Genomic DNA, 56,348 nt, shown 5'->3' with positions numbered 1-56,348 from the left:
GCGGGCACGCTGACCATCATGGTCGGCGGCAAGCCCGAGATGCTGGAGCGCGTGCGCCCGCTGCTGCAACTGCTGGGTAAGACCATCACCCATATCGGCGACCATGGCGCGGGCCAGGTTGCCAAGCTGTGCAACCAGATCGCGCAGGTGGTCAATATCGAAGGCATTGCCGAGGCCATGCGCTTTGCCGCCGCGCAGAATGTCGACACCGGCCGCGTGTTCGAGGCCATGGCGACCGGCATGGCCGGCAGCCGCATGCTCGACCTGATGGGTCCCAAGATGGTGGCGCGCAACTTCGCCGCCGGCATCGAGGCGCGGCTGCACGACAAGGACTTCGGGCTGGCGCGCGATATCGCCGAAGAAATCGGCCTGGACCTGCCCGCGATGGAGGCCACCTCGGCGCAACTGTGCACGTTGATGGCCAACGGCTGGGGCAAGGACGATACCTCGTCGCTGCTGCGCGTACTGGAGGGCTGACGCCCTTGCGCCCGGTGCGCGCTCAGCGCTCCATCAGCCGCAGCACCGCGCGCGTCAGGGCACCGTCCGGGCTGGCAAAGCTGTCCAGCACATTGAAGTGATGGCAGTCCGGCAGCACCAGGTCGCTCGCGGCCGGATGCGCCACCTTGGCCGGCCACGCCGCGCGGATCAGCGCGTGCTGGCGGTGGTATTCAGCGGCCTCGAGTTCCCCCACCGCGATCGCCAGCGGGGCACCGCTGGCCGGCGGCATATACGCGGGCGACAGCCGCGCGACATCGTCTTCCGAGAACTGCAGGTCGCGCTGCAGGAAGGCCGCACGCCGCAGCGGCTCCATGTCGTACAGCCCGCTGACCGACAGCCCGCCCTTGACCAGGTCGACCGGCAGGTCCGCACCCAGCTGCGGCCAGCGCGCGGCCATCAGCATCGCCACCAGGTGGCCGCCGACGGAATGCCCCGCCAGGAAGAGCTTGTCCGGATCATGGCCCAGCCGGTCCGCCTGCCGGTACAGCCAGGCGACGCTGCGCAACGCCTGCCGCACGATCTCCGGCACCGTTACCGCAGGCACCAGCGTGTAGTTCACCACCGCCACCGCCACCCCCAGCGCCGGCAGCGCGCTGGCGGCAAAGCTGTGGTCGTGCTTGTCCAGCGCCCGGTAGTAGCCGCCGTGCACGAAGACCAGCAGCGGCGGCAGCGCCCCGTTGGCCCGCTGCGCGGGGAAGTAGTCCAGCGTCTCGTCCTGCGCATGGCGCGAGTCGTCGCCGGCATAGCTCAGGTCCGCCAGATAGGGGCTGCGTGCGCGCACCCCGGCGGACCACTGCGCCCAGCGCGCCATATGCACTGCGTTGTCCGGCACATTGGCGCGGTTGTTGTATTCCCGGTCGTAAAAGCCGGGGTCCTGCGAGGGCAGGCTGGCGAGGCGCGCCAGCGAAGCTTGGTCGGTCATGGCAGTCGGGGGTGATCGGGACGATGGGCGTGTGAGAGGCTGGGCGCCATGCTACCGGATTTGCGCGGCCGCTGATGTGCCCTGCGCCGGTTGTCCGACGCCAGGATTTCCGGCATAATTCCCGGCTCAGCACGGCACCGGTTCCGGCGCCATACACCCTGCCCGGGTGGTGAAACAGGTAGACGCAGGGGACTCAAAATCCCCCGCCGCAAGGCGTGTCGGTTCGAGTCCGACCCCGGGCACCAATTTTGAGAAAACCCCTTATTTTTGGGGCTTTTCTCGACTTCGGCACTCGCAGCTCTCGAGCTTGCTAGAGCGAAGCGATTCTGAGGCATTGACAGTTCTGTTTACAGTTCTGCAGCGCAATGCCCCAGCAAGCCAGCCGCTGACCTGGTTGCGAACGCGTCCGCGCATAGATGCGTTCGATTGATGCGAACTTTGCATGAATTTGCGTCAATCATCATCCCCCCTATAACGCTATACCGAGGCAGGCATAGTTAGATGCCACCGGACGCTGGCGGAGCAACCCCTTTCGCCGGCAGAGGAATATTTTGTTTACGAGGACACATTTCCGGAATTCACCCTCGGGGGATGGAAATGCGTAATGCCCACCACTACTGATTCGTTCCTGCGCCTGCCGGAAGTACTTGCGATTGTCCCTGTGTCCCGTGCCACCTGGTACGACGGCATCAAGTCTGGGCGCTTCCCTGCTCAGGTCAAGCTCGGCCCGCGTGTTGCCGCCTGGCGGCGCAGCGACATCGAGCGCCTGGTTGCGTCGCTGGGAGCGACCACCCCCGGCAACCTCAACTAACATCGCGCCGCGCGCAGCGCGAGGAAATACATGTTAGTTGAGGACAGTTTTTATAGCTGCATGCGGCACGCCCGTTGGAGCGTGCCATGGCATCTGCCGCCCTTACCGCGCTCGTCGAAGCGCACGCGCCGCGGCGCCCGTATTGCGCCATTGAGAAGAACGCGGCCCGCGTTCGCCCTCAACTGGTTGCCCTCAGTGCGCCGTATCTACAACTCAATCCGCCTGCGCATTGCGCCTGGCTGCTGTTGGATATTGACCGCCGAGACGCCGCATCCGCTTGGCTGGACGCCGGCTTGCCGCCGCCAACGTACGTGGCCATCAACCGCGAAAACGCGCATGCACACATGGGCTACGCCCTGGCGGCGCCAGTCTGCACAACCGACGCTGCCCGCCTGGCACCCCTGCGGTACCTCGCGGCCATCGAGTACGCCTACACGGCACGCGTGGGCGCGGATTTCGCATTTGCCGGCCCTTTGGCAAAGAACCCGCTCCATCCTCTTTGGGAGGTCTGGGAGCCCGCCAACGCGCCGACCTATGAACTTGGGCTCTTGGCCGAGTTTGTAGACCTCCCGGCCAAGCTTCCGCCCATGGCGGCAGGCTTGGGGCGGAATTGCGACTTGTTCGACGGCTTGCGCCTGTGGGCTTACGGTACGGTTCGCCAGTTCTGGCGCCCGGGTGGGGAAGAGGCTTGGCGCGAGGCCGTACGGCGCCAAGCCGAAGCTTTGAATACCTCTGCAATACCCCTGGGCGCCGCGGAAGTCGCCAGCATTGCCCGCAGCGTGGCAAGGTACGTCTGGCGGCGATTCACCCCCGCGGCGTTCCGCGAGGTCCAGGCCGCGAGGGGACGTCGTGGAGCCGCCTCCACAGCTCAGGTAAAGCGCGACCGACGCGAGCAAGACGTCAAAGAGGCAATTGCGCGATTGTCTGTCGAAGGATGGCTTCCTTCGATGAGAACCGTGGCCAAGGCAGTGGGATGCTCGGTATCAACGCTGTCGGATCACTACGGACATCTCTGGACATAACCGAACGAAGTGTTCGGTTAGGCCATATCAGGTAACAGCACCCTGGGGGTGCGAGAGGGGATGTTGCGCGAAGGAGCGGGGGAGGCTCGCCAAGCAGTGACAGGCCTTGGGGGAAGGCAGCTAGGGCGAGGGGCGGAGCCCATCCAATGGAAGGGCCCCGCCCAGGGAGGAACGGAGTAGCAGTTATTCGCTGGCCGGACGCTCTTGCCCGAACTTAAGCAGGTTGCCGTCAGGGTCGATGACATACAACTCGTCCATCCCCCAATCTGTCCGCACGACGTTTCCCAAAGTAGGAAGCTTTGCGCTCAATTCACGATGCACAGCGTGGACGTCCAAAACGCGAAGGTAGCAGGACGTGTTCTCGGCAATCTTCTTGTCATCACAGGCCCAAAAGTGCAGCTCAGTATCGTCGCGAACCGCAATGCCATAAGAGGAAGAGGAATCCTGGAAGTGGTGCGTCTTGAAGCCGAGCACAGATTCGTAGAAAGAGAGAGTCCGCACCATGTCTAGGGATGCAAGAACGGGAATCGCTTTGCCGAATGTTGCGCGGGTCATCATTGCTCCTGAATTCGTGATGGAACCATTGTACGGTACAACTATTGCCCGACCTCGGGGCGCACGTGGCCGTAGCAAGCATATCGACTAGGGCGGCAGCTTGGTGGCGGCGATGGTGCCCGTCGTGTAGCGCGAGAGGTCAATGCATGCGTTGGAGCAGGAGGGAGCTGCCGCTCAAGGCAGCGAGGGGGACCTTGGTCCCCCTCCGCTTACCGCCCCAACACGGCAATGGAAGCTGCTGCCGCGAGTTTCGCTGCTGAGATGGAATCTGCCTGTATTGCAGGGGTGATTTGCTCGCTGGTGCGATTATCGATGACGATACACGACCAGCCATGGTCATCGTCATCCCACACCTCAGCGCGCACGTTGCCATAGCTCGCCCAGCTCACACCGTCCTCCCTGGTCAGCCAACCGAACGCATTCAGCCGCTTCAGGATGGCCAGCGAGCGTTCGGGCATCACAGTCTCTCGCTCAATCGTCATCGAGCCGACGCCGGCGGCTCCGCGCAGCTCGCACTCCGCCCACATTAGATTGACAGGCTTGCTTGCCGCGGCCTGCACCGCGCTCGTCACTCGCTCCCGATGATTCAGCACATGACCGCGCTCGTCGGTCGCTGTAGCCACGTAGGCGACGAGCGGAGCGTTCGGTCGCATGCCGAGCAGAGGCGCGGCTTCAGCAGCCGCGACGGTGCACAGCGCGTCGGCCAGCTTGCGCATCTCCGGGCCGCTTTTGCGCGCGCTCTCCACTTCCAGCCACAGCACCACGTGCTCGTTCCTGGCAAGCCCGTCTGGGACCTTCGCCATGCGGCCAGCTTCGCGGCGCAACTGGTGCTCGGGATACACCTTGAAACCACGCTGATGGAGAGCGACCAGGACACCGTGCGCAACCAGCTCGTGACGCCAAGTTTGCGATGGCGTCCAGTACCCAGCAAGCTCTCGTCCGATGTCTTTACCGGAGCTGGCGAGGATGCCATGCTCGGCAAGCAGGCGCACACCGGCAGTGGCCAGCACGAGCGCTCGGCCGGCGCCTTCAGGAAGGCGCCGCTCGAGCACGAGCTGGCGCTCGATGAGACTCTTCGCGAGCCGCGAGCCAGTTACTTGGCGAGATTCGTTTCGAGGCCACATAAGGGCGCCAAGTTCGGTTGCGCGGAGCCAGCCGAAGCGGTGCACCCAGTGGAGGGCGAGGTAGTCGTTGTGACGACGTTGAGCATGTGAATTCATGCTCCGTATAGCTTGCAAACGACCCTGCTAAAAGCGCATGCGCGCTCTTAGCAGGCTCCGCCACTGGGTCGGCCGTCGGCCTCCTTCCCGTGGCTGCGCGCCCTGGGTCGCCTTCGGCTCCTTGCCGGGCTTGCCCTTCACGCTCTCCGACCTAAAGGTCGGACAGCTACAGCGGCCTACGGCCTTGTGGGGCGCCCCACTGCCCTTCGGGCACCGCCTCCGGCGGCCGCTACGCGGGCGGGCAAGTGCCTCCAGGACGCCGCCGCCCGATGGGCGTCGTCTACGTGCTGAAGCACGTCCCTGGACGTACTTGCCCGCCCCCTTGCAGGGTCGGGGCGCCGGGCTTTGCCCCCACGACCAGCTCCGGCCGCCAGTCGCCCCAAGGGGCTCCGGCTTGCGTCCGGACTGGCCGCGGCTCCCCCACCAGGCTGCCGCCTGGACCGGGGCTTACGCCCCCGCTGAGACGTCGCCCGGCCGCCTGTCCGCTTCGCTCCCGGGCTTGCGGCCGGGCGACGCCTCAGCGGCTCCCCCATCCCTTGAGGCGTGGTCGAAACCTAGCACTCTCCAGCGAACGGATACATCGCGCTACTGTGAGGATTCTGCAGACTTTGAAGTAAGAAAATTGTGCAAGGCCGTCAACGCTTCCCTTTTTTCCTCAAGGAATTCATGGCCGTTGTAATGACGATTCTCGACACCACTTTGGTCATGCGACTGTAGGCTATCTCGAATTTCTTTACTGACCCTTAATTTCGCCAAAATCGTCGTTACGCCTGACCGAACCCGTTTAAGTTCGAACCTATCAACCCTATCCCCGACTAGTTCACTCACCCATGTACGCGCCGTAGTGTCACCCATAGGCTTACCCTTCGTTACAGAAATCGCGTATTCACCGTTTGCACGAATCTCCATTAACGCCTCAGCCGCAACGGGAATTAGGGGAAGATAAATCGGGCGGGGCGTTGCGTTTCGCCCCTTCGTGTCCCAAAGCCTTAAAGCGTCCTTCTCTATGTCGTTATTCTTGAGCCGCAACAGCTGCTCGATGCGTTGGCCACCCAAAAGAAGGTGCAGGCGAGCAAGGGCCGCTTTGGGCCCGGGGATGTCAATTGCCTTCCAATATTCCAGCATTTCTTCCGGCATAATTGGGTCCTTATCAGAACGCCTACTTCCTGATATTCCGAACACCTCCGCCGCCGGGTTCCGTTTCACCTTGAACGCTTTGAAACCTTCTGGTACCGAAGCGTTATTCTCAGCGTCCTTCGCCATTCCGAATGCCGCGCTCAAACATGCCTTCAGCTTACGCGCTGTATTGTTCTTTCCGGCATTTCTAATAAGCCGGAGGACCGTCGCAATTTGGTCCGTTGTAACCTGGTTGGCCTGCGTCTTCGCCACCTCAGGGAAGGCGTCCCGAACATTCTTTGCAAAGAGGGTTCTGGTTTGCCTCGCCGTTTTGTGATTACGCAACGCCTGCACATCCGCGTACATATCAACAAGCTTCTGCAGCGTCTGGTCAGCCGCAGCCGCAGCCTCCTTCACCGCCTTGACTGCCGCTTTCTCCTTCGCAATAACGGATGCATAGCCGCCTTCGGCCAACGCCGAGTAGTGCTTGGCCGCCATATCGGCCGCCGCAGCGCGGGCCGCACTCAGGGAGTAGCCCCTCGCGGTCGGTTTGGTGCTCTTGGGAGGTGCTGCGGAATCATAGAGACCAATTAGATATGGCGGGGATTTCCCTTCAAAGGTCACGCGCCAGTAGAAGAACAAGGCGCCCTTGGAGTCCTTGCGCAGCACCAGAGTGCCCCCAGGAGACACCGGCTCCAGCTTCATAACCTTACCCGGTTGAATTTTCGCGATAGCTTCGCGGAGCGGAACAGCTGTCTTCATCTGTGGCGCAATCTCATTTACAGTTCTGTTTACAGTTTATCGCGAGATGGCGTCAGACGCCACTGGACTTTACTGGACAAAACAACAGTAAAATCAATGCATTACAAAATTGACGTCGTCCAACGACATCCACATAAGTCTGAAAACCGGGGACTCAAAATCCCCCGCCGCAAGGCGTGTCGGTTCGAGTCCGACCCCGGGCACCAATTCCCTGCAGGACGCCGTCAACCCGGCTTCTCCCCCATTACCTGATCAGTCGCATGCCGGTGATCTTGGCGGCCTTGGTGTCAAACGTCGCCGTGTATTCGCACTGCGCCTCATGGCAAGCCCGCTCGATCAGACAGTCGGCGAAATCGGCCGACGAAGCCGCATACAGCCGCAACGCCCTCCAGACCGTTTCCGCGGCCTCGATGACCAATTCCTTCGTGCGAAGCAGCGTTTCGATGACCTGTGCAATCTGGTCGCGATCCGTACCATAGGCCCGGCCAAGCACCCACACTACTTCGACCAGCACAACCTGGGTGACATAACCCGGGACTTCAGCCGTCAGCGATTCGATCAGCGCAGTCGCCTTACTTGCCTGTACCGGGTCATCCTGCGCGAAATACCGGACCAGTACATTGGTGTCGAGACCGATCATTGGGCCGAAGCCCCCTGGTCCGCGATCGCCGTGTTCATGTCCTCGATGGACACCGGCTTCGCTGGCTTGCGAATAATGCCCTTGAGGGCTGTCACGGAGTGAATTGCCGGAACTACCTCATAGTGCCCGGTTTCCTCGTTGAGGATGAATTCGACCCTGTCCCCCGTTGACAGGCCCAAGCGATTCCTGACGTCCACGGGAATGGTGACTTGCCCCTTTGATGTAACCGTTGCAGAAGCCATTTGACCTCCTTTCTTACCTTCCTTACTTTAAGGTAAGGCAAGCGTCCGACGCAAGCATCCCCGTACCGGCAAGCCCACCCTTCCCCGAATGTCGTACACGCCACTTTCGTGCAACACCTGTCGGACGGCGCCCACTGGCGCGCCCTCGCCCGGCTTCCTATCCTATGGCATTGCCAACCCCCGTTCCCGGAGCAACCCATGAAGCGACTCGCCCTTTCCGCCCTCGCCTGTTCCGCGCTGCTGGCCGGCTGTGCCGGCGCCGATATGGAAAGCCTGACGCAGGCCGGCGGCAGCCTCTTTACCGCCGCCACGCTGTCGGACAGCAACGTCAAGACGCTGTCCGACCAGTCCTGCGCGGAAATGGACCAGAAGAACACCATCGCGCCGGCGGACAGCACCTACGCCAAGCGCCTGGCCAATGTGATGAGCGGGCTGGGCAACACCGGGCTGCCACTCAATGCCAAGGTGTATGTGACCAAGGACGTCAATGCCTGGGCCATGGCCAACGGTTGCGTGCGGGTCTACAGCGGCCTGATGGACCTGCTCAGCGACGATGAAGTGCGTGGCGTGGTGGGTCATGAGATCGGCCATGTGTCGTTGGGCCATACCAAGGCCGCGATGCAGGTGGCCTACACCACGGCGGCGGCGCGCGGGCTGCTGGGGTCGACTGGCGTGGCTTCGCTGACGGCGCTGTCGTCATCGCAGATCGGCGCGCTCGCCGAGCAGTTCGTCAATGCGCAGTTCTCGCAGCGGCAGGAAACCGCGGCCGACGACTATTCGTTCGACCTGCTGACCAGGAACGGCGCCAACCGCCAGGCCCTGGCGTCGGCGTTCCGCAAGATGTCGACCCTCGATGGCGGACAGTCGAGCATGCTCAGCTCGCACCCGGGATCGCTGGAGCGCGCCAAGCATATCGAAGCCCGCCTGGCCGGCGGGCGTTGACAGCGGCGCATTTGCCCTTGCCGCCGCACCCGTTCGGGTGAGGCGGTAGCCGATGAGGCGGGCGTGGTGCTGCTGCCGGGCCGCGGCTTCGGCACGCGCCACCCGTCGGGCCGGGTGTCGCTGGCCAACCTGAATGAAGCCGACTACGCCAAGATCGGGCGCTCGATCCGCAAGTTGTTCGAATCGTATGTGGAGAAGTACAACGCGGCGACGGGGAGCAAGGCCGACAAGAATGTCGTGAAGAAATAAGCCTTCGCTGGCGTGCCTCGCAGCCCGGCTTCAGGCCGGGCTTTTTTTGTTCAGTGTTGCGTTATGTCGGGGCCTAGGTGCGATCAAACCCTCGATCTTTGGAAAAACAAAAAAATAAGGATTTCCCTATTTACACAAACGGATCAACTGCCTGAAAACTCCGCAACATTTTTCAGAATCCCAAGCGATAACCTGAGGTGAATCAGCGATTCGATCATTTGATTAGAAGCGTAGTCCGGCCATTGTTATAGTTGCCTCCACTTTCCTGCGCGCTGGCCATTGGCCCTGCAGCAGGCTCAAGCCGCATTCAGGTTGCGCGGCGCCGCCAACTACCCATTCAAATAAGATCACCGCCCATTGAAAGGCGGATGGAGACATTCGACCATGCAAGCTGCTGTCCCACTCAATTCAGGCGTATCACATGCGGCGCGGCTGCTGGACGCTGCGACCGCCATTTAGCTGCGCCGTCCTGCCAGACAAGGGCAACGGTACGACACCGGCACGGCGCGCCGCCAGTACGCGGGCGATCCCGGTATAGCGAAACTTCGCCGCCGCTATTCAACCTCTGTCCCATTCAAAAGAATTCTCCGCGCATCAGGAGATCGGAAATGCCACCTGCGCCTCCCGCAGCCGTGCGCTGGATACTGCCGCTCGGCCTCACGCTTTGCCTCGGCATTCTCGCCGCGCTGGTCGTTCCCGGCTGGCCCGCGCAATGGCTGAGCCTGCCGTTGTCCGGCACCGCCGCGCACCACGTCGTGCCCTGGGTGGCCTGGCATGGGCGCCTGATGGTGCTCAGCTGGGGGCTGCTGCTGCCGCTTGGCATCCTGGTAGCCCGCTACTTCAAGGTGACGCCATCACAAGCCTGGCCTGCCGTGCTCGATCGCAAGATCTGGTGGCACGCCCACTTGTGGATGCAAGGCAGCGGCGTTGCCATGATGTCGATAGGCGTGCTGCTGATCCTGGGCCACGGAGGCACGCCCGATGTGCTGGCGCGCTGGCACCACCTCGGCGGCTGGGCACTGGTGGCCTGCGCCGCGCTGCAGGTAGGCGGCGGGCTGTTGCGCGGCAGCAAGGGCGGGCCCACCAGCGACTGCCTGCGCGGCGACCACTACGACATGAGCGCGCGCCGGGTCGTGTTCGAGTGGCTGCATAAGGTCATAGGCTGGAGTTCACTGCCGATTGCCATCGCAACCACCGGCATCGGCCTCGCGCTGGCCGATGCGCCGCGCTGGATGCCGCTGCTGCTGGGCGCGTGGTGGCTCACGCTGACGGCACTGGCGCTGGCATTGCAGCGCGCGGGCTTTTGCATCGACACCTACCAGGCGATCTGGGGCCCCGATCCCAGGCACCCAGGCAATCGACGACGGCCCATCGGCTGGGGCATCACCAGCTTTCCCTCACAGCCGGCATCGTCGTCCGGCGCGCACCGGCCGCAGGCGTGGCCGGCTGAACACAAGGAATAGACGTGGCAATACTGATATTCGGCGGTGCGGCAGCGATCCTGCTGTTGCTCGCCCTGATCCTGATCGCAAAGCTGCACCCCTTCCTGGCACTGATCCTGGTGGCCACGGGTGTCGCCGTCGTGGCCGGCGTCCCGGTGAGCCAGATTGCCGATGCGGTCGAAGGCGGCCTGGGCAAGACCCTGGGGCATGTCGCGGTGATCATCGCCTTCGGTGCGATGATCGGACGCATGATTGAATTGTCGGGCGGCGCGCAGGTGCTGGCCAACCGGCTGATCGAGCGTTTCGGCGACAAACGCGTGCCGCTGGCCATGGCCTGCACGGCATTCGGCGTCGGCATTCCGGTGTTCTTTGAAGTCGGCGTCATGATGCTGATGCCGCTGGTCTACGGCCTCACGCGCACCCGCGGCATTTCGCTGGTGGTGATCGGCCTGCCCGTGTGCGCGGTGTTGCTGGTGGTGCATGCCCTGCTGCCGCCGCACCCCGGCATGGTGGCAGTGGCCGGGGAACTCGGCATCGAGATCGGCCGCCTGCTGCTGATCGGCCTGCCGGCCGCGCTGGTCACTGGCCTGGTGACTTTCCTGGCATCCGGGCGACTGACCAGGCGGCCGTTCCATATGGCAGCCGATATCGCCGCCGAAGTGGGCCAGGCCACGGGCAGCGCCCCAAAGGTCCATGCGGCATCGGCCAGCCTGGGAAGCGGCGCGCCCCCAGGCGCCCGTCTCGTCGCCGGCCTGATCGCGCTGCCGATCGCACTGATCCTGGCCGGGACGCTGGCCCAGCTGCTGCTGCCGGAAGGCTTCTTCGGGCGCTCGGCGCTGATGTTTCTCGGCATCCCATACGTCGCGCTGTTGCTGGGCCTGATGCTCTGTGCCTACCTGCTGGGCATCCGTCGCGGCGCGCCGCTGGCTACGGTGTCAGAAGTGGCCGGCGCTGCCATACCCGCCGTATCGGTGGTGATCCTGATCACCGGCGCCGGCGGCGCTTTCGCCAAGATCCTGGTGTCGACCGGAATCGGCCCCGCGCTGGCGACTTCGCTGCAGTCTTCTGGCCTGCCGCTGGCCGTCCTCGCTTTCCTGCTGGCAATGCTGTTGCGCGCGGCACAGGGGCCCACCACCGTGGCGCTGATGACCACTGCCGGCATCATCGCTCCACTGGTCGCGCAGGCTTCGCTCGGCCCCAACCATCTGGCCCTGATCGGCCTGGCGATGGGAGCGGGCGGCATGGCAGTCTCCCACGTCAACGATGCAGGCTTCTGGATCGTGACACGGATGCTGGGCCTGAGCGTCGGCGATGGACTAAAGAGCTGGACGGTGCTGACGACGCTGGCCGGGATCGCGGCCCTTGGCCTGATCCTCTTGCTGTGGCAGTTCGTGTAATGACCGTTTGCGTGTCTTTGCGACGGGATAAAGGAAGACCATGGATACCATGCAGATATTCGATGAGCGCGCACGCGAGCTGCCGCTTGCAGGCGAACGGATTGAGCAACTGGCATGCGGGGCAACCTGGAGCGAGGGGCCGGTGTGGTTGCCCGATGAAGATGCGGTACTGTGGAGCGACATCCCCAACGACCGCATCCTGCGCTGGAGCGCCGCGGATGGCATGTCGGTCTGGCGTACGGGAGCGGAGTTCACCAACGGCCACGCACTGGAGGCCGATGGCTCGTTGCTGCATTGCTCGCACGGACAGCGGGCCATCGTGCGGACGCGCCGCAGCGGTGACCGCTGGTGCGAAGACGAACTGGTCGTCAGCCACTATCAGGGGCGGCGCCTGAATTCGCCCAATGACATCGTGGTCAGGCGCGATGGCACCTTGTGGTTCACCGATCCGCCGTATGGGATCCTGTCGGACCGCGAAGGCCACCGGGCCGATCCCGAGCTGCGGCACAACTATGTGTTTCGCTACGATCCCGCCGTCGGTGCGCTGGAAGTCGCCAGCGACTTTGTCGAAGAGCCGAACGGGCTGGCATTCTCGCCCGATGAAGACGTGCTCTATGTCTCAGATACCTCGGCGGCATTGCGCGACGATGGCCATCACCATATCGTCGCCTTCGACGTCATTGCATGCCGGGTGCTGGCCAATCCGCGGGTCTTCGCCGTCATCGAGCCCGGACTGCCGGACGGATTCCGCGTCGACCGGCGCGGTTGGCTCTTTACCAGCAGCGCCAGCGGCGTGCACGTCTTCCATCCGGACGGGACCCGGCTGGCGCATATTCCCGTGCCGGAGAAGGTCGGCAACCTCGCCTTCGGCGGCGCCGAGGGCAATGCGTTGTTCATCGCCGCCAGCACTTCGCTCTACCGCCTGCGGCTTGGGCAGCGCCTGACGTGAGCTTGTCGCGCCGCGCGGCAGCCGTCGTGCCGCGCCAGCGCCCTAGCGCGTTTCGACGAACTCCAGCACCGTCGCCAGCATCCCTCGCAAAGCCGGCTGCAATGCCGCCGCACGCGCCTCGTCGTAGGCGAACGGATACGTCTCGCTCATGTAGGCGACCTGCGACAGCTCGAGCTGCACCGCATGCACGCCGTCCTGCGGCTTGCCGTATTGACGCGTGATATAGCCGCCCTTGAAGCGCCCGTTGAGCACCGCGGTATGGCCGGCCACCGCGCCGGCCTGCTCGAGCAGGTGGTCCGCAAGCGACGCGTCGCAGCTCTCGCCGTTGGCCGTGCCGAGGTTGAAGTCAGGCAGCCTGCCCTCGAAGAAGCGCGGCAGCACCGAGCGGATCGAATGCGCATCCCACAGCGCGACGGTGCCGTGCTCCGCCTTCAGGCGGGCCAGTTCCGCGGCCAGCGCCTGGTGGTACGGACGCCAGATCGCATCGCGGCGCGCGGCGATTTCCGCATCGTCGGGGCCGTTGCCGTCGGCGTACAGCGGCGTCTTGTCGAAGGTGTCGACCGGGCACAGGCCCGTGGTGTCCTGGCCGGGATACAGGTTGGCGTTGTCGGGCGGGCGGTTCAGGTCGACCACGTAACGCGAATGCGTGGCCACCAGCACCGACGCACCCAGCTCGCGGGCGAAGCTGTAGAGGCGTTCCAGGTGCCAGTCGGTGTCGGGCACGGTGCGCGCTTCGGCCGTCAGGCGCTGCGAGACCGAAGCCGGCAGGTGCGTGCCGACGTGCGGCATCGATACCAGCAACGGGCGCGTGCCGCGATGCAGGGTGAAGGCAGGGGTATCGGTGGAGAAGGACATTGTCTTTGCGATGCAGTGGGCGTACGCCCGGTTTCAGTCTGCCAGCAGGCTGGCGCGCGCCGCGATGAACAGGCGCCCCGCATCCGCCTGCAGCGGATGCGCGCCATGCTGCACGCGGCTGCGTCCGGCGGTGCGGACATCCGCTAGTGTCTCATGACCGTGGCAGGCAAACACATGCGTGGCCAGCGCCTGCGGCCCGTCGAGGCCCGCCAGCGTCGGATGCGCGCCATCCAGTACCACGAAATCGGCCTGCTGCCCTGGCACAAGCCCCGCCGCGGCGCGGCCGCTGGCACGCGTGCCGCCAGCCACGGCTTCGAGATACAGCCGGTCAGCCACCTGCGCATGCGTGTCGGACGCCAGCACGTTGCGCCGCTGCAGGCCGAGCCGCTGGCCGTATTCGAACAAGCGCAGCTCCTCGGCCACGCTGACGCTGGCATGGCTGTCAGAGCCGATACCCCATGCGCCCTGCTGCGCCAGGTAGGGCGCAGCCTCGAACACGCCGTCGCCCAGGTTGGCCTCGGTGGTCGGGCAGATGCCGGCCACCGCGCCGCTGTGCGCCAGGCGCCGGCGTTCGTCCCAGTCCATATGGGTGGCGTGCACCAGGCACCAGCGCGCGTCGACCTGTACATGGTCGAACAGCCAGGTCACCGGGCGCGTGCCCGACCACGCGATGCAGTCGTCGACCTCTTTCTGCTGCTCGGCGATATGGATGTGGATGGGCGCCTTCGGGTCGATTGCCTGCAGTCCCGCCAGTGCGTGGGCGAGGCTTTCCTCCGGCACCGCGCGCAGCGAGTGCGGTGCCAGCCCCAGCCGCGCGCCGGACTGCGCGCACGCGGGGGCCAGCCGTTCCAGCAGCCGCAGCATCGCGTCGGTGTCGTGCAGGAAGCGGCGCTGCTCGGCCAGCGGCGGCTTGCCGCCAAAGCCGGCGGTCTGGTACAGCACCGGCAGCAGCGTCATGCCGATGCCGGTGCGCTGGGCCGCGCGCAGCAGCCGCAGCGACATCTCGGCGGCATCGGCATAGGGCGTGCCGCCGGCATCGTGATGGACGTAGTGGAACTCGCACACGCTGGTGTAGCCCGCACGCAGCATCTCGATATAGAGCTGGGTGGCGACGGCCTCCAGCGTGTCGGGCGAGAGCCGCTGCGCGAAGCGGTACATCAGTGTGCGCCAGCTCCAGAATGAATCGGCACCAGCCGGATCGTCGCCCTGCGGCCGGCTGCGGAATTCCGTCAGGCCGGCAAAGCCGCGCTGGAACGCATGCGAGTGCAGGTTGGGCATGCCTGGCAGCACGGGGCCGGCCGCATGCGGCACGCCTGCGGCCGGCTGTACGCCGGTCTGCACGGTGGTGAAGCGGCCCTGCTCATCCCAGGCCAGCAGCACATCGTGCGCCCAGCCGGTCGGCAGCAGCGCAAACGGAGCGAAGAGTTGCGAGCTACTCATGCCGAGGCTCCTTCATGCGCATGCACACGCCCTTGCCGCACTACCGTCGCCACCGGGTTGCGGCCGAACCAGTACGCCAGCTCGGCGGGCGAATCGATGCGCCACAGCGCGAAGTCGGCCACGCGCCCCGCTTCCAGCCGCCCGTGGCGATCCGATGCGCCCAGCGCACGCGCGGCGTGCACGGTCACGCCGGCAAGCGCTTCCGGCACGGTCAGGCGGAACAGGGTGCAGGCCATATTCATCATCAGCAGCAGCGAAGTGACCGGCGACGTACCCGGATTGTGATCGGTCGAGATTGCCATCGGCACGCCGTACTCGCGCAGCATCGCGATCGGCGGCAGGTTGGTGTCGCGCAGGAAATAGTAGGCGCCGGGCAGCAGCACCGCCACCGTGCCGGCCTCTGCCATCGCCGCGACGCCGGCCTCGTCGAGATGCTCGAGGTGATCGGCGGACAAGGCGCGGTGGCGAGCGGCGAGCGCGGCGCCGCCGAGGTTGCTCAGTTGCTCGGCATGCAGCTTGACGCGCACACCATGGCGCGCCGCCGCCTCGAACACGCGCTCGGTCTGTGCAATCGAAAAACCGATTGATTCGCAGAAGGCATCGACGGCGTCGACCAGTCCTTCCCCGGCCAGTGCCGGCAGCATGGTGTTGCAGACCAGGTCGATATAGTCATCGGCACGGCCCGCGTATTCCGGCGGCAATGCGTGCGCGCCCAGGAAGGTCGTGTAGACCGAAATCCCGAAGTGCTCGCCAAGCCGGCGCGCCACGCGCAGCTGCTTGCGCTCGGCTTCAAGGTTCAGCCCGTAGCCCGACTTGATCTCGATGGCGGTGACGCCTTCGGCCAGCAGCGGCTGTAGGCGCGCGGCGGCCTGGGCAAAGAGCGTGTCTTCATCCGCGGCACGCGTGGCGCGCACGGTCGAGACAATGCCGCCGCCGGCGCGCGCAATCTCTTCGTAGCCGGCGCCGGCCAGCCGCATCGCGAACTCGTCGGCGCGCTGGCCGCCGTAGATCAGGTGCGTATGGCAGTCGACCAGCCCGGGCGTGATCCATGCCCCGTGGGCATCATGGCGCGCCGCGCCGCGATAGGCATCCGGCAGGTCCGCGGCGGCGCCCAGCCAGGCGATGCGCCCATGCTCCACCACCAGCGCGGCGTCGCGGATCGCGTGCGCCGGATCGGCATCGGGCAGCAGGTGGCAGTTGTGCCAGACGCCGTCCGCGCTGGGCGCGGACAAGGGTGAGGATCGAGAGGTCAGCGTCATTGACCGGGCTCCGTCTCAAGGGTGACGCACAGGCACAGGGCCGCGTCACCCACAGGTTCAAACGATGGCGTGGATGCGGGTTCGGCAGCGCCGTAGAGCGCCCCTTCGCCCGCTTGCAGCAGCAGGCCGGCATCCTGCGCCTGCCATGCGCCGCTGACGGCCAGCAGGCAGACGGCATGGCCGCCGGTGCCAGGCGCAAACCCCTGCCGGAACACCTCGACACGCGCGCGGCAGTGGCCGCGCCGCGTCATCACGTTGAAGTCGCGCGTGACGCCGTCGATCAGCGTCGCCTGCAGGCTGGTATCGCCGGAGAAGGCGAACGGCTCGCCGATATGTTCGAGGCGGTGGCTGAAGCTGGCGTCGTCCGCACGCAGCGTCACGCCGGCGCCCTCCAGCAGCACGATCTGGCGATCAATGCCGGGAAACGCCGAGAACGGCCCGTCCTGACCGATATCGGCCACGCTCAGCCGCCACACGAAGTCATCCATGCCGGCGCCGGCCGGCCACACCGCGATCTCGCGCGTGTTGCCGCCGCCGTTCTTCCAGCGCGTGGGCGCGATCTCGGCCAGCGCGAACTGTTGAAATAGCGTCAGGCTCATGCGCCCTTCACCATCGGCAGGTTCAGGCCCTTCTCGTGCGCGCATTCGATGGCGATGTCATAGCCCGCGTCCGCATGGCGCATCACGCCGGTGGCCGGGTCGTTCCACAGCACGCGCTCGATGCGCCTGGCCGCGGCATCGGTGCCGTCGCATACGATCACCACGCCCGAATGCTGCGAGAAGCCCATGCCGACGCCGCCGCCATGGTGCAGGCTGACCCAGGTCGCGCCGCCCGCGGTGTTCAGCAGCGCGTTGAGCAGCGGCCAGTCCGACACCGCATCCGAGCCGTCGCGCATGGCCTCGGTCTCGCGGTTGGGCGAAGCCACCGAGCCGCAATCCAGGTGATCGCGCCCGATCACCACCGGCGCCTTCAGCTCGCCCGACTTGACCATCTCGTTGAAGGCCAGGCCGGCGCGGTGGCGTTCATCCAGCCCCACCCAGCAGATGCGCGCGGGCAGGCCCTGGAAGGCGATGCGGTCGTGCGCCATGTCGAGCCAGCGGTGCAGGTGCTTGTCCTCGGGGAACAGCTCCTTCATCTTGGCATCGGTCTTGTAGATATCCTCCGGATCGCCCGACAGCGCGACCCAGCGGAACGGGCCCTTGCCGCGGCAGAACAGCGGGCGGATATAGGCCGGCACGAATCCCGGGAAATCAAAGGCGTTCTTCACGCCCTCGTCGAACGCGACCTGGCGGATATTGTTGCCATAGTCGACCGTCGGCACGCCCATCTTCTGGAAGTCGAGCATGGCCTGCACGTGCTTCACGATGGAAGGACGCGCGGCGGCTTCCACCGACTTGGGATCCTGCGTGCGCGCCGCTTCCCATTGGTCGACGGTCCAACCGGCCGGCAGGTAGCCGTTGACCAGGTCGTGCGCCGAGGTCTGGTCGGTGACGATGTCCGGGCGCATGCCGCCGGCCTGAGCGCGCTTGACCAGTTCCGGCAGGATCTCGGCGGCGTTGCCGAGCAGGCCGACCGAGATCGCCTGCTTGTTCTGCGTGGCCTCGGCGATCATCGCCAGCGCCTCGTCGAGCGTGGTGGCCTTCTTGTCGACATAGCGCGTGCGCAGGCGGAAATCGATGCGCGACTCCTGGCACTCGATCGCCAGCACGCAGGCGCCGGCCAGCACGCCCGCCAGCGGCTGCGCGCCGCCCATGCCGCCCAGGCCCGCGGTCAGGATCCACTTGCCCGACAAGTCGCCGTTGTAGTGCTGGCGGCCGGCCTCGACAAAGGTCTCGTAGGTGCCCTGCACGATGCCCTGCGTGCCGATGTAGATCCACGAGCCCGCGGTCATCTGGCCGTACATCATCAGGCCGGCGCGGTCGAGTTCGTTGAACTTGTCCCAGTTGGCCCAGTGCGGCACCAGGTTGGAGTTGGCGATCAGCACGCGCGGCGCATCGGCATGGGTGCGGAACACGCCCACCGGCTTGCCCGACTGCACCAGCAGCGACTCGTCCTCACCCAGGCGGCGCAGGCTGTCCAGGATGGCGTCGAAGCACTCCCAGTTGCGCGCCGCCTTGCCAATGCCGCCGTAGACCACCAGGTCCTGCGGGCGCTCGGCCACGTCCGGGTCGAGGTTGTTCTGGATCATGCGGTAGGCGGCTTCGATCAGCCAGTTCTTGCAGTGCAGCTGGCTGCCGCGCGGCGCGCGGATTTCGCGCTGGCCGCGCTGGATGAATTGGTTTTCGTTGGCGTTCATGTCTTGTTCTCCTGCTGCGGGTCTGGTCTGGCAGTGTCGGCGCGGGGCGCGTTACGACAGGTTGGTCGGCAGGATCGCGCGCACGGCGTCGGGCCAGCCCGCGCCGGCATCGCCCTGCACCACCCATTGCTTCATCGCTTCGATATCCGGCGCCAGGTAGCGATCTTCTTCGACAAAGGCCACGCGCGCGCGGATGCGGGCCAGTTCCTGCTCCACCAGCGGCGACGACTTCAGCGGGCGGTGGAACTCGATGCCCTGCGCCGCGGCCATGGCCTCGATGCCGACCACCACCGCGGTGTTGGCGGCCATCTCGCCCAGGCGGCGCGCGCCGTAGGTGGCCATCGACACATGGTCTTCCTGGTTGGCCGAGGTCGGCAGGCTGTCGACGCTGGACGGATGCGCCAGCGCCTTGTTCTCGGAGGCCAGCGCGGCCGCGGTCACCTGCGCGATCATGAAGCCCGAGTTCAGGCCGCCGTCGCGCACCAGGAACGGCGGCAGGCCCGACAGCCCGGTGTCGAGCAGCAGCGCGAGCCGGCGTTCGGAAATCGCGCCGATCTCGGCAATCGCCAGCGCGATGATGTCGGCGGCAAAGGCCACCGGCTCGGCGTGGAAGTTGCCGCCCGAGACCACATCGCCCTGCGCGGAGAACACCAGCGGGTTGTCCGAGGCGGCGTTGGACTCGATCTGCAGGATGCGCGCGGCGTGCTGCAGGTTGTCCAGGCACGCGCCCATCACCTGCGGCTGGCAGCGGATCGAGTACGGGTCCTGCACGCGGCCGCAGGCCTTGTGCGAATCGACGATCTCGCTGCCGTCCAGCATCGCGCGCACGGCGCCGGCCACGGCGATCTGGCCGGCCTGGCCGCGCGCCTCATGGATGCGGGCGTCGAACGGCTTGACCGAGCCCTTGATCGCTTCCAGCGACAGCGCGCCCGCCACCAGCCCGGCGGCAAAAGCGTCTTCGGCGGCGAACAGGCCGGCCAGCGCCAGCGCGGTCGACACCTGGGTGCCGTTGAGCAGCGCCAGGCCTTCCTTGGGGCCCAGCTCGAAGGCCTGCAGGCCGGCGTGCGCCAGGCCCTCGGCGGCGGGCATGCGCTTGCCGTCGACCAGCACGTCGCCCACGCCGATCAGCGTGCACGACATATGCGCCAGCGGCGCCAGGTCGCCCGAGGCGCCCACCGACCCCTTGGCCGGGATGCACGGCGTCACGCCGCGGTTGGCCAGCGCCAGCAGCGCCTCAATCAGTTCCGGGCGCACGCCCGAATGGCCGCGCGCCAGGCTCACGGCCTTGATCGCCAGGATCAGGCGCACCGTGTTTTCGGCCAGGTCCGGGCCGGTGCCGACACTGTGCGACAGCACCAGGTTGCGCTGCAGCTGGGCCAGCTTGTCGTGCGGGATGCGGCTTTGCGCCAGCTTGCCGAAGCCGGTGTTGATGCCGTAGACCACGGCGTCGGCGTCGATGATGTCCTGCACCGTGGCCTGCGCGGCGCGCACGCCGGCCCAGGCCGATTCGGCCATGGCCAGGCGCACCTCGCCGCGGTAGATGCGGCGCAGGTCGGCCAGGGTGACTTGGCCCGGCTGCAGGGTCAGCAGCGGGCGGGAAGCTTGGTCGTCGTGTTGGCTGGCGCTCATTTGTATGTTCCTGTCTATACAGCTTAGAGTAAAAGTTGAACCGTTGGCCGGATCCTGTGGATTCAGCCGAAAGCGGGGTTGCCGTCGGCGCGGAAGCGGCTGCCGAGGCGATAGCGGTTGCCCGGATGCAGGCAGCGCACGAAGGTCACCGGCACGCCGTTGGTCCAGGTGCGGCGCGTCAGCATCAGGCAAGGTTGCGTGGCCGGCATTTCCAGCTGCGCGGCCTGCTCCGGCGTGGCGGCAATGGCATCGACCACGTGCTCTACCTGATCGTAGGGCACATGGCGCAGCAGGTATTCGCCAGGCTGGGTCTCGCTGAAATCCTGGCTGATGAAGTCCGGCGCCAGGCGCGGGTTGACGTAGCGGTCTTCCAGCTGCACCGGCACGCCGTCCTCGCGATGCACGCACACCGAGTGGTACACCGACTCGCCAGTGCGCAGCTCCAGCGCGGCGGCCACCTCGATCGATGCCGACACGCGCTCCACCAGGATCACGTCGCAGGCATAGTCATGCCCGCGCATGCGGATCTCGTCCTGCAGGTTGACCACGGACAGCAGCGTCGACTGCGGCTTGTGCTCCGCCACGAAGGTGCCCACGCCGGCCACCCGCACCACCCGGCCCTGCTCCTGCAGCTCGCGCAGCGCCCGGTTGACGGTCATGCGCGAGACGCCGAAGCGGTTCACCAGTTCCTGCTCCGACGGCACCCGGTCGCCCGGCTGCCACGCGCCGCTCTGGATCTGGCGGGCGATGTACTCCTTCACCTGCTGGTAGAGCGCGGTGGGAGAGGCAGAAGCGGAAGATGCGGTGCCGGCGGCGTGGTTCATGGCGTTGGTTGGATGCCTAGTGCTCGGCCGAGGCCATGGCCTCGGCGCGGATCTCCTCGGTCAGCCGCGCCTTGAGCGCGGAGAACTCCGGAGTGGTCTTGACGGTGTAATGGCGCGGATGCGGGAAATCCACCGCGATCTCGCTCTTGATCCGACCCGGCCTGGCAGAAAACACCGCCACCCGGTTGGCCATGAAAATGGCCTCGTCGATATCGTGGGTCACGAATAATACCGTCTTGCGCGACGCCTCCCATATACCGAGCAGCAACTCCTGCATCAGCACGCGGGTCTGGTTGTCGAGCGCGCCGAAGGGCTCGTCGAGCAGCAGGATCTTGGGATCGTTGGCCAGCGCGCGCGCAATCGCGGTGCGCTGCTGCATGCCGCCCGACAGCTGCTTGGGGTAATGGTGCTCGAAGCCGCGCAGCCCCACGCGCTGGATAAAGAAGTCGCTGCGCTCCTTTTGCTCGGCGGCGCTCATGCCGCGCTCACGCAAGCCGAAACGCACGTTCTGCTCGATCGTCAGCCACGGGAACAGCGTGTACGACTGGAACACCATGCCGCGGTCCGCGCCGGGGGCGGACACCGGCTGGCCGTCCAGCAGCACGCGGCCGCTGGTGGGCGTATCCAGCCCCGCGACGATGCGCAGCAGCGTGGACTTGCCGCAGCCCGAAGGCCCGAGGATGGTGACGAAGTCATTGTCGCGGACCTCGAAGTCCACCGGCTGCAGCGCCAGGGTCTGGCCGCCGCGCGGGTTGGAGAAGGTGCGCGAGACCTGCTGGATGGACAGTGCGCTCATTGGATCGAACTCCACGGGAACAGGCGCTGGTTGGCGCGCTTGAAGACAAGGTCCGAGACCAGGCCGATGCAGCCGATCACGATGATGCCGAAGATGATCTGCCCGGTGTTGAGCAGCGCCTGGCTGTCGGTGATCATGTGCCCGATGCCCGACGACGAGCCGATCAGCTCGGCCACGATCACGTAGGTCCAGGCCCAGCCCAGCACCAGCCGCAGGATCTCCGCGATCTCCGGCGCGGCGCCGGGGATCAGCACGCGCCGCACGATGCCGGCGCTGTTGGAGCCCAGCGTGTAGGCCGCCTCGACCAGGTCCTTGCGCGCGCCGCCGACGGCCACCGCCACCATCAGCACGATCTGGAAGAACGAGCCGATGAAGATCACCAGCAGCTTCTGCGTCTCGCCGATGCCGGCCCACAGGATCAGCAGCGGGATGAAGGCCGACGCGGGCAGGTAGCGGCAGAACGACACGAAGGGCTCGAAGAAGGCCTCGGCCGCCTTGTACGAGCCCATGAAGATGCCCAGTGGCACCGCCAGCACCGCGGCCATCACGAAGCCGCCGACCACGCGCCATACGGTCATGCCGATGTCGCCGATGAAGTTGTGCTCGGTGAACAGGATGAAGCCCTCTTTGGCCATCGTCATCGGATCGGCCAGGAACGTGCGCGGCACGAAGCCGCCCAGCGTCACCACGGCCCAGATGCCGAAGAACAGCACGAAGAAGGACAGGCCCAGCATCCAGCGCGTGTTGGGCGCCACCGGCACCAGCGGGGCCAGCCACGGGTGGCGCCGGCGCACCGGCGCCGCCGCTGCGGCAGGGGCCGCCGCGGCAGCGGCCGGGGCGGGTGTTCCAAGTCTGGCTTGCGTCATGACGTCACGCCTCCTGAAGACTGTCGGTTACTTGAGGAAACGCGCGTCATACAGCGCCGTCACGTCCGGCACCTGGCGGATCACGCCGATGTCCAGCAGCACCGCCGCCGCTTCCTTGCTGAAGCTGGCGAGCTCGCCGGCAAAGAACTTGCGGTTGGCCTCGCGGTCCTGCCAGCGCAGGTAGGCGGAGGACTTGGCGAACTGCTCGCCGGTCTGCTTGACCGCCGCGCCCATGATGTCGTTGGCCTTGGCCGGCTCCTTCTGGATCATCTCCAGGGCCTCGAAGTAGCTGTCGACCAGCGCCTGCGCGGCCTTGGGATTCTCTTTAAGCCACTTCGGCGCGCAGCCCAGCGTGTCGGTCACCATCGGGTAGTCGAGCGTGGTCGCCAGGATCTTGCCCTTGTCCGGGTTCTGGCGCACCGTCGACAGGTACGGTTCATAGGTCATGGCGCCGTCGTTCTGGCCGGCCACGAAGGCCTGCGCGGCCGCCTGCGGCGACAGCGTGGTGGTCTTGACGTCCTTGAGCGTCATGCCGTTCTTCTTCAGCATCCAGGCCAGGCCGAAATACGGCGCGGTGCCCGGCGCATCGACGCCGATGGTCTTGCCCTTCAGGTCGGCAAAGCCCTTGACGTCGCTGCGCACGGCCAGGCCGTCGGCGCCGTAGGACTTGTCGAGCTGCACGATCTGGGTGATGGGCACGCCGTTGGCGTTCCAGGCCACATGCGTTTCCACCGTGGTGGCCGCGCACTGGATCGCGCCCGAGGCCAGCGCCAGGTGGCGGTCCTTCTGCGGGATCATCTTGATGTCGACGTCCACGCCGTGCTTCTTGAAGATGCCGGCCTTGTCGGCCAGCGTCAGCGGCGCGAAACCGGTCCAGCCGCTCATGCCCAGCGTGACCTGGGTGTTCTGCGCCTGGGCCGCACCAGCCCCCAATGCCGCAACCAGCACCGCGGCCTGCACTGCCATCCGACCGCGAATCCTGCTGTGATTCCTCATCTGTACGCTCCTTTGGTGTGTCCGTCGACGGCAGGCCATGCGTGCGGCCGCGCTCGTTTTCGGACATTAAACAGTACCTGTATATACAAGTCAACGTAGGGCTTCCACCAAGCAACCAGACGGATAAACACCTTGAAAGGCGCTTTCCAGCGGAGATTTCTCAACAGACCTCGCACCGGTCCGGATCACGGATGGTGGTGCCGGCACCAGGCTGGGGCGGCGAAAGTGTTGTTGTATAGACAGGAGTAAAACGACGCACAGGGGCAGCAAGCCCCGTGCCAGCGGCACGAGCCCATTGGCCAGGTGGTCAGGCGTCGAAGAAGGAAGTGACGGTGGGATAACGCAGCCGCAGGCGCAGCTCGCGTTTCAGGCGGCGGTTGTCGAGGCGGCGCGATTCGCTCATGAAGCTCAGCAGCGTCTTGTCGATCACTTCACGCGCCTCGCCACGCGTGATCCGCGGCGGGCGCGGCAGGCCGCGACGGTCGGCGACCAGGTCGAAGTAGTCGGCCATGCGCAGCTCGGTGTCGTCGCTGGCATGGACCACGCGCTGCGCGCGGCCGCGGAACAGCGCCGCGACCATGGTGCGCGCCAGGTCGTCGGCGTGGATATGGCTGGTGTAGACATCGTCCTGCTGCACCAGCGCGGGCGTGCCGCGGTGCAGGCGCGCCAGCGGCAGGCGGTCTTCAGCATAAATGCCGGGGATGCGCACGATGCTGGCACGCCAGCCGGCATCGCGGCCGAAGCCGCGCACTGCCCGCTCGGCGGCCACGCGGCGGCGCGCGCGGGCGGTCTGGGGCCGCACGGCGTGGAATTCCGAGACCCGGGCCCCCTGCCGGTCGCCGTATACACCCGACGTGCTGGCGTAGACAAACGCAGCGCGGGGCCTGCCCCGGTCGGGTAGAATGGCGGGCTCGCCGGGAAGCATGCCGGCCGACGTCCTGGCCTTGCGCCAGGCCGCCCGGCGCAAGGCGGCGAGCAAGGCACGCGTGCGCGGATCGCCTTCGCCCTGCCCGGGCGGCGGCGCCAGGTCCAGCACCTGCGTGGCCAGCCCGTGCAGCCGTGCCAGCGTGGCCGGCCGGTCCAGGTCCGCCACCAGCGGCACCGCGCCGGCGGCACGCAGTTCAGCGCGGCGCGCCGGCTGTGAAGTCACGGCAAAGACACGCATGCGCGACGACAGGATTCGCAGGCAGCGCGTCCCCACATCCCCGCAGCCGACGATCAACAGGCGCGGGCGGCCCAGCCGGCGCGAAGGCACCGGCAGCCGCGGGACTTGTGGGAGGCGCGAGGGCTGCAGCTTCGACAGAATTTGGCTCATAGACCGATTATGGCTTATCAAGTAACCGTCATGCCCAGCGGCCACAAGTTTGAAGTGGCCGCGGACGAAACCATCCTCGGCGCGGCCCTGCGCCACAGCATCGGGCTGCCCTACGGCTGCAAGAACGGCGCCTGCGGCTCGTGCAAGGGCCGCGTGCTCGAAGGCACCATCGTTCAGGGCGACCACGCCCCGGCGGCACTGACCGCGCAGGAAAAGACCGAGGGCCGCGCCCTGTTCTGCTGCGCCAACGCCGCCTCGGACGTCACCATCGAGTGCCGCGAAGTCCACGGCGCAGGCGACATCCCGATCAAGAAGGTGCCGTGCCGCGTGACCGCGATCGAGCGCCTGGCCGACGACGTGATCGCCATCAAGCTGCAGCTGCCGGCGACCGAGCGCATGCAATACCTGGCCGGCCAGTACGTGGAATTCCTGCTGCGCGACGGTAAGCGCCGCAGCTATTCGATCGCCACGCCGCCGCATGAAGACGGCCCGATCGAGCTGCATATCCGCCATATGCCGGGCGGCGCCTTCACCGACTACGTGTTCGGCGCCAAGGAAGGCCAGCCGGCCATGAAGGAGCGCGACATCCTGCGCTTCGAGGGCCCGCTGGGCAGCTTCTTCCTGCGCGAGGAATCCGAGGCCCCGATCATCCTGCTGGCTTCCGGCACCGGCTTCGCGCCGATCAAGGCCATCGTCGAGCACGCTGCCTACACCGGCATCCAGCGCCCGATGACCCTGTACTGGGGCGGCCGCCGGCCCAGGGACCTGTACATGCACGCGCTGTGCGAGCAGTGGGCGCGCGAGCTGCCCAACTTCCGGTACGTGCCGGTGGTCTCCGACGCGCTGCCTGAAGACAACTGGCAAGGCCGCACCGGCTTTGTCCACCAGGCCGTGATCGCCGACCATCCCGACCTGTCGGGCCACGAGGTCTATGCCTGCGGCGCCCCGGTGATGATCAATGCCGCACGCGGCGACTTCACCCGCCAGTGCAAGCTGCACGAGGACGCGTTCTTCGCCGACTCGTTCACCTCCGAGGCCGACATGCACCCGGCCGGCTCGGCCCCGGCGGCCTGAGGCGCAAGCCGCCGCCAGCCGTTCCGTCAGCGCAACAATGCCCGGGCCTGCCAAAATTCGTTTTGACACCCGGGCGCATGCGCCTTATATTTGCCCGCATGCACATGACCTTCAACCGACGCCGCAGCTTCCGTACGTCGCTCCCCACCGGGGTGCCACGCGGCTGACCGTCGACTGCGTCTGTTCATGTCAACGAGCCACGGGCAACCCCCGTGGCTTTTTGTTTTTGTTCCGGTTGTTTCGCCCGTCCGTCCATCGTTTAAAGCCGACCCCTGGAGTCCGCCATGGCATTTGCTGAGTATCCCGTCCAATCCCTGATGTACATCACCAACCGGCCCGAGCTCGTGTTCACCGAGGGCAAGGGCTCCTGGCTGACGGATCACAACGGCAAGCGATACCTGGACTTCGTGCAGGGCTGGGCAGTGAACTGCCTGGGCCATTCCAACCAGGGCATGATCGACGCACTGGTGGCCCAGTCGCACCGGCTGATCAACCCGAGCCCGGCCTTCTACAATGAGCCGATGCTCAAGCTGGCCCGGCAGCTGACCGACCACAGCTGCTTCGACAAGGTCTTCTTCGCCAACAGCGGCGCCGAGGCCAACGAAGGCGCGATCAAGCTGGCGCGCAAATGGGGCCGCAAGCACAAGGACGGCGCCTTCGAGATCATCACCATGGACCACAGCTTCCATGGCCGCACGCTCGCCACCATGAGCGCGTCGGGCAAGGCCGGCTGGGACACCATCTTCGCGCCGCAGGTGCCGGGCTTCCCGCGCGCCGATCTCAACGACCTGGCCTCGGTGGAGAAGCTGATCACCGACAAGACCGTCGGCATCATGCTGGAGCCGGTGCAGGGCGAAGGCGGCGTGATCCCCGCCACGCGCGAGTTCATGCAAGGCCTGCGCGCGCTGGCCGACAAGCACAGGCTGCTGCTGATCGTCGATGAAGTGCAGACCGGCTGCGGGCGCTGCGGCACCCTCTTCGCCTACGAGCTGGCGGGCGTGGAGCCGGACATCATGACGCTGGGCAAGGGCATCGGCGGCGGCGTGCCGCTGTCGGCGCTGCTGTGCAAGGCCGAGGTCGCCAGCTTCGAGGCCGGCGACCAGGGCGGCACCTACAACGGCAACCCGCTGATGACCGCGGTGGGCAGCGCCGTGATCGAGCAGCTGACCGCGCCGGGCTTCCTCGACGACGTCAAGGCCAAGGGCGAATACCTGCGGGAACAGCTGCTGGCGCTGTCGGCCGAGTTCGGCCTGGGCGGCGAACGCGGCGACGGCCTGCTGCGCGCGCTGATCCTGGGCAAGGACATCGGCCCGCAACTGGTGGAAGAAGCCCGCGACATGGTGCCGCAAGGCCTGCTGCTGAACGCACCGCGCGCCAACCTGCTGCGCTTCATGCCCGCGCTGAACGTGACGCGTGAAGAGATCGACCAGATGATCGGCATGCTGCGCACGCTGCTGAAGAAGCTGGCCTGAGTCCTGGTCATTCGCCAGACGGAAAAAAAGCCTCGCGCGAGCGAGGCTTTTTTCTTTGTGGTGCCGCAGAGGAGTGAGGGAGAGAGCCAGCGCCGCAGAACCCGCGCACACCAGCCTGAGCAGGCGTTGCGCGGGGCCCCGCGGCAAGGGAAAGGCCTTGCGCCTGCGTGCGCCTGCCCTCTCCCTCACCCCTCTTGCGGCGGGGTGTGAGGCGGCAGCGCGCGCCTTACTCGCCCAGGTAGGCGGCCCGCACCTTGGGATCATCAAGCATCTGCTTGGCGTCCCCGCTCATGGTAATCAGGCCCGACTCCATCACGTAGCCGCGGTGCGCGGCCTGCAGCGCCAGGCGCGCATTCTGCTCCACCAGCAGCACGGTCACGCCCTGCGCCGAGATGTCGCGCACGACCTCGAAGATCTTCTCGACCATGATCGGCGACAGGCCCATCGACGGCTCGTCCAGCAGCAGCACCTTGGGCTGGCTCATCAGCGCGCGCGCCATTGCCAGCATCTGCTGCTCGCCGCCGGACATGGTGCCCGCCAGCTGGTTGGCGCGTTCCTTCAGGCGCGGGAAGATGCCGAACATGCGCTCGACGTCGGCCTTGATGCCGGCCTCGTCGTTGCGCGTGTAGGCGCCCATCTGCAGGTTCTCGGTGATGGTCATGCGCGCGAACACGCCGCGCCCTTCCGGCACCATCGCCATGCCATGCTTGAGCAGCGCGTAGCTGGGCACGCCCTTGATGGACTTGCCCATGTATTCCACGTCGCCGCTGGCCCAGCCCTGCAGGCCGGTGATGGCCTTCATGGTGGTGGTCTTGCCGGCGCCGTTGGCGCCGATCAGCGTCACCAGTTCGCCGTCCTGGATTTCCAGGTCGATGCCCTTGACGGCCTGGATGCCGCCGTACGCGACCTTGAGGCCGGAGATCTTCAGTACTGTCTGTGTCATTGCTTTTCCTCCGGCCATCAGTGTGCCGATGCGCCGAGGTAGGCCTCGATCACCGCGGGGTTGTTCTGCACTTCGTGCGGCAGGCCCTGGGCAATCACCTTGCCGTAGTCCAGCACCGTCATGCGGTTGCACAGGCCCATCACCAGCTTCACGTCGTGCTCGATCAGCAGGATGGTCTTGCCATCGTTGCGGATCTTGTCGAGCAGTCCGCGCAGCTCCACCTTCTCGGTCGCGTTCATGCCCGCGGCCGGTTCGTCCAGTGCCAGCAGCTTGGGCTCGGTCGCCAGCGCCCGAGCGATCTCCAGCCGGCGCTGGTGGCCGTAAGACAGGTTGCGCGCGGTGAAGTTGGCGTACTTGCCGATGCCGACATAGTCGAGCAGGTCATGCGCCATGTCCTCGATGCCCTCTTCCTCGCGGCGTACCGAAGGCGGGCGGAAGATCGCGCCGAACAGGCCGGCCTTGGTACGCGCGTGGCGCCCGACCATGACGTTCTCGAGCGCGGTCATCTCGCCGAACAGGCGGATGTTCTGGAACGTGCGCGCGATACCGGCCTTCGCCACTTCATGCACGGCGGTCGGCTGGTAGGCCTTGCCGCCCAGCACGAACTCGCCCGAATCCGGCGTGTACAGCCCGGTGATCACGTTGAAGAAGGTGGTCTTGCCGGCGCCGTTGGGGCCGATCAGGCCATAGATCTCGCCCGGCTTGATCTGCAGCCCCACCTCGGACAGCGCCTGCAGGCCGCCGAAACGCTTGTTCACCCCCTGTACCGACAGGAGGAAATCGTTGTTGCTCATATTGTCCTCCTGGTCAGAAACGGCCCACGCTGCCCGCACGGCGCACCACCGGGCGGTCTTCCTTGCGCGGCGACGGCCAGATGCCGGCCGGGCGATACAGCATGACGCCAACGAGGGCCAGGCCGAACAGCAGCTGGCGCAGCACTTCGGCATCGACGATGACATGGCCGAACAAACCGGTCTGCATCGGCTCCGCTACCACGCGCAGCAACTCCTGGAAACCCACCAGCAGAACGCCACCCAGGATCACGCCCGGGATATGGCCCATGCCGCCGAGCACCACGATGGCCAGCACGTAGATCGATTCCCACAGCGTGAACGATTCCGGCGACACGAAGCCCTGGAAGGCCCCGAACACCGCGCCCGAGGCACCGCCGAACGACGCGCCCATGGCAAAGGCCAGCAGCTTGATGTTGCGGGTGTTGACGCCCATCGCCTTGGCGGCGATCTCGTCTTCGCGGATGGCCACGAAAGCGCGGCCGATACGCGAGGTCTGCAGCCGCAGGCTCACGAACACGATCACGATGACCAGGAACACCAGCAGGTAGTAGTACATGAACACCGGCGAGAACTTCAGCCCCAGGATCTCGTGCGTCTTCGAGAAGTCGAAGCCGAAGATGTGGACCGGGTCCACCGCGGTGATGCCCTTGGGCCCGTTGGTGATGTTGACCGGGCGGTCCAGGTTGTTCATGAAGATACGGACGATCTCGCCGAAGCCCAGCGTCACGATGGCAAGGTAGTCGCCGCGCAGCTTCAGCGTTGGCGCCCCGAGCAGCACGCCGAAGGTGGCGGCTACCAGGATCGCGATCGGCAACACGAACCACATCGACACGTGGATGCCGGTGGGGAACAGTTGGTGGATCCACTCGAACTGGTTCGCCAGGTGGGGCGAGCCCAGCAGCGCCATCAGGTAGGCGCCCACCGCGTAGAACGCGATATAGCCCAGGTCAAGCAGGCCGGCAAAGCCCACCACGATGTTCAGGCCCAGCGCCAGCATGATGTACAGCAGCGCGAAGTCCAGCACGCGGACCCAGTAGTTGCCGCCCAGGGTCTGGACGAAGAACGGTGCGCACAGGGCGATCACCAGGAAGCCAATCAGTGCGGCCAGGGTCTTGGCCGGCACCTTGGTGGGCGCCGCAACGGCTGCCGCGGATGGAATCGGAGTATTCATGGATTCGCTCTCCTCAGGCGCGTTCCGCCACGCGTTCGCCCATGATGCCGGACGGACGGAAGACGAGCACGGTGATCAGCACGATAAAGGCAAAGACGTCCTGGTAGTTCGAACCGAAGATGCCGTTGGTCAGGTCGCCGATATAGCCGGCGCCGAGCGCTTCGATCAGGCCCAGCAGCATGCCGCCGACCATCGCGCCAGCCAGGTTGCCGATGCCGCCCAGCACTGCCGCGGTAAACGCCTTCAGGCCGGGGATGAAGCCCATGTAGAAGTGGGCATTGCCGTAGTTGGTGGCCATCATCACGCCGGCCAGCGCGGCCAGCGTGGCGCCGATCATGAAGGTGGCGGAAATGACGAAATTGGGGTTCACGCCCATCAGGCCAGCCACCTTCTGGTTCTCGGCGGTGGCGCGCATGGCGCGGCCGAGCTTGGTGCGGTTGACCAGGGCCAGCAGGCCGGACATCACCATCACGGCCATGCCGATGATGACCATTTCCTTGCCGGTGATGGTGGCACCGGTCGAGCCGATATCGATCGGCTCCGAGGGCAGCAGCTGCGGGAAGGTCAGCGGGTTGCGCGACCAGATCAGCATGCCCATCGTCTGCAGGATGATGGAGACACCGATGGCGGTGATCAGCGGGGCTAGCCGTGGCGCATTGCGCAAGGGCCGGTAGGCGATCCGCTCGATGGCATAGGACAGGACCGCGCAGACCGGCATGGCGATCAGTGTGGCGATCACCAGCATCAGCCATTCAGGCAGGCCGGGGGCGAACTTCTGCAATCCGAGGATGGCTGACAGGGCGGTCAGCGCGCCGATCATCAGCACATCGCCGTGGGCGAAGTTGATGATGCCGAGAATACCGTAGACCATGGTGTAGCCCAGTGCGATCAGCGCATAGATGCTGCCGAGCACCAGACCGTTCACGATCTGCTGGATAAGGATATCCATGAAAACTCCTGCTTCAGTCCCGGGCCTTGCGGCATGGTGTGGATGCCGGGGTGGGACCATGGTGTGTAATGGGTAACGTTGCGGTGGTTGGTTTGCTGGTAAGCGACCTGCCCTGCTCCATCCATGGTAAGGATGCTTCTACATTAGGCGAGGCTAAAAAGAACGGCACCGCAAAATGCTCACGGTGCCGTTCGGATGGGCCGGTAAGCCCTGATTACATCTTCACGACGTCGAGGACGGACTTCTTCTTGTCCTTGTACTCGTACAGCGTGATGGTCCCTTCCTTCATGTCGCCCTTTTCGTCAAAGGCGATATTGCCGATCACGCCCTTGTAGTTGGTCTTGGGCATTTCGGCCAGGATGGCAGCCGGTTCGGTCGAGTTGGCGCGCTTCATGGCGTCGACGACGACCATCACGGCGTCATACGTGAACGGTGCATAGATCTGCACCGGCGCGTTGAAGCGAGCCTGGTAGCGTTTGGAGAAGTCCGCGCCCTGCTCCATCTTCGACAGGGCCAGGCCGGCCTCGGAGCAGATGATGTTGGTCACGGCATCGCCTGCCAGTTCGGCCACCTTGTCGGTACAGACGCCGTCGCCGCCAACGATCTTGGCGCCGATGCCCAGTTCCTTGGCTTGCTTGGCGAACGGGCCGCCGGTAGCATCCATGCCGCCGTACATGATCACGTCAGGCTTCTTGCCCTTGATCTTGGTGAGAATGGCCTTGAAGTCGGTGGCCTTGTCGTTGGTGGCCTCGCGCGCCACCACGTTCACGCCGGCCGCTTTGGCGGTCTTCTCGAACTCGTCGGCCAGGCCCTTGCCGTAGGCAGTGGCGTCGTCGACGATGGCCACGCTCTTGGCATGGAGCGTCTTGCTGGCATAGTTGGCCAGTGCCGGGCCCTGCTGGGCATCGGTGGCCACCACGCGGTAGGTGGTCTTGAAGCCCTGCTTGGTGTAGTCCGGGTTGGTGGACGAGGGCGAGATCTGCACGATGCCGGCATCGCTATAGATCTTGGAGGCCGGGATCGACGTGCCCGAGTTCAGGTGGCCGACCACTGCCACCACCTTGGCGTCGACCAGTTTCTGCGCCACGGAGGTGCCAGTCTTGGGGTCAGCGGCATCGTCTTCGCCGACCAGTTCCAGCTTGATCTTCTTGCCACCGATCTCCAGGCCGGTCTTGTTGACTTCTTCCACGGCCAGGCGGGCGCCGTTTTCGTTGTCCTTGCCAAGGTGCGCGATGCCGCCGGTCAGCGGGGCCGCGTGGCCGATCTTGACGACGACTTCACCGCCGCCCGCTGCAGGAGCTGCCGCCGCCGGCGCCGAAGACGCCGCACCAGCCGGCTTCTCTTCCTTCTTGCCGCAAGCTGCTACGAGAGCCACTGCGGCCGCAATCGGCAGAATCTTGGCAAACGTGATTTGCATGAGTGATCTCCTAGGATTCACGAAGACAGGGATTTTCAACGCCTCCCGGACGTTTCCCTGGACCGCCTTTGTTTAGTTTCAATTTGAAACGCGCGCATTGTATCCCCTTTCTTAGTTGATGCAATACGCGACGCAACATCCTTAACCATTTACCGGCCAAATGAGCTAGGGAATTTCCCCAATGCACAGATTGCGGCAATTCCCGCCCACATGACGCGGCCGCCTCACCTACTTACAAGAATCGTGCCTGCGCCGCCCGATGAGGCGAGTAAGCATCGCCAGCGCCACCTATAATGCGCCTTTATTAAATAGGTGTTTCATTTAAATTCAGTTGCGCCCATCTCTAATGTGCAGAATGTAGCGCCGCACCATAATAGGGAAAACCCCAGACCCGGGGATTACCCTGATTTGTCTGATCAACAGGACAGCCATGTATTACCTGCACCAGCCCCGTGCATTATTCGCGCCGGGGTGGCTGCAATTAGGGCACACCAAAGACAAAGGGCGCCGCATCAAGCGGCGCCCTTATTCAAGGCGAGGCGGGCAAGCGGGCACGGCCCGCGCCGGTCAGGCGGCTGCGCTGGCCGGCAGCAGCCCGCGCGGCAGCGGGAAGGCCATGTTCTCTTCGATGCCGTCAAGCGGGCGCACCTGGCGCGCGCCAAGCTCACGCAGGCGCTCGACGATGGACTGGGCCAGCGCCTCGGGCGCCGAAGCGCCGGCGGTCAGGCCGATGCGGCGCTTGCCGGCGATCCATTCGGGGCGCACCTGTTCGGGGGCATCCACCATATAGGCCGGCACACCCAGGCGCTCGGCCAGCTCGCGCAGGCGGTTGGAGTTGGAACTGTTGGGGCTGCCCACCACGATCACCACCTCCACCTGCGGCGCCATGAACTTCACCGCGTCCTGGCGGTTCTGCGTGGCATAGCAGATGTCCTGCTTCTTGGGCTCGCGGATCTGCGCGAAGCGGGCCTTGAGCGCGGCCACGATCTCGCGGGTCTCATCCACCGACAGCGTGGTCTGGGTCACGTAGGCCAGCTGCGACGGGTCGGCAACCTGCAGCGTGGCGACGTCGGCCACCGACTCCACCAGCAGCATGCCGCCGCTGGCCTGGCCCATGGTGCCCTCCACTTCCGGATGGCCGCGATGCCCGATCATCACGATCTCGCAGCCCTCGGCGCGCATCTTGCTCACCTCGACATGCACCTTGGTCACCAGCGGGCAGGTGGCATCGAACACGTGCAGCCCGCGCGCGGCGGCGTCAGCGCGCACTTCGCGCGACACGCCGTGGGCGCTGAAGATGACGGTGGCGCCCGCGGGCACCTCGTCGAGCTCGCGCACGAACACCGCGCCCTTGCGGCGCAGGTCGGCCACCACATAGGCATTGTGGACGATCTCGTGGCGCACGTAGATGGGCGCGCCGAAGCGCTCGAGCGCACGCTCGACAATCTCGATGGCACGGTCCACGCCGGCACAGAAGCCGCGCGGCTGCGCCATCAGGATTTCTGCGTCGGGTGCGAGGGTCAGGTCAGGCATGCTGCGGTATCAGGATGGTTCGGCACACGTGCGGCGCGCTCAGAGAATGCCGATCAGCTGCACGTCGAACAGAATGGTCTGCCCGGCCAGCGGATGGTTGAAGTCAAAGAGCGCAGCGGTCTCGCCGATCTCCTTGAGCACACCCGCGTACTTGCCGCCGCCGGGCGCGTTGAACTCGACCAGGTCGCCCGGGCTGTAGTCCTCTTCGAACGAACTGTTCTCGCGCAGCGTGGCCAGCGACACCCACTGCAGCAGCTCGGGGTTGCGCGGGCCAAAGGCCTGCTCCGGCGCCAGCCGGTAGGTCATGCGCTCGCCTTCGGGCATGCCGACCAGCGCCTGCTCCAGCGTCGGCGCGAACTGACCCTGGCCGAGCAGCAGCGTGGCGGGTTTCTCCTCGAACGTGCTGACAACCTCGGTGCCGTTCTCGAGCGCGATGCTGTAGTGCAGGGTCAGGAAAGAGTCAGCCTGGACAGTCTTGCGGCCAGCCGTGCCGCCGTCGGTTTCCGACGCGAAAGTTTGCAAATTCATGGGTGATCAACCGGTCAACAACCCGTATTGTATTCGACTGGCCCATCGCCCGCCGCCCCGGGCCCGGCCTCACCCTCATCACGGCGTGACTACCCTGGAATGCTCATGACCATTGCCAACTGGCCCGCCTGCGAGCGGCCCCGCGAGAAACTGCTGGAAAGCGGCGCCGCCGCCCTGTCCGACGCCGAGCTGCTGGCCATCTTGCTGCGCGTGGGCGCGGCCGGCAAAAGTGCCGTGGACCTGGCACGCGAGCTGCTGCACCGCTTCGGCTCGCTGACAGCCCTGTTCGCGGCCGAGGGGCGCGCGCTGGCCAGCGTCCGGGGCATGGGCGAGACCAAGTATGCCCAGCTGCAGGCCATTCCGGAGCTGGCACGGCGCGCGCTGGCCGAATCGCTGCGGCTGCCCACCGGCTTCGACTCCCCGGCGGCGGTGCGCAACTACCTGCGCCTGACGCTGGCATCGCTGCCGCACGAGGTCTTCCTGTGCCTGTTCCTGGATCGCGCAACCGCATGGTGGCCAGCGAGGAGCTGTTCCGCGGCACCCTGACGCGCACCGCCGCCTACCCGCGCGAGGTGGCGCGCCAGGCGCTGGTGCATAATGCGGCCGGCATCATCGTCGCGCACAACCACCCGCGTGGCACCACCGCGCCCAGCCAGAGCGACATCCACCTGACCCACGAGCTGGCGCGCACGCTCAACCTGATCGATGTACGGCTGCTCGACCATTTCATCGTCGCCGGGCAGGAAATCCGCTCGCTGGCCGACTGCTGCGACCGCCTGGCCGGGCTGTGACGCCAACGCCACGGCACCGGCAGCGCAGCAACGCCAGATAACGTCAAAGCACAGAAGGCATTGATTCGGCGAGGGAATCCGGTCTATAATGCCCGTTTTGCTGAAGTCTCAACCGCTGCAGTCCGGGCCCGCGCGCCTTTTGTTGATCTGTTGCGAACATTGTCCACGAATAGAAGATTTAGGAGTGCTTCATGGCACGCGTCTGTCAAGTGACCGGGAAAGCGCCGATGGTCGGCAACAACGTTTCCCACGCAAACAACAAGACCAAGCGCCGTTTTCTGCCCAACCTGCAGAATCGTCGTTTCTTCGTTGAATCCGAAAACCGCTGGGTGAGCCTGCGCGTCTCGAACGCCGGCCTGCGCCTGATCGACAAGAAAGGCATCGACTCCGTGCTCGCCGACCTGCGCGCACGCGGCGAAGTCTAATTAGGAGCACATCATGGCAAGCAAGGGCGGCCGCGACAAGATCAAGCTGGAATCGACCGCAGGCACGGGTCATTTCTACACCACCACCAAGAACAAGCGCACCATGCCGGAAAAGATGGAGATCATGAAGTTCGATCCCGTCGCCCGCAAGCACGTCGCTTACAAGGAAACCAAGATCAAGTAATTGATCCCGGTTCCCGCCAGAAAGCCCCGCCATGCCGCGGGGCTTTTTGTTTTGTCCGCGCGGTGCTGGTGCGATAGGCGACCACCGCGCCCGCGGCACTGATGCACGGCATGGCGCGCAGGTGTAGACTTTCCCGTTTCCCCCATCTGCCAAGCGCCCCCCGGCGCATCTCCGCATCATGAATTTCGACGTCGCCATCGTCGGCAGCGGCCTGGCCGGCCTTACGGTCGCACTGCAACTGGCCGACACCCACCGGGTGGCCATCCTCAGCAAGCGCGCCATGACCCAGGGCGCCAGCGACTGGGCGCAGGGCGGGATTGCCGCCGTGCTGGATTCCGGCGACAGCCATGACGAGCATACGCAGGACACGCTCGTCGCCGGTGCGGGGCTGTGCGACGAAGAGGCCACGCGCTTCATCGTGGAGCACGGGCGCGAGGCCATCCAGTGGCTGATCGACCGCGGCGTGCCGTTCACGCGCGACGAGCAGGCCGAACTGGGCTTCCACCTGACGCGCGAGGGCGGCCACAGCCGCCGGCGCATCATCCACGCCGCCGACGCCACAGGCCACGCCGTGGTCAGCACGCTGCTGCAGCAGGCGACGCAGCATCCGAACATCACCATCCTGGAAGACCACTTCGCGATCGACCTGATCACCTCGCGCAAGCTGGGCCTGCCGGGCAACCGCTGCTATGGCCTGTACGTGCTGGACGACAGCACCGGCGCGGTGCATACCCTCACCGCCACGCACACCGTGCTGGCCGCGGGCGGTGCCGGCAAGGTCTACCTGTACACCACCAACCCGGATACGGCCACCGGCGACGGCATCGCCATGGCCTGGCGCGCGGGCTGCCGGGTGTCGAACATGGAGTTCATCCAGTTCCACCCGACCTGCCTGTACCACCCCTACGCCAAGTCCTTCCTGATCTCCGAAGCGGTGCGCGGCGAAGGCGGCCTGCTCAAGCTGCCCGACGGCACCCGCTTCATGCCCGAACACGATGCGCGCGCTGAACTGGCACCGCGCGACGTGGTGGCGCGCGCGATCGACTTCGAGATGAAGAAGCGCGGCCTGGACTGCGTCTACCTGGACATCAGCCACCAGCCCGAGTCCTTCCTGAAGGAACACTTCCCGACCATCCATGCGCGCTGCCTGGAGTTCGGCATCGACATCACGCGCGAGCCGATTCCCGTGGTGCCGGCCGCCCACTACACCTGCGGCGGCGTGGTCACCGACACCGCCGGGCGCACCGATATCGGCAACCTGTACGCCGTCGGCGAAACCGCGTGCACCGGCCTGCACGGCGCCAACCGGCTGGCCTCCAACTCGCTGCTCGAATGCATGGTGATCGGCCGCGCCGCGGCCGAGGACATTTCTTCCAAGGACAAGGCCGGCCTGCCGGACATCACGCTGCCGGCCTGGGATGAAAGCCGCGTCTCCGATGCCGACGAGGAAGTGGTGGTGTCGCACAACTGGGACGAGCTGCGCCGCATGATGTGGAACTACGTCGGCATCGTGCGCACCAGCAAGCGCCTGGAGCGGGCCCAGCACCGCATCGGCCTGCTGCGCGAGGAGATCGCCGAGTACTACGCCCACTTCCGCGTCACCAGCGACCTGCTGGAGCTGCGCAACCTGGTCGAAGTGGCCTCGCTGATCGTGGACAGCGCCTACTCGCGCCATGAAAGCCGGGGCCTGCATTTCAGCCGGGACTATCCGGATGCACTGCCCAAGGCGCTGCCGACGGTGATGCAGCCGCCAGCCACTAGGAAGCGCTGACGGCTGGCCAGGCAAAGAAAAACGGGGTGGCGCCGCAAGGCCCCACCCCGTTTTTTTGGTATCGCGCGACGCGTCAGCCGATGATCCGCAGCGAATAGTCCGTCGCCCGCACGTCCTTGGTCAGCGCACCGACCGAGATCCGGTCCACGCCGGTTTCGGCAAAGGTGCGGATGGTATCGGCATTGACGCCGCCCGACACCTCCAGCAGCGCCCTGCCCCGGTTGAGCCTGACCGCATCCTGCATCATCGGCACGGTGAAGTTGTCGATCAGCACCGACTTCGCGCCGGCCGCCAGCGCTTCTTCCAGCTCGGCCAGCGTTTCCACCTCGATCTGCACCGACGCGCTGGTATCCAGCATCAGCGCCGCCTGCATGGCCGCGCTGATGCTGCCAGCCGCGGCGATATGGTTTTCCTTGATCAGGATGCCGTCGTACAGCGCCAGCCGCTGGTTCTCGCCGCCGCCGATGCGGACCGCATACTTCTGCGCCAGGCGCAGGCCCGGCAGCGTCTTGCGCGTATCCAGCACGCGCGCACGGGTGCCGGCGATCAGGTCGGCATAGCGGCGCGTGGCGGTGGCCACGCCCGACAGCAGCTGCAGGAAATTCAGCGACGGGCGCTCCGCCGTCAGCAGTGAGCGCGCCGGACCGGTGATCTCGCAGACCACCGAATCGGGCGCCATGCGGGCACCTTCCTGCTGCAGCCAGCGCACTTCCAGCGCCGGGTCGACCGCACGCATGCAGGCATCGAACCACGGCTGGCCGCACAGCACGGCGGACTCGCGCACGATCACGCGTGCGCGCGCCGCCTTGGCCGCAGGCACCAGCAGGCCGGTCAGGTCGCCGCTGCCGACATCCTCGGCAATGGCGGACTGCACATTGGCTTGCAGCGCGGCCTGCAGCGCCGGGCCGTAGCTGTCGAAAATCGGATTCACGCTCATGCCGGTCCGATCCCCTGGAACAGCGCCTGTTCCTTGGCCAGGTCTGCCGACGGACGCACATTGCGCTTCTGCGCGGCGGCGAAGTCCAGCATGCGGTTGATGCAGGTCACCGCCTGGCGCCCGGTCACCGGGTCGACATGGATCTCGTTGCGGCCGGTTTCCAGCACCTCGGCCAGGTTGGTGAGCGCGTTCATGGCCATCCACGGGCAGTGCGCGCAGCTTTTGCAGGTGGCGCTGTTGCCGGCTGTGGGCGCTTCAATGAAGTGCTTGCCGGGCGCCGCCATGCGCATCTTGTGCAGGATGCCGTTGTCGGTGGCGACGATGAACTCGGTCGCGTCCAGCTTCTGTGCGGCCTCGATCAGCTGCGAGGTGGAGCCGACCACGTCGGCCTGCGCCACCACGTTTTCCGGCGATTCCGGGTGCACCAGGATCTTGGCGTTGGGGAATTCGCGGCGCAGCAGGTCCAGCTCGATGCCCTTGAACTCGTCGTGTACCAGGCACGAGCCCTGCCACAGCAGCATGTCGGCACCGGTCTGCTTCTGGATATAGCTGCCCAGGTGCTTGTCCGGCGCCCACAGGATCTTCTTGCCCTGCGCATGCAGGTGCTCGACGATCTTCAGGCCGATGCTGGAGGTCACCATCCAGTCCGCGCGCGCCTTCACGGCGGCGCTGGTGTTGGCGTAGACCACCACGGTGCGGTCCGGGTGCGCATCGCAGAAGGCGGCGAACTCGTCGGCCGGGCACCCCAGGTCGAGCGAGCAGGTCGCGTCCAGGTCCGGCATCAGCACGGTCTTCTCGGGGCTCAGGATCTTGGCGGTCTCGCCCATGAAGCGCACGCCCGCCACCACCAGGGTCTGGGCCTCGTGGTCGCGGCCGAAACGGGCCATTTCCAGGGAGTCGGAGACGCAGCCGCCGGTTTCCTCGGCCAGGTCCTGCAGGTCGGCGTCGACGTAATAGTGTGCCACCAGCACCGCATTGCGCTCCTTGAGCAGGCGGCGAATACGTGCCTTCAGGGACTGGCGCTCGTCGGGCGTCAGCACCGGCGGCACTTTGGCCCAGGCATGGGCCACGCAGCTACCGCCAGTGGCGTTTTCGGCATCCGACAGGTTCGGCTTTTCGAACTCGACGGTCTTGATCGATTGTGGGGTCATCTCCGGTACTCCTCTAGACCTCCGCCAGCAAGGGTGCGGCCCGGCCAGAATATTGGGGAGTTTATCTAAAACAAAAGCCCCGCCATGGGCGGGGCTTTGTCAAACCATACGGCGCGGCCGAATTGTATCAGGCGTAGCGGCGCAGGCGCAGCGAGAAATCTTGCAGCGCCTGGATGCCACTGGCCTCGGCACGATGGCACCAGGCCTGCAGCTGCTGCAGCAGCTGCTCGCGCGTCAGGTTGGAACGGCCCCAGATGGCGGCCAGTTCACGGCGCATTTCGACGAAGGTCTGCAGCGCCTTGTTCTGTTCGACGATGCTGGCGAGCTGTTCGCGCTGCGGCGCAGCCAGCTTGGTTTCCTCGCGGTGGAACCACTTGCTGGCGGGCTTGAAGCTGCGGTACTCGGCCACGCCGCCTTCCTTGAGCTTGTCCAGTTCCTGGCGAAACGCGCCCTTGACGGCCTTGGCGTAGCGCGCCATCACGTCATAGCGGTTGGCGATGATCGCTTCCAGCGTGTTGTGGTCAACCGGGCGGGCTTCCACCAGGCGCGCCTTGGGCGGGGTCTTCTTGACCTTGGCCAGGCCGACTGCCTGCATCGCGCGGATATAGCCCCAGCCCACATCGAACTCATACCACTTGATCGAGAACTTGGCCGAGGTCGGGTAGGTGTGGTGGTTGTTGTGCAGCTCTTCGCCGCCGATGATCAGGCCCCACGGCGACACGTTGGTCGAGGCGTCCTCGCAATCGTAGTTGCGATAGCCCCACCAGTGGCCCAGGCCGTTGATGATGCCGGCGGCATGGATCGGGATCCACAGCATCTGCACCGCCCACACGGTCATGCCGATCACGCCGAACAGCGCCAGGTCGATGATCAGCATCAGGCCGACACCCTGCCAGCCAAAGCGCGAGTACACATTGCGCTCGACCCAGTCATTGGGGCAGCCATGGCCGAACTTGGCGATGGTTTCCTTGTTCTTGGATTCGGCCCGATACAGCTCCGCGCCCTCCAGCAGCACCTTGCGGATGCCGCGGGTCTGCGGGCTGTGCGGATCTTCTTCGGTTTCGCACTTGGCGTGGTGCTTGCGGTGGATGGCGGTCCACTCGCGCGTGACCATGCCCGTGGTCAGCCAGAGCCAGAAGCGGAAGAAATGCTGGGCGATCGGGTGCAGATCCAGCGACCGGTGCGCCATGCAGCGGTGCAGGAAGATGGTGACGCCGGCGATCGTGATATGCGTCATCACGAGCGTGTAGATGACGATCTCCCACCAGGTCCAGTTGGCAAGGCCGTTTGCGGCCCAGTCAAGAATAGTGTCGAACAAACTGTTCTCCGTCGGTTAAACAGGGACTTTCCCGTGCAGCCCGGCGGGGCCGGTGCACGCAATGCGCAGAAAAAAGGCTGCGAATCCAAGTGATTGCGATAGCTTTCTGGCGCCTGCCACGGGACCCGAAGTCATTCCGGGCTCCCAGGCACACGAGTCTCGCGCCGGCGCTGGGATGACCCTCCGCGGGCGGGACAAGGTACGAGCCGCTGCAATCTGGCGGCTGTCTGATGTGGGAGCGTGCGCTGCAACCCTAGCTGCAACCCGCGACAACCCGGCATTCTACCGGATCGCGCGACGCGCAAGCATACGCTATTTCCCGGATTTTGACGGGGTGCAACGGTTTTCGTTCCGTGGGTGGCGCATGCTGCGCCCATCTGGCGGCCTATGCGGCACTCGCCGCATTCGCTGCATCCACTACATTCTTAGATGGGGGCAGATCGTTGCCGGGCAAGGGTGCTTCGCCCAGCACGCGGAGTTCGCGCTGCGGATAGGGGATGGAAATCCCATGCTCGCGCAGCGTGCGCCAGATCGCGCGGTTCATCGCGGACTGCACGCCCAGCTTGCCGTTCTGCGGATCGGCCACGAAGACCGCAACCTCGTACTCGATGCCGCTATCGGCAAACAGCACCAGGAAAGCGGCGGGCTCCGGGTCTGGCAGCACGCGCGGCAGGTTGCGCACGCACGCGGTCAGCAGCGCGATCACCGTTTCCGGATCGGCGTTGTAGTCTGCCTGCACCCGGGTAGCCACGCGCACATTGGTGTTGGAGAACGAATGGTTCTGCACCGGCTGCGCCACCAGCTGCTCGTTCGGCACCAGGGTTTCGCCATCGCCGTTGCGCACCACCGTGTAGCGGGTGCGGATCTGCGACACGATGCCGGTGTACTTGTCCACCGTGATCTGGTCGCCCAGCTTGACCGAGCGGTCCAGCAGGATGATGAAGCCGGAGATGTAATTGCTGGCGATCTTCTGCAAACCCAGCCCCAGGCCCACGCCCAGCGCGCCACCGAACACCGACAGCACGGTCAGGTCGATCCCCACCAGCGACAGGCTCAGCAGCAGCGACACCAGCAGCAGCAAGGCCTTGGAGATGCGCGTCAGCACCACCTTCAGGTTGCCGTCGAGGTTGGTCGAGCGCATCAGCCGCTCTTCCAGCCAGGAACCGAACCACAGCGCCACCAGCACCGTCAGCAGGATCCAGACCACCGCCATCAGGGTGTCGGCCAGGTTGATCTTCTGCTTGCCGCCGATCGAGAAGCGCACGCCCTCCATCCACGCCACCACGTCCGCCAGCACACCCAGCACGTACAGCGCCATGCCGGCCCACACCAGCGTGGTCAGCACCTTCTCCACCAGCAGCAGCATGCCGTGCAGCTGGCCGCTGCCCGACATTACCCGGCGCAGCACATAGAAGGTGAAATTCAGGAAGGTGATGCCGAACAGCGGCACCAGCGCCAGGCGCAGCACGCTGATCGGGATCAGCGGCGCCAGCGCAAAGCGGGCGATCAACACCAGCACCCAGCCGGCCAGCGGGAACATGGCGCGCTCGAGGCTGGCGGCGGCAAAGCGCACGGAGAAGCTTGAGCTTTCGTAGCGCGCTTCCAGGCGCCGCACCACGAAGCGCGCCAGCGGCCACGCCACCAGCAGGCAGCCGGCCAGCACGAGCAGCTGCCAGAAGAAGCCCGGCCCGCCTGCGTCGCGGATCAGGTCGTCCAGCATCTTGCCGAACATGGAATGAGAGGCCTTCAGGTCCTTCAGGCCGCCCAGGTCGGACAGGGTCTCACCGTTCATGGAGGAAACTCAGGGTTGGCGCGGGCGCCCGCGCGATCGGCGGGCGGCCCGGCAGGCACCGCCGCTCAGCTGGTGCGTTCCAGCACCGCGGCAAAGAAGCCGTCGGTCTGGTGCAGGTGCGGATACAGGGCAAACATGCCGTTGTCCGGCAGCCCCGTCACTTCGATCTTCTGCTCAGCCAGCACTTCGGCGGCCGGCACCAGGCGGAAGTTGGGGTGCGCAGCCAGGAAGTCGCGCACGATCTGCTCGTTTTCAGCTTCCAGCACGCTGCAGGTCGCGTAGACCACGCGGCCGCCGCCCTTCACCAGCCGCGCGGCCGAGTCCAGGATCGCGCTCTGCTTGGCAGTCAGTTCCAGCACCGACTCCGGCGATTGCCGCCACTTCAGGTCGGGGTTGCGGCGCAGCGTGCCCAGCCCGCTGCAGGGCGCGTCGACCAGCACGCGGTCGGCCTTGCCGGCCAGGCGCTTGATCTTGGCGTCGCGCTCGGAGTCGATCAGCACCGGATGGACGTTGGACAGCCCGCTGCGCGCCAGCCGCGGCTTCAGGTTGGCCAGGCGCTTTTCCGATACATCGAAGGCATAGAGCCGGCCGGTGGAGCGCATCGCCGCGCCCAGCGCCAGGGTCTTGCCGCCCGCGCCGGCGCAGAAGTCGACCACCATCTCGCCGCGCTTGGGTGCGACCAGGTTGCACAGCAGCTGGCTGCCCTCGTCCTGCACCTCGACCAGGCCGTTGACGAAGATCGGCAGCTGGTTCAGCGCCGGCTTGCCGGCCATGCGGATGCCGGCCGGCGCCATCGGCGTGGGCTCGGCGCCCAGGCCGGCGGCCTGCAGCTCGGCCAGTGCGGCCTCGCGGCTGGTCTTGGCCAGGTTGACGCGCAGGTCCAGCGGCGCCGGACGCAGCAGCGCGTCGCCCAGGGCCGCGGCAAAGGGCTCGCCGTGGCCGCGTACCAGTTCATCGTAGAGCCACTCGGGCAGGTTGGCGCGCACGCGCGGCGCCAGGCTGGAGCGCTCGATCGTGGTCAGGCGGTCCAGCCACTCGGCTTCTCCGGGATGCAGGAACGGCGTCAGCGTGTCGCGGCCCAGGGTCGCGGCCAGGCCCAGCAGCGCCAGCCGGCGCGAGGTCGCGCCCGTGCCGCTTTCGGCAAACTGCGCAAACTCGACGCGCCGGCGCAGCACCGCGTAGATCGCCTCGGCGATGATGCCGCGCTCGCGGTGGCCGAGCTTGCTGTTCTCGCGGAAGTAGTAGCTCACCACGGCATCGGCCGGGCGCGCAAACAGCATGACCTTGCCGAGCAGGCGGTCGATATGCTGGATATGGGTGGCATGCAGGCCGCCGTGCGAGCGGACCGCGGCGCCGTCGGCATTGGGCGACTTGCGGATGGGGCTGCCCTTGCCCTTGCTGCGCACGGGGGCGCGTCCTTCGCTGCGCGGGGATCGGGTTCCTGCCTGGGTGCGACTCATGCCTTGACTCCTCCCGCCGGGGTAGCGGCGGAGATGGCCATCAGCAATTGCGATTCGGCCGGGTTGATAACGTTGACTACGCCGTCCTGCAGCTGCAGGCGGTTCTCGACGAACCATTGCACGGCGCGGGGATAGATCACGTGCTCGCATTCGAGCAGGCGCGCGGCCAGGCTCTCGGGCGTGTCCGCGGGCTGCACATCAAGTGCAGCCTGGATCACTATCGGGCCATGGTCGAGCTCAGGGGTGACAAAGTGCACGGTGGCGCCATGCAGCTTGACGCCGGCGTCCAGCGCCTGCTTGTGGGTATTCAGGCCCGGGAAGCACGGCAGCAGCGACGGATGGATATTCAGCAGCCGGCCCGCATAGCGGTCGACGAAGCCGGGCGTGAGTATACGCATGAAACCGGCAAGTACCACCAGATCGGGCGCGTGGGCGTCGATGGCCTCGGCCAAAGCCGCATCAAAAGCAGCACGGTCAGGGTGCTGGCGATGGTCGACCACGCCGGTTTCGATGCCCTGCTGCTGCGCGAATTGCAGCCCGGCGGCATCCGGCCGGTTCGACAGTACTGCCGCCACCCGGGCAGGCCAGCCGCCCCCCGCGCAGGCACGGACGATGGCTTCCATGTTGGAGCCTCGCCCGGAAATCAAGATGACAATTTTTTTCATCGCGCAATTCTACCAAGGCAAGGCGCTAAACTCCGGTAAAGCCAACGCATTACGTACTTAATTCACGAGATTCGGACAGGGCGCGATGTCTCTAACATGTGACGGCATGACCGTATACCCCCGATTGATGGATTGTGACGCTTCGCCCCCTCTGCTAGAGTGGGCGCTACGTCCACGCGCCAACCCTGTGCCTGACACAGTGCTCGCCAAGAGCTGGTGACAACAAGGACGAAACGGGAATTTGAACGGGAATTCGCATGTCGAACGCTGCACCGACGTTGTTGGTGGTCGATGATCATCCTATGGCTTTGTCAGGCACTACGGCTTTTCTCGCCGAAGTCATGCCGGATGTGGCAGTCCATGCCGCCGGCAGTGCCCGCGAAGCCCTGACAAGCCTGCAGCAGGGACTGCGCCCCGATATCGTGCTGCTCGATATCTGGCTGAACGATGGCACGGGCTTCGACGCCATGCAGTCGTTCAAGACCGTCATTCCTGGCGCACGCTTCATCTTCATGTCCGCCGAGGCCACCCCCGAGATCGTCGGCCGCGCCCGCGCGCTGTCGGCCTGCGGCTTCGTCGGCAAGCATCTTGATGCCAATGCCTTCACCGCCGCGGTGCGCAAGGTGCTGGCAGGCGACACCTCCTTCCCCACTGACGAGGCCCTGAACGGCCGCGCGCAGTCGTTCGGGCCCGCCCACGGCATTCCGGTCACGCCGGCCGAGCTCGGCCTGACGCCGCGCCAGGGCTCGGTGCTGGCGCTGGTGCTGGAAGGCCTGCCAAACAAGGTGATCGCGCGCCGCCTGGGGCTGACCGAGAACACCGTCAAGGAACACGTGTCGGCCATCCTGCAGCGCCTGGGCGTGCGCACGCGCATGCAGGTGATGTCGCGCATGGAGCGGTTCCGCCTGCGCCAGTAACGCAGGCCGGCGCCCTTCGCCGGCCTTCGCCCCCCGCCCTATGCCGGCCGCAGCCAGCGGCGCAGCAGCAGCCGCAGCGAAGCCGGGTCCACCGGCTTGGGCAGCACGAAATACCCCGCCTCTTCCGCCGCCGCCAGCGCGGCGGATTTCAGGTCGCCGGTCAGCAGCGCGCTGCGCGCCTGCGGCTGCGTGTTCTGCCAGCGCTCGAGCAAATCCAGTCCGTTCTCGCTGCCGGGCAGGCGCAGGTCGCAGAAGATGATGTCCGGGCGCAGGCCCCTGGCAAACAGCTTGTCGGCCTCGGCGCCGTGCGCGGCGCAGGCTACGCGGATGCCCCAGGCCTCCATCAGGGCGATCCAGGCCTTGCGGATCTGGCTGTCGTCGTCGACCACCAGCACCGTGCCCTGCAGGCGGTCGGGCTTGGCCTCTTCCGCCTGCGCCATCGCGCGCATCTCGCGCACGCTGGCCACGGTCTCGGCCGGTACCGTCGCCAGCGCGAACCAGAACACCGAACCCTTGCCCGGCACCGAGCGCACGCCATAGGTGCCGCGCATCAGGCGCACGCATTCCTTGAAGATGGCCAGCCCCAGGCCCAGGCCCTGCGACGGGTCGCGCTGCGGGTTATGGACCTGGTAGTACGGCGAAAAGATGTCGGGCAGGTGCTCGGGTGTCACGCCGGCGCCGGTATCCCAGACTTCCAGCCGCACATTCTTGCGGCGCTGGCGCGCGGTCACCAGCACGCCGCCGCGCTGGGTGTAGCGCAGCGCGTTCTGCACCAGGTTGAACAGGGCCCGGCGCAACAGCACCGGCTCGGCCATGGCGTACAGCTCGTCGGGCACGCGCGGGGTCAGGGTCAGGCCGCTTTCACGCGCATCGGCGGCAAACTGGCTCATCACGTCGCGGATCAGCGCGCCCAGCTCGCATGGCTCCAGCGTCGGCAGCACCTTGCGTCCTTCCAGCTTGGACAGGTCCAGCAGCGAACGGAACAAGAGGTCGATGGTCTGGGTGCCCGCCGCCACCTGCTCCACCAGCGGATGCAGTGCCGACGACTGGTTGCGCGCGCGCAGCGCCTCCACCAGCATCACCAGCGCATGCACCGGCTGGCGCAGGTCGTGGCTGGCGGCAGCCAGGAAGCGCGACTTCTCCTCGCTGGCATGCAGCGCGCGCTCTTTTTCCTCCTGGAACTGCTTGGCCAGGCGGCGGCTGTCGCCCTCGAGCTGGATGGCGCGCACCAGCGTGACCTGCAGGTTGAAGGCATGGCGCGACAGCATCCCCCCATAAATCACCAGCAGCCCCTGCACATAGACGCCATGGCCGGGAAAGGCGAATTCCGCCATCAGGATATTGGGCACCAGGATCGGCACGCCGGCATAGACCAGGTTCGACGGCACCGGCGCCTGTGACACCGCGCCGCCAGCCAGCACCCCAAGGGTCAGCAGGTACAACACGCTGGAGAACACCTCCGAGCCTGTATACAAATGCAGCAGCGCCGAGCTGCCCCAGGTCATGCCGGTCAGGAAGGCAACCGCGCGCATATTGTTCCACCACTTGCGCGTGTGCGCGGAACGGCTCATCGAGGCATGGTCGCGCTGGTAGCCGACGTAGAACCACAGGCCGCCGACCGTCAGCAGCAGCATCACCGCGCACCAGCCGAGCAAGGCCGAGTGGCTCACGTCGTTCCAGAATCCCAGTGTGGTCAGCGCGGGCAGCAGCACCGAGGCCACGATCGCCGTAGGCGAGTTCTTGTGCACGATGGCCATCAGCTTGGCGCGCGTCTCGACGTCGAGCTGGGCGGTCGCCTGAGGCAGGACTCGGGGCAGGAGCCGGGAAAAGAACCGGTTGGGCAGCGCTTTCAAGTGTGGCTGGCTTGGAATGGGCGGATAACGGGGGGCAGTAGGTGCCAGCGCCGAAGTGGAGCCGAAGTGGTCCATATCATGCCGCCTTTTGCGGCATCGCGCCATGCCGCGAGGGCCGGTTGCGGCACAAAAACAGCAGCGCGGCACCGGCCGCGGGCGGCGGGAGCGGCAAGCGGACCCATTCGCCTTATAATGCTCGCTTTACCTGAAACGTTTCCCGCCGTCCCCGTGAAAGTCTTCCGCGGCCTGCCCAACGCCGAAAGCCGGGCGCCCTGCGCGCTCACCATCGGCAATTTCGACGGTGTGCATCGCGGCCACCAGTCGCTGCTCGCGCGTGCGCGCGCAGCGGCGGATGCACGCGGCCTGCCGCTGTGCGTGATGACCTTCGAGCCGCATCCGCGCGAGTTCTTCACCCCGGACAAGGCCCCCACCCGCATCGCGCTGCTGCGCGACAAGCTGGAAAGCCTGCGCCGCAACGGCGTGGACCGGGTGGTGGTGGAACACTTCAACGCCCACTTCGCCGCCCAGTCGCCGCAGGCGTTCGTCGAGAACGTGCTGTGGCATGGCCTGCACGCGCGCTGGGTGCTGGTCGGCGACGACTTCCGCTTCGGCGCCAAGCGCGCCGGCGACTTTACCTACCTGCAGGAAGCCGGGCGCCACTACGGCTTCGATGTCGAGCAGATGGGCTCGGTGTCCGAAGGCGGCATCCGCATCTCCAGCTCGGCGGTGCGCCAGGCGCTGGCTGACGGCGACCTGGAGCATGCCCGGCGCCTGCTCGGTCACGGCTATGCCATCAGCGGTCACGTGATCCACGGCCGCAAGCTGGGCCGCGACCTGGGCTTCCCGACGCTGAACCTGCGCATCTCGCACAAGCGGCCGGCAGTCAGCGGCATCTTCGTGGTGCAGGTGCACGGCATCGCCGACCAGCCCCTGCCGGGCGTGGCCAGCATCGGCGTGCGCCCCACCATCGAGGACGCCGGCCGGGTGCTGCTGGAAGTCCACCTGTTCGATTTCAAAGAGAACCTGTACGGCAAGCTGGTACGGGTCGAATTCATGAAGAAGCTGCGCGACGAAGCGCGCTTCGACAACCTGGACCAGCTCACCGCCGCCATCGCCAAGGACAGCGCCGATGCGCGCGCCTTCTTCGGCCTGACCGCCCCGGGCGCGGCCGAAGGCAGCGGCGGGCGCGACTTCGCCACCTCCGCCACCGACCGAATTAGGTAGCGGCCGGCGCCTGCCCGCATGCCAGTGGCGCGGGCCCGGCACGCACGCCGCCTGCCCCAGTCTTTCCGCGCGCCCGCCGGCCTGCCGCCGCCCGCGCGCCAACCCGAATTGCCCTGAGAATCGAAATGTCTGACGACAAACGCGCCAAGCCCGAGAAAAGCAAGTATCCCGTCAACCTGCTCGACACGCCCTTCCCGATGCGTGGCGACCTGCCCAAGCGCGAGCCGCAGTGGGTCAAGCAGTGGCAGGACAAGCAGCTCTACAAGAAGATCCGCGCGGCGCGCAAGGGCGCGAAGAAGTTCGTGCTGCATGACGGCCCGCCGTATGCCAACGGCGACATCCATATCGGCCACGCCGTCAACAAGGTGCTCAAGGACATGATCATCAAGGCGCGCGGCCTGACCGGGCTGGACGCCGTCTACGTGCCGGGCTGGGACTGCCACGGCATGCCGATCGAGATCCAGATCGAGAAGAAGTTCGGCAAGGGCCTGCCGGTGCAGGAGGTCCAGGCCAAGGCGCGCGCCTACGCCACCGAGCAGATCAAGCGCCAGATGGTGGATTTCGAGCGCCTGGGCGTGCTGGGCGACTGGGACCACCCCTACCTGACCATGAACTACAGCAACGAGGCGGATGAACTGCGCGCACTCGGCAAGATCATGGAGAAGGGCTATGTGTTCCGCGGCCTGAAGCCGGTGAACTGGTGCTTCGACTGCGGCTCGGCGCTGGCCGAGGCCGAGGTCGAATACAAGGACAAGGTCGACCTGTCGATCGACGTGGGCTTCCCGTTCGCGCAAGCCGACAAGCTGGCGCACGCCTTCAAGGTGCCCTTCGAGCAGCTCGACGGCAAGCCCGGCTGGATCGTGATCTGGACCACCACGCCGTGGACCATCCCGAGCAACCAGGCGCTGAACGTGCACCCGGAAGTGGAATACGCGCTGGTCGAGACCCCGCGCGGCTACCTGATCCTGGCCACCGAGCGCGTCGAGGAGCAGCTGAAGGTCTACGGCCTGGAAGGCAAGGTCGTGGCCACCACCACCGGCGCGGCACTGTCGGAAATCCGCTTCCACCACCCGCTGGCGAAGATGGACGCGGGCTATGACCGCCTGTCGCCGGTCTACCTGGGCGACTACGTCACGACGGACACCGGCTCGGGCATCGTGCACTCGGCGCCGGCCTACGGCGTGGAAGACTTCCAGTCGTGCAAGGCGCACGGCATGGCCGATTCGGACATCATCAGCCCGGTGATGGGCAACGGCGTCTATGCCGGCACGCTGCCGCTCTTTGGCGGGCTGTCGATCTGGGACGCCAACCCGAAGATCGTCGAGGTGCTGCAGGCCTCGGGCAACCTGTTCAATTCGCACAAGTACACCCACAGCTACATGCACTGCTGGCGCCACAAGACGCCGATCATCTACCGCGCCACCTCGCAGTGGTTCGCGGGCATGGACGTGGACCCGGCCGACGAGAACGGCAAGACCGGCCCCACCCTGCGCGAGACCGCGCTGGCCGGCATCGACGCCACCGAGTTCTTCCCGGCCTGGGGCAAGCAGCGCCTGCACAACATGATCGCCAACCGGCCGGACTGGACGCTGTCGCGCCAGCGCCAGTGGGGCGTGCCGATGGCCTTCTTCCTGCACAAGGAAACCGGCGCGCTGCACCCGCGCACGCCGCAGCTGCTGGAAGAAGTGGCAAAGCACGTCGAACAGCACGGCATCGAAGCCTGGCAGACGCTGGATCCGAAGGAACTGCTCGGCGACGAGGCCAGCCAGTACGAAAAGAATCGCGACACGCTGGACGTCTGGTTCGACTCCGGCACCACGCACTGGACCGTGGTCCGCGGCTCGCACCGCGACGACCTGTACGATCCGTCTGCCGATACGCCCGATGGCCGCCTCGCCGACCTGTACCTGGAAGGCTCGGACCAGCACCGCGGCTGGTTCCACTCGTCGCTGCTGACCGCGTCGATGCTGTACGGCAAGCCGCCCTACAAGGCGCTGCTGACGCACGGCTTCACCGTCGACGGCGAAGGCCGCAAGATGTCCAAGTCGGTCGGCAACACCGTGGCGCCGCAGGACATCACCAACAAGATGGGCGCCGAGATCATCCGCCTGTGGGTGGCCTCGACCGACTACTCCGGCGAGCTGTCGATCTCGGACGAGATCCTTAAGCGCGTGGTGGAAAGCTACCGCCGCATCCGCAACACGCTGCGCTTCCTGCTGTCCAACCTGTCCGACTACGACCACGCCAGGCACGCGCTGCCGGCGTCGGAATGGCTGGAGATCGACCGCTACGCCGTGGCGCTGACCGCGCAACTGCAGCAGGAAGTGCTGTCGCACTACGAGTCGTATGAATTCCACCCAGTGGTGTCCAAGCTGCAGACCTTCTGCTCCGAGGATCTGGGCGGCTTCTACCTCGATGTGCTGAAGGACCGCCTGTACACCACCGCGCCGGACTCCAAGGCCCGCCGCGCGGCGCAGAACGCGCTGTACCACATCACCCAGGCGATGCTGCACTGGATGGCGCCGTTCCTGTCGTTCACCGCCGAGGAAGCGTGGCAGATCTTCGCCCACGGCACCGAGCACACCGACACCATCTTCACCAGCACCTACTACGCGGTGCCGGAAGTCGACGACGGCGCCGACGACCTGCTGCAGAAGTGGCACACGCTGCGCGAAGTGCGCGCCGAGGTCACCAAGCAGCTGGAAGCGGTGCGCGTGGAAGGCGAGATCGGCTCGTCGCTGCAGGCCGAGCTGACGATCCAGGCCGGCGGCCCGGTGCTGGACGCGCTGCAGAGCCTGGGCGACGACCTGCGCTTCGTGCTGCTGACCTCGTCGGCCAAGGTAACGCACGCGCCCGAGGCCGGCGACCTGCTGGTCACGGTGACCCCGTCGGCCCATGCCAAGTGCGAGCGCTGCTGGCACTACCGCGCCGATGTCGGCCACAACCCGGACCATCCGACCCTCTGCGGGCGCTGCGACAGCAACCTGTTCGGCGCCGGTGAACACAGGAGCCATGCCTGATGGCATCGACCACGTCCCGTTCCGCCCGCCCGGCCCGCCGCAACAACAAGGCCGCCGGCAGCACCACCCCGCTGCTGTGGATGGCCTTCGCGCTGCTGGTGGTAGTGCTCGACCAGTTCCTCAAGATCGTCATCGTGCGCACCTTCACCTATGGTGAATCGCGCCCGGTGACCAGCTTCTTCAACCTGGTGCTGGTCTACAACAAGGGCGCGGCGTTCAGCTTCCTGGCCGATGCCGGTGGCTGGCAGCGCTGGTTCTTCACCGGTCTTGGCCTCGTGGTGGGCGCGTTCATCGTCTGGCTGCTGTACCGCCATACCGGCCAGCGCATGTTCTGCTTCGCGGTGTCGCTGATCCTGGGCGGCGCGGTCGGTAACGTGATCGACCGCGTGGTCTACGGGCACGTGGTCGATTTCCTGGACTTCTATGTGCGCAACTACCACTGGCCTGCCTTCAACGTGGCCGACTGCGCGATCACGGTCGGCGCGGTACTGCTGATCGTGGACGAGCTGCGGCGGGTGCGGCGCCACTGAGCGCCGCCAGACCACAGCAGGTGATGACAGGGCCGCGAATGCGGCCCTGATGCCATCCGGTGCCGCTGCCTGCAGCAGCCAGGACGCTCAGCCGGTATCATGCCGTTTCCCACCCTTTGACGAGCCTTACCATGGATTTGCGCGGCAAGCACATCGTTCTCGGCCTGACCGGCGGCATCGCCTGCTACAAGTCGGCCGAACTGGTCCGCCTGCTGACCAAGGCCGGCGCCACCGTGCAGGTGGCCATGACCGAGGCGGCGACGCATTTCATCACGCCGGTGACGATGCAGGCCCTGTCCGGCCGGCCGGTCTTCCTGTCGCAGTGGGATGCCCGCATCGACAACAACATGGCGCACATCGACCTGTCGCGCGAGGCCGACGCCATCGTCATCGCCCCGGCCTCGACCGATTTCATGGCGCGCCTGGCCAACGGGCTGTGCGACGACCTGCTCAGCACCCTGTGCATCGCGCGCGACTGCCCGCTGCTGGTGGCGCCGGCGATGAACCGCCAGATGTGGGCCGCCCCCGCCACCCAGCGCAACGCCGCGCAGCTGCGCGCCGACGGCGTGATGATCCTGGGCCCTGGCAGCGGCGACCAGGCCTGCGGCGAGGTCGGCGACGGCCGCATGCTGGAACCCGAAGAGCTGCTCGACGACATCATCGCCTTCTTCCAGCCCAAGCCGCTGCAGGGCAGGCGCGTGCTGATCACCGCCGGCCCGACCTTCGAGGCGATCGACCCGGTGCGCGGCATCACCAACCTGTCGTCCGGCAAGATGGGCTTCTCGATCGCGCGCGCGGCGCGCGAGGCCGGCGCCGAGGTGCTGCTGGTGGCCGGCCCCACCGGCCTGCCCACCCCGCGCGGCGTGGTCCGCACCGACGTGCGCAGCGCGCAGCAGATGCATGACGCGGTGATCGCGCAGCTGCACGGCGTGGATGTCTTTGTCGCCGTGGCCGCGGTGGCGGACTGGCGCCCGGCTGAAGTCGCGCAGCAGAAGCTGAAGAAGGCCAACGATACCGACACCCCCACGCTGCAGTTCGTGCAGAACCCCGACATCCTGGCCTCGGTCGCGGCGCGGGCCGACGCACCCTACTGCGTCGGCTTTGCCGCCGAGAGCGAGAACCTGGAGCAGTACGGCGAGCAGAAGCGCCAGCGCAAGGGCGTGCCGCTGCTGGTCGGCAATATCGGCCACCATACCTTCGGCCTGGACGACAACGAGATCGTGCTGTTCGACGCCGCCGGCATGACGCGGCTGCCGCGTGCCGACAAGCTGTCGCTGGCGCGCCAGCTGGTGGCGGCGATCGGCCAGCGCCTGCCCGGGCGCGCACGGCCCTGATCGCGGGCGCGCGTCCGGTATCATGCGCGGCTGCCACCTATTCCGTTGAACCGATTTCCCCCAGGATTCCCATGACCCAGCCACTGAACCCGACCGTCGAAATCAAGGTGCTCGATGCGCGCCTGAATGAATGGGGCCTGCCCGCCTACCAGAGCGAAATGGCCGCCGCCATCGACCTGCATGCCTGCGTCGACGCCCCGGTATCGATCGCGCCGGGCACGCCCGCGCAACTGGTGCCGGCCGGCATCGCCCTGCACATGGGCAACCCGTACATGGCCGCGACCATCGTGCCGCGCTCGGGCCTGGGCCACAAGAAGGGCCTGGTGCTGGGCAATTCGATCGGCGTGATCGATGCCGACTACCAGGGCCAGATCATGGTCAGCGTGTGGAACCGCAATGCGCCCGGCACCGAGCCGATCGTGATCCAGCCGGGCGAGCGCATCGCGCAGATGATGTTCGTGCCGGTGCTGCGGCCGGTGTTTTCGACGGTGGCAGAATTCAGCGAAGACAGCGAACGCGGCGCGGGCGGCTTTGGCTCGACCGGCGTACATCACGCCAAGGCCAGCGCCTGACGCAGCCTAAGGCCGCACAAGACACTGTGCGCCCCGCGGGGCGCCAGTTTGCATTTCAGCCCTGCTGCTCGAACAGCAGCGCCACGCCGCTGGCGGCATCCGCCAGCACCAGGGTCTCGCGCGGGCCCAGATCGTGGGTCGGCACACCCTGTTCGCGCCAGCCGGCACGCGCCGCCGCCAGGTCATCGGTGCGCAGGCGGATCGCCGCGTAGCCCGGCCCCTCGCGCCGGATATGCGCGGTGCCGGTGGCCGAAGCCAGCGCCTGCGGCGTGCTGACCACCAGCGTGGCATCGTCCAGCGCCAGGCTGCAGACATGTTCGCTCAGCTGCGTCAGCTCGCCGCCGGTCAGCTCCGCATAGGCGCGCGCGGCGGCGTCCACCAGCGCGGGCGCCACCACCAGGAACATGGTGGCGATGCTGTGCGCGCCGTTGGCATGGCGGGTCCATTCGGGCCGCCACAGCAGTTCGGGCGTACGGTGCTCGCAGACGAAGTAGCGCGCGCCCGGCGCATCGTCGAGCGCGGTCACGCGAAAGGTGGCCGGGTGCTCGCTGCCGTCATCCAGCCGCACCGGACGCGAGAACTCGATCGGGTCCGAGGTGTGCCAGCCCGCCGCGCGCAGCCGTGACGCGGTGGCAAAGGCATCGGCGCTCTTGCACGACATCGCCGCGCAGCCGCCGCCGTGCGCCTGCGCATCCCAGTAGTACTGGCGGCTGGGGCTGGGCGCGGTCACGTGCAGCAGCTCAAGGTAGTCCCGCCGCAGCATGATGCAGTGGTTCTGCGAGCCGAGCGTGTGGTAGCCGCGCGGCGTCAGCGTAAAGCCGAGCCGGCGCCAGGCCTGGGCCCCGGCATCGAGGTCTGGGCACACCACCACGGCGTGGTCGAACATTTCCGCTTGCGTTGCCATCGGCATCCTCTCGGTTTCACGGCGCACCGGCGCCGGACATCATCATTCGAACTGGATATTGGCCTTGTGCGCCACGGCCTGCCATTTGTCATGCTCGCGGCGCACCAGGTTGCCGAGGTCGGCCGGGCTGCCGCCCACGATCTCGAAGCCCTGCGCGGCCAGCGCATCGACCACCCGCGGCTGGCGCAATGATTCGACCAGCGCGTCGTGGATGCGCGTGACCGTGGATGCCGGCAGGCCGGCCGGGCCGAATACGCCGATCCAGGAGTAGGCCTCGAAACCCTTGAGCCCCTGCTCGGCCACCGTCGGCACCTGCGGCAGCTGGCGCAGCCGGCTGGTGCCGGTCACGCCCAGCACCTTGATGGTGCGGGCGGCCACGTGCGCCTGCACCGCGGCGTAGCTGCTGAAGAAAATATCGACCTCATTGGACAGCACCGCCTGCACGGCCGGGCCGCCGCCCTTGTAGGGCACATGCAGCATGTGCACGCCGGCTTCGGTCGCCAGTGCCTCGGCCGCCAGCTGGTTCAGGCTGCCGATGCCGGACGAGGCGTAGCGCACGCCGTCGGGCCTGGCCTT

Annotated in this window: 51 protein-coding genes, 1 tRNA gene and 2 pseudogenes (2 of these 54 only partly in view); 21 read left to right on the top strand and 33 right to left on the bottom strand. The window is 66.3% G+C overall.

Going from position 1 to position 56,348, the window contains the following annotated elements:
- Window positions 1-477 carry the 3' portion of an NAD(P)-dependent oxidoreductase gene (locus tag AC07UK_RS11590; protein ID WP_494686516.1) on the top strand. 450 nt of this gene lie to the left of the window's left edge, so 477 of the gene's 927 nt are visible here — the last part of the coding sequence; the start codon falls outside the window, past its left edge; its stop codon occupies window positions 475-477.
- A gap of 22 nt (window positions 478-499) precedes the next feature.
- Here the strand turns inward: AC07UK_RS11590 and AC07UK_RS11585 are convergent, their stop codons facing one another.
- Window positions 500-1,420, bottom strand: coding sequence for an alpha/beta hydrolase (locus AC07UK_RS11585; RefSeq protein ID WP_494686515.1), 921 nt, complete (start codon window positions 1,418-1,420; stop codon window positions 500-502).
- A gap of 160 nt (window positions 1,421-1,580) precedes the next feature.
- Here AC07UK_RS11585 and AC07UK_RS11580 point away from each other — a divergent pair.
- The 3 genes from AC07UK_RS11580 to AC07UK_RS11570 all read left to right on the top strand — a co-directional run bounded on the left by AC07UK_RS11580 (window position 1,581) and on the right by AC07UK_RS11570 (window position 3,253).
- Window positions 1,581-1,665, top strand: a tRNA-Leu gene (locus tag AC07UK_RS11580).
- Window positions 1,666-2,024: 359 nt separating this feature from the next.
- Window positions 2,025-2,231 carry a helix-turn-helix transcriptional regulator gene (locus tag AC07UK_RS11575; RefSeq protein ID WP_494686514.1) on the top strand — a complete coding sequence of 69 codons (207 nt, stop codon included), beginning with the start codon at window positions 2,025-2,027 and terminating at the stop codon, window positions 2,229-2,231.
- Window positions 2,232-2,317: 86 nt separating this feature from the next.
- Window positions 2,318-3,253, top strand: coding sequence for a replication initiation protein (locus tag AC07UK_RS11570; RefSeq protein ID WP_494686513.1), 936 nt, complete (start codon window positions 2,318-2,320; stop codon window positions 3,251-3,253).
- A 183-nt stretch (window positions 3,254-3,436) separates the two neighbouring features.
- Here the strand turns inward: AC07UK_RS11570 and AC07UK_RS11565 are convergent, their stop codons facing one another.
- The 5 genes from AC07UK_RS11565 to AC07UK_RS11545 form a co-directional block, all read right to left on the bottom strand.
- Window positions 3,437-3,808 carry a bleomycin resistance protein gene (locus AC07UK_RS11565; protein WP_494686536.1) on the bottom strand — a complete coding sequence of 124 codons (372 nt, stop codon included), beginning with the start codon at window positions 3,806-3,808 and terminating at the stop codon, window positions 3,437-3,439.
- Window positions 3,809-4,017: 209 nt separating this feature from the next.
- Window positions 4,018-5,028 carry a hypothetical protein gene (locus tag AC07UK_RS11560; RefSeq protein ID WP_494686512.1) on the bottom strand — a complete coding sequence of 337 codons (1,011 nt, stop codon included), beginning with the start codon at window positions 5,026-5,028 and terminating at the stop codon, window positions 4,018-4,020.
- A gap of 585 nt (window positions 5,029-5,613) precedes the next feature.
- Window positions 5,614-6,906, bottom strand: a complete 1,293-nt coding sequence (locus tag AC07UK_RS11555; protein ID WP_494686511.1) for a phage integrase central domain-containing protein — start codon at window positions 6,904-6,906, stop codon at window positions 5,614-5,616.
- 244 nt (window positions 6,907-7,150) lie between these two features.
- Window positions 7,151-7,546 (bottom strand): type II toxin-antitoxin system VapC family toxin, encoded by a 396-nt coding sequence (locus tag AC07UK_RS11550; RefSeq protein ID WP_494686510.1) that lies wholly within the window; start codon window positions 7,544-7,546, stop codon window positions 7,151-7,153.
- On the bottom strand, window positions 7,543-7,788 hold the full coding sequence (locus tag AC07UK_RS11545; protein WP_494686509.1) for an AbrB/MazE/SpoVT family DNA-binding domain-containing protein: 246 nt from the start codon (window positions 7,786-7,788) through the stop codon (window positions 7,543-7,545). The genes AC07UK_RS11550 and AC07UK_RS11545 overlap by 4 nt, the downstream gene beginning before the upstream one ends.
- A gap of 198 nt (window positions 7,789-7,986) precedes the next feature.
- Here AC07UK_RS11545 and loiP point away from each other — a divergent pair, with 198 nt between their 5' ends.
- From loiP to AC07UK_RS11520, 5 genes and pseudogenes are all read left to right on the top strand, one after another.
- Window positions 7,987-8,730: a metalloprotease LoiP gene (gene loiP / locus AC07UK_RS11540; protein ID WP_479945040.1), complete on the top strand. Its 744-nt coding sequence runs from the start codon at window positions 7,987-7,989 to the stop codon at window positions 8,728-8,730.
- Window positions 8,731-8,775: 45 nt separating this feature from the next.
- A pseudogene (locus tag AC07UK_RS11535) lies at window positions 8,776-8,979 on the top strand (bifunctional aspartate transaminase/aspartate 4-decarboxylase); the annotation flags it as partial.
- A gap of 608 nt (window positions 8,980-9,587) precedes the next feature.
- Window positions 9,588-10,442 carry a cytochrome b561 domain-containing protein gene (locus AC07UK_RS11530; protein ID WP_494686508.1) on the top strand — a complete coding sequence of 285 codons (855 nt, stop codon included), beginning with the start codon at window positions 9,588-9,590 and terminating at the stop codon, window positions 10,440-10,442.
- Between the two features lie 2 nt (window positions 10,443-10,444).
- Window positions 10,445-11,818, top strand: a complete 1,374-nt coding sequence (locus AC07UK_RS11525) for a GntT/GntP/DsdX family permease (protein ID WP_494686507.1) — start codon at window positions 10,445-10,447, stop codon at window positions 11,816-11,818.
- Between the two features lie 40 nt (window positions 11,819-11,858).
- A complete protein-coding gene (locus AC07UK_RS11520) occupies window positions 11,859-12,767 on the top strand; it encodes an SMP-30/gluconolactonase/LRE family protein (protein WP_494686506.1) in 909 nt (302 codons plus the stop codon).
- A 42-nt stretch (window positions 12,768-12,809) separates the two neighbouring features.
- On the opposite strand, the gene hutG is transcribed toward AC07UK_RS11520, so the two are convergent.
- The 11 genes from hutG to AC07UK_RS11465 form a co-directional block, all read right to left on the bottom strand.
- Window positions 12,810-13,622 carry an N-formylglutamate deformylase gene (gene hutG, locus AC07UK_RS11515; RefSeq protein WP_494686505.1) on the bottom strand — a complete coding sequence of 271 codons (813 nt, stop codon included), beginning with the start codon at window positions 13,620-13,622 and terminating at the stop codon, window positions 12,810-12,812.
- Between the two features lie 33 nt (window positions 13,623-13,655).
- The gene (locus AC07UK_RS11510; protein ID WP_494686504.1) at window positions 13,656-15,062 is read right to left on the bottom strand and encodes a formimidoylglutamate deiminase; all 1,407 of its coding nucleotides are present in this window, start codon (window positions 15,060-15,062) and stop codon (window positions 13,656-13,658) included.
- Window positions 15,059-16,321 (bottom strand): imidazolonepropionase, encoded by a 1,263-nt coding sequence (hutI, locus tag AC07UK_RS11505; RefSeq protein WP_494686503.1) that lies wholly within the window; start codon window positions 16,319-16,321, stop codon window positions 15,059-15,061. Before hutI ends, AC07UK_RS11510 begins: the two co-directional genes overlap by 4 nt.
- Entirely contained in the window at window positions 16,318-16,920 is a 603-nt protein-coding gene (locus tag AC07UK_RS11500; protein WP_494686502.1) for a HutD/Ves family protein, read from the bottom strand. The genes hutI and AC07UK_RS11500 overlap by 4 nt, the downstream gene beginning before the upstream one ends.
- Complete coding sequence (hutU, locus tag AC07UK_RS11495) at window positions 16,917-18,617, bottom strand: urocanate hydratase (RefSeq protein ID WP_114132827.1); 1,701 nt, start codon at window positions 18,615-18,617, stop codon at window positions 16,917-16,919. Before hutU ends, AC07UK_RS11500 begins: the two co-directional genes overlap by 4 nt.
- A gap of 51 nt (window positions 18,618-18,668) precedes the next feature.
- Window positions 18,669-20,246 (bottom strand): histidine ammonia-lyase, encoded by a 1,578-nt coding sequence (hutH, locus tag AC07UK_RS11490; RefSeq protein ID WP_494686501.1) that lies wholly within the window; start codon window positions 20,244-20,246, stop codon window positions 18,669-18,671.
- 62 nt (window positions 20,247-20,308) lie between these two features.
- Window positions 20,309-21,070, bottom strand: coding sequence for a histidine utilization transcriptional repressor HutC (hutC, locus tag AC07UK_RS11485; protein WP_340530176.1), 762 nt, complete (start codon window positions 21,068-21,070; stop codon window positions 20,309-20,311).
- A gap of 16 nt (window positions 21,071-21,086) precedes the next feature.
- Window positions 21,087-21,866: an ABC transporter ATP-binding protein gene (locus AC07UK_RS11480; protein WP_114132825.1), complete on the bottom strand. Its 780-nt coding sequence runs from the start codon at window positions 21,864-21,866 to the stop codon at window positions 21,087-21,089.
- Window positions 21,863-22,732: an ABC transporter permease gene (locus tag AC07UK_RS11475; protein ID WP_494686500.1), complete on the bottom strand. Its 870-nt coding sequence runs from the start codon at window positions 22,730-22,732 to the stop codon at window positions 21,863-21,865. The genes AC07UK_RS11480 and AC07UK_RS11475 overlap by 4 nt, the downstream gene beginning before the upstream one ends.
- Window positions 22,733-22,759: 27 nt before the next feature.
- On the bottom strand, window positions 22,760-23,728 hold the full coding sequence (locus tag AC07UK_RS11470; protein ID WP_316151303.1) for an ABC transporter substrate-binding protein: 969 nt from the start codon (window positions 23,726-23,728) through the stop codon (window positions 22,760-22,762).
- 307 nt (window positions 23,729-24,035) lie between these two features.
- Entirely contained in the window at window positions 24,036-25,043 is a 1,008-nt protein-coding gene (locus AC07UK_RS11465) for an NAD-dependent epimerase/dehydratase family protein (RefSeq protein ID WP_494686499.1), read from the bottom strand.
- A 9-nt stretch (window positions 25,044-25,052) separates the two neighbouring features.
- Between AC07UK_RS11465 and AC07UK_RS11460 the strand changes: the two genes are divergently transcribed.
- Complete coding sequence (locus AC07UK_RS11460; RefSeq protein WP_494686498.1) at window positions 25,053-26,117, top strand: CDP-6-deoxy-delta-3,4-glucoseen reductase; 1,065 nt, start codon at window positions 25,053-25,055, stop codon at window positions 26,115-26,117.
- 284 nt (window positions 26,118-26,401) lie between these two features.
- On the top strand, window positions 26,402-27,589 hold the full coding sequence (locus AC07UK_RS11455) for an acetylornithine transaminase (RefSeq protein ID WP_494686497.1): 1,188 nt from the start codon (window positions 26,402-26,404) through the stop codon (window positions 27,587-27,589).
- A 226-nt stretch (window positions 27,590-27,815) separates the two neighbouring features.
- Here the strand turns inward: AC07UK_RS11455 and AC07UK_RS11450 are convergent, their stop codons facing one another.
- The 7 genes from AC07UK_RS11450 to AC07UK_RS11420 all read right to left on the bottom strand — a co-directional run bounded on the left by AC07UK_RS11450 (window position 27,816) and on the right by AC07UK_RS11420 (window position 34,924).
- Window positions 27,816-28,532: an ABC transporter ATP-binding protein gene (locus tag AC07UK_RS11450; RefSeq protein WP_114133696.1), complete on the bottom strand. Its 717-nt coding sequence runs from the start codon at window positions 28,530-28,532 to the stop codon at window positions 27,816-27,818.
- 17 nt (window positions 28,533-28,549) lie between these two features.
- Window positions 28,550-29,326, bottom strand: coding sequence for an ABC transporter ATP-binding protein (locus AC07UK_RS11445; RefSeq protein ID WP_035821178.1), 777 nt, complete (start codon window positions 29,324-29,326; stop codon window positions 28,550-28,552).
- 13 nt (window positions 29,327-29,339) lie between these two features.
- Window positions 29,340-30,497, bottom strand: a complete 1,158-nt coding sequence (locus tag AC07UK_RS11440) for an ABC transporter permease subunit (protein WP_494686496.1) — start codon at window positions 30,495-30,497, stop codon at window positions 29,340-29,342.
- A gap of 13 nt (window positions 30,498-30,510) precedes the next feature.
- The gene (locus AC07UK_RS11435) at window positions 30,511-31,446 is read right to left on the bottom strand and encodes a branched-chain amino acid ABC transporter permease (protein ID WP_494686495.1); all 936 of its coding nucleotides are present in this window, start codon (window positions 31,444-31,446) and stop codon (window positions 30,511-30,513) included.
- A gap of 214 nt (window positions 31,447-31,660) precedes the next feature.
- A complete protein-coding gene (locus AC07UK_RS11430; protein WP_436222554.1) occupies window positions 31,661-32,863 on the bottom strand; it encodes a branched-chain amino acid ABC transporter substrate-binding protein in 1,203 nt (400 codons plus the stop codon).
- A 567-nt stretch (window positions 32,864-33,430) separates the two neighbouring features.
- Entirely contained in the window at window positions 33,431-34,396 is a 966-nt protein-coding gene (ispH, locus tag AC07UK_RS11425; protein WP_494686494.1) for a 4-hydroxy-3-methylbut-2-enyl diphosphate reductase, read from the bottom strand.
- Between the two features lie 39 nt (window positions 34,397-34,435).
- The gene (locus AC07UK_RS11420; RefSeq protein WP_494686493.1) at window positions 34,436-34,924 is read right to left on the bottom strand and encodes an FKBP-type peptidyl-prolyl cis-trans isomerase; all 489 of its coding nucleotides are present in this window, start codon (window positions 34,922-34,924) and stop codon (window positions 34,436-34,438) included.
- 105 nt (window positions 34,925-35,029) lie between these two features.
- On the opposite strand from AC07UK_RS11420, the pseudogene radC reads away from it, so the two are divergent.
- The 4 genes and pseudogenes from radC to nadB all read left to right on the top strand — a co-directional run bounded on the left by radC (window position 35,030) and on the right by nadB (window position 38,095).
- Window positions 35,030-35,715 (top strand): annotated as a pseudogene (gene radC / locus AC07UK_RS11415) (RadC family protein).
- A gap of 191 nt (window positions 35,716-35,906) precedes the next feature.
- Window positions 35,907-36,140, top strand: a complete 234-nt coding sequence (gene rpmB, locus AC07UK_RS11410) for a 50S ribosomal protein L28 (protein WP_006575661.1) — start codon at window positions 35,907-35,909, stop codon at window positions 36,138-36,140.
- Window positions 36,141-36,153: 13 nt separating this feature from the next.
- Window positions 36,154-36,324 (top strand): 50S ribosomal protein L33, encoded by a 171-nt coding sequence (gene rpmG / locus AC07UK_RS11405; protein WP_010814980.1) that lies wholly within the window; start codon window positions 36,154-36,156, stop codon window positions 36,322-36,324.
- A 178-nt stretch (window positions 36,325-36,502) separates the two neighbouring features.
- Complete coding sequence (gene nadB, locus AC07UK_RS11400; protein ID WP_035821191.1) at window positions 36,503-38,095, top strand: L-aspartate oxidase; 1,593 nt, start codon at window positions 36,503-36,505, stop codon at window positions 38,093-38,095.
- Window positions 38,096-38,168: 73 nt separating this feature from the next.
- Here nadB and nadC read toward each other — a convergent pair whose 3' ends face one another.
- The 6 genes from nadC to purN all read right to left on the bottom strand — a co-directional run bounded on the left by nadC (window position 38,169) and on the right by purN (window position 45,418).
- Window positions 38,169-39,032 carry a carboxylating nicotinate-nucleotide diphosphorylase gene (gene nadC / locus AC07UK_RS11395; RefSeq protein ID WP_494686492.1) on the bottom strand — a complete coding sequence of 288 codons (864 nt, stop codon included), beginning with the start codon at window positions 39,030-39,032 and terminating at the stop codon, window positions 38,169-38,171.
- Window positions 39,029-40,183 (bottom strand): quinolinate synthase NadA, encoded by a 1,155-nt coding sequence (gene nadA, locus AC07UK_RS11390; protein WP_494686491.1) that lies wholly within the window; start codon window positions 40,181-40,183, stop codon window positions 39,029-39,031. The genes nadC and nadA overlap by 4 nt, the downstream gene beginning before the upstream one ends.
- A gap of 127 nt (window positions 40,184-40,310) precedes the next feature.
- On the bottom strand, window positions 40,311-41,501 hold the full coding sequence (locus tag AC07UK_RS11385; protein ID WP_013957873.1) for a DesA family fatty acid desaturase: 1,191 nt from the start codon (window positions 41,499-41,501) through the stop codon (window positions 40,311-40,313).
- Window positions 41,502-41,886: 385 nt separating this feature from the next.
- On the bottom strand, window positions 41,887-43,293 hold the full coding sequence (locus AC07UK_RS11380) for a mechanosensitive ion channel family protein (protein WP_494686490.1): 1,407 nt from the start codon (window positions 43,291-43,293) through the stop codon (window positions 41,887-41,889).
- Window positions 43,294-43,358: 65 nt separating this feature from the next.
- A complete protein-coding gene (locus AC07UK_RS11375; protein WP_494686489.1) occupies window positions 43,359-44,753 on the bottom strand; it encodes an RsmB/NOP family class I SAM-dependent RNA methyltransferase in 1,395 nt (464 codons plus the stop codon).
- Complete coding sequence (gene purN / locus AC07UK_RS11370; RefSeq protein ID WP_494686488.1) at window positions 44,750-45,418, bottom strand: phosphoribosylglycinamide formyltransferase; 669 nt, start codon at window positions 45,416-45,418, stop codon at window positions 44,750-44,752. The genes AC07UK_RS11375 and purN overlap by 4 nt, the downstream gene beginning before the upstream one ends.
- Before the next feature lie 257 nt (window positions 45,419-45,675).
- Here purN and AC07UK_RS11365 point away from each other — a divergent pair, with 257 nt between their 5' ends.
- Window positions 45,676-46,335 (top strand): response regulator, encoded by a 660-nt coding sequence (locus tag AC07UK_RS11365; RefSeq protein ID WP_011615962.1) that lies wholly within the window; start codon window positions 45,676-45,678, stop codon window positions 46,333-46,335.
- 38 nt (window positions 46,336-46,373) lie between these two features.
- On the opposite strand, the gene AC07UK_RS11360 is transcribed toward AC07UK_RS11365, so the two are convergent.
- Window positions 46,374-48,188, bottom strand: a complete 1,815-nt coding sequence (locus tag AC07UK_RS11360; RefSeq protein WP_436222563.1) for a hybrid sensor histidine kinase/response regulator — start codon at window positions 48,186-48,188, stop codon at window positions 46,374-46,376.
- Between the two features lie 228 nt (window positions 48,189-48,416).
- Between AC07UK_RS11360 and AC07UK_RS11355 the strand changes: the two genes are divergently transcribed.
- The 5 genes from AC07UK_RS11355 to dut all read left to right on the top strand — a co-directional run bounded on the left by AC07UK_RS11355 (window position 48,417) and on the right by dut (window position 54,868).
- Complete coding sequence (locus AC07UK_RS11355) at window positions 48,417-49,412, top strand: bifunctional riboflavin kinase/FAD synthetase (RefSeq protein ID WP_436222564.1); 996 nt, start codon at window positions 48,417-48,419, stop codon at window positions 49,410-49,412.
- 125 nt (window positions 49,413-49,537) lie between these two features.
- The gene (ileS, locus tag AC07UK_RS11350) at window positions 49,538-52,432 is read left to right on the top strand and encodes an isoleucine--tRNA ligase (RefSeq protein WP_494686487.1); all 2,895 of its coding nucleotides are present in this window, start codon (window positions 49,538-49,540) and stop codon (window positions 52,430-52,432) included.
- A complete protein-coding gene (gene lspA, locus AC07UK_RS11345; protein ID WP_494686486.1) occupies window positions 52,432-52,962 on the top strand; it encodes a signal peptidase II in 531 nt (176 codons plus the stop codon). The genes ileS and lspA overlap by 1 nt, the downstream gene beginning before the upstream one ends.
- 131 nt (window positions 52,963-53,093) lie before the next feature.
- Window positions 53,094-54,296 carry a bifunctional phosphopantothenoylcysteine decarboxylase/phosphopantothenate--cysteine ligase CoaBC gene (gene coaBC / locus AC07UK_RS11340; RefSeq protein WP_436222567.1) on the top strand — a complete coding sequence of 401 codons (1,203 nt, stop codon included), beginning with the start codon at window positions 53,094-53,096 and terminating at the stop codon, window positions 54,294-54,296.
- 71 nt (window positions 54,297-54,367) lie between these two features.
- Window positions 54,368-54,868, top strand: coding sequence for a dUTP diphosphatase (dut, locus tag AC07UK_RS11335; RefSeq protein WP_494686485.1), 501 nt, complete (start codon window positions 54,368-54,370; stop codon window positions 54,866-54,868).
- 55 nt (window positions 54,869-54,923) lie between these two features.
- Here the strand turns inward: dut and AC07UK_RS11330 are convergent, their stop codons facing one another.
- Together AC07UK_RS11330 and AC07UK_RS11325 are read right to left on the bottom strand one after the other, a co-directional pair.
- On the bottom strand, window positions 54,924-55,772 hold the full coding sequence (locus AC07UK_RS11330) for a VOC family protein (RefSeq protein WP_436222568.1): 849 nt from the start codon (window positions 55,770-55,772) through the stop codon (window positions 54,924-54,926).
- A 42-nt stretch (window positions 55,773-55,814) separates the two neighbouring features.
- Window positions 55,815-56,348: the 3' portion of a tripartite tricarboxylate transporter substrate binding protein gene (locus AC07UK_RS11325; RefSeq protein ID WP_436222569.1), read on the bottom strand. Its footprint extends 474 nt past the window's final position; only the last 534 of its 1,008 coding nucleotides appear in the window; the start codon falls outside the window, past its right edge; its stop codon occupies window positions 55,815-55,817.

The sequence above is a fragment of the Cupriavidus sp. GW821-FHT07C08 genome (assembly GCF_059419025.1).
Note: the sequence above shows the minus strand (reverse complement) of the source record. Positions and strands in the feature narration are given on the sequence as shown.

Bases quoted from the DNA above. Each gene is read 5' to 3' on its own strand.
- AC07UK_RS11585 (WP_494686515.1), bottom strand. From the start codon at position 1,420: ATGACCGACCAAGCTTCGCTGGCGCGCCTCGCCAGCCTGCCCTCGCAG.
- AC07UK_RS11575 (WP_494686514.1), top strand. From the start codon at position 2,025: ATGCCCACCACTACTGATTCGTTCCTGCGCCTGCCGGAAGTACTTGCG.
- AC07UK_RS11570 (WP_494686513.1), top strand. From the start codon at position 2,318: ATGGCATCTGCCGCCCTTACCGCGCTCGTCGAAGCGCACGCGCCGCGG.
- AC07UK_RS11565 (WP_494686536.1), bottom strand. From the start codon at position 3,808: ATGACCCGCGCAACATTCGGCAAAGCGATTCCCGTTCTTGCATCCCTA.
- AC07UK_RS11560 (WP_494686512.1), bottom strand. From the start codon at position 5,028: ATGAATTCACATGCTCAACGTCGTCACAACGACTACCTCGCCCTCCAC.
- AC07UK_RS11555 (WP_494686511.1), bottom strand. From the start codon at position 6,906: ATGAAGACAGCTGTTCCGCTCCGCGAAGCTATCGCGAAAATTCAACCG.
- AC07UK_RS11550 (WP_494686510.1), bottom strand. From the start codon at position 7,546: ATGATCGGTCTCGACACCAATGTACTGGTCCGGTATTTCGCGCAGGAT.
- AC07UK_RS11545 (WP_494686509.1), bottom strand. From the start codon at position 7,788: ATGGCTTCTGCAACGGTTACATCAAAGGGGCAAGTCACCATTCCCGTG.
- loiP (WP_479945040.1), top strand. From the start codon at position 7,987: ATGAAGCGACTCGCCCTTTCCGCCCTCGCCTGTTCCGCGCTGCTGGCC.
- AC07UK_RS11530 (WP_494686508.1), top strand. From the start codon at position 9,588: ATGCCACCTGCGCCTCCCGCAGCCGTGCGCTGGATACTGCCGCTCGGC.
- AC07UK_RS11520 (WP_494686506.1), top strand. From the start codon at position 11,859: ATGGATACCATGCAGATATTCGATGAGCGCGCACGCGAGCTGCCGCTT.
- hutG (WP_494686505.1), bottom strand. From the start codon at position 13,622: ATGTCCTTCTCCACCGATACCCCTGCCTTCACCCTGCATCGCGGCACG.
- AC07UK_RS11510 (WP_494686504.1), bottom strand. From the start codon at position 15,062: ATGAGTAGCTCGCAACTCTTCGCTCCGTTTGCGCTGCTGCCGACCGGC.
- hutI (WP_494686503.1), bottom strand. From the start codon at position 16,321: ATGACGCTGACCTCTCGATCCTCACCCTTGTCCGCGCCCAGCGCGGAC.
- AC07UK_RS11500 (WP_494686502.1), bottom strand. From the start codon at position 16,920: ATGAGCCTGACGCTATTTCAACAGTTCGCGCTGGCCGAGATCGCGCCC.
- hutU (WP_114132827.1), bottom strand. From the start codon at position 18,617: ATGAACGCCAACGAAAACCAATTCATCCAGCGCGGCCAGCGCGAAATC.
- hutH (WP_494686501.1), bottom strand. From the start codon at position 20,246: ATGAGCGCCAGCCAACACGACGACCAAGCTTCCCGCCCGCTGCTGACC.
- hutC (WP_340530176.1), bottom strand. From the start codon at position 21,070: ATGAACCACGCCGCCGGCACCGCATCTTCCGCTTCTGCCTCTCCCACC.
- AC07UK_RS11480 (WP_114132825.1), bottom strand. From the start codon at position 21,866: ATGAGCGCACTGTCCATCCAGCAGGTCTCGCGCACCTTCTCCAACCCG.
- AC07UK_RS11475 (WP_494686500.1), bottom strand. From the start codon at position 22,732: ATGACGCAAGCCAGACTTGGAACACCCGCCCCGGCCGCTGCCGCGGCG.
- AC07UK_RS11470 (WP_316151303.1), bottom strand. From the start codon at position 23,728: ATGAGGAATCACAGCAGGATTCGCGGTCGGATGGCAGTGCAGGCCGCG.
- AC07UK_RS11465 (WP_494686499.1), bottom strand. From the start codon at position 25,043: ATGAGCCAAATTCTGTCGAAGCTGCAGCCCTCGCGCCTCCCACAAGTC.
- AC07UK_RS11460 (WP_494686498.1), top strand. From the start codon at position 25,053: ATGGCTTATCAAGTAACCGTCATGCCCAGCGGCCACAAGTTTGAAGTG.
- AC07UK_RS11455 (WP_494686497.1), top strand. From the start codon at position 26,402: ATGGCATTTGCTGAGTATCCCGTCCAATCCCTGATGTACATCACCAAC.
- AC07UK_RS11450 (WP_114133696.1), bottom strand. From the start codon at position 28,532: ATGACACAGACAGTACTGAAGATCTCCGGCCTCAAGGTCGCGTACGGC.
- AC07UK_RS11445 (WP_035821178.1), bottom strand. From the start codon at position 29,326: ATGAGCAACAACGATTTCCTCCTGTCGGTACAGGGGGTGAACAAGCGT.
- AC07UK_RS11440 (WP_494686496.1), bottom strand. From the start codon at position 30,497: ATGAATACTCCGATTCCATCCGCGGCAGCCGTTGCGGCGCCCACCAAG.
- AC07UK_RS11435 (WP_494686495.1), bottom strand. From the start codon at position 31,446: ATGGATATCCTTATCCAGCAGATCGTGAACGGTCTGGTGCTCGGCAGC.
- AC07UK_RS11430 (WP_436222554.1), bottom strand. From the start codon at position 32,863: ATGCAAATCACGTTTGCCAAGATTCTGCCGATTGCGGCCGCAGTGGCT.
- ispH (WP_494686494.1), bottom strand. From the start codon at position 34,396: ATGCCTGACCTGACCCTCGCACCCGACGCAGAAATCCTGATGGCGCAG.
- AC07UK_RS11420 (WP_494686493.1), bottom strand. From the start codon at position 34,924: ATGAATTTGCAAACTTTCGCGTCGGAAACCGACGGCGGCACGGCTGGC.
- rpmB (WP_006575661.1), top strand. From the start codon at position 35,907: ATGGCACGCGTCTGTCAAGTGACCGGGAAAGCGCCGATGGTCGGCAAC.
- rpmG (WP_010814980.1), top strand. From the start codon at position 36,154: ATGGCAAGCAAGGGCGGCCGCGACAAGATCAAGCTGGAATCGACCGCA.
- nadB (WP_035821191.1), top strand. From the start codon at position 36,503: ATGAATTTCGACGTCGCCATCGTCGGCAGCGGCCTGGCCGGCCTTACG.
- nadC (WP_494686492.1), bottom strand. From the start codon at position 39,032: ATGAGCGTGAATCCGATTTTCGACAGCTACGGCCCGGCGCTGCAGGCC.
- nadA (WP_494686491.1), bottom strand. From the start codon at position 40,183: ATGACCCCACAATCGATCAAGACCGTCGAGTTCGAAAAGCCGAACCTG.
- AC07UK_RS11380 (WP_494686490.1), bottom strand. From the start codon at position 43,293: ATGAACGGTGAGACCCTGTCCGACCTGGGCGGCCTGAAGGACCTGAAG.
- AC07UK_RS11375 (WP_494686489.1), bottom strand. From the start codon at position 44,753: ATGAGTCGCACCCAGGCAGGAACCCGATCCCCGCGCAGCGAAGGACGC.
- purN (WP_494686488.1), bottom strand. From the start codon at position 45,418: ATGAAAAAAATTGTCATCTTGATTTCCGGGCGAGGCTCCAACATGGAA.
- AC07UK_RS11365 (WP_011615962.1), top strand. From the start codon at position 45,676: ATGTCGAACGCTGCACCGACGTTGTTGGTGGTCGATGATCATCCTATG.
- ileS (WP_494686487.1), top strand. From the start codon at position 49,538: ATGTCTGACGACAAACGCGCCAAGCCCGAGAAAAGCAAGTATCCCGTC.
- lspA (WP_494686486.1), top strand. From the start codon at position 52,432: ATGGCATCGACCACGTCCCGTTCCGCCCGCCCGGCCCGCCGCAACAAC.
- coaBC (WP_436222567.1), top strand. From the start codon at position 53,094: ATGGATTTGCGCGGCAAGCACATCGTTCTCGGCCTGACCGGCGGCATC.
- dut (WP_494686485.1), top strand. From the start codon at position 54,368: ATGACCCAGCCACTGAACCCGACCGTCGAAATCAAGGTGCTCGATGCG.
- AC07UK_RS11330 (WP_436222568.1), bottom strand. From the start codon at position 55,772: ATGGCAACGCAAGCGGAAATGTTCGACCACGCCGTGGTGGTGTGCCCA.